General features: G+C 47.8%; 55 protein-coding genes (1 of these 55 running past the window's edge). 17 read left to right on the forward strand and 38 right to left on the reverse strand.

Translation table 11 applies throughout. From position 1 onward, the window contains the following. Positions 1-105: 105 nt before the first annotated feature. From mobC to I0P70_RS19510, 3 genes are all read right to left on the reverse strand, one after another. Positions 106-543, reverse strand: coding sequence for a plasmid mobilization relaxosome protein MobC (mobC, locus tag I0P70_RS19500; RefSeq protein ID WP_196120820.1), 438 nt, complete (start codon positions 541-543; stop codon positions 106-108). A gap of 792 nt (positions 544-1335) precedes the next feature. Continuing rightward, the gene (locus I0P70_RS19505) at positions 1336-1617 is read right to left on the reverse strand and encodes a hypothetical protein (protein ID WP_196120821.1); all 282 of its coding nucleotides are present in this window, start codon (positions 1615-1617) and stop codon (positions 1336-1338) included. Positions 1618-1961: 344 nt separating this feature from the next. After that, entirely contained in the window at positions 1962-3305 is a 1344-nt protein-coding gene (locus I0P70_RS19510; RefSeq protein ID WP_196120822.1) for an NAD(P)/FAD-dependent oxidoreductase, read from the reverse strand. Positions 3306-3393: 88 nt separating this feature from the next. Between I0P70_RS19510 and I0P70_RS19515 the strand changes: the two genes are divergently transcribed. The 3 genes from I0P70_RS19515 to I0P70_RS19525 are packed head-to-tail and all read left to right on the forward strand — an operon-like array spanning position 3394 to position 4594. Beyond that, on the forward strand, positions 3394-3765 hold the full coding sequence (locus tag I0P70_RS19515; protein ID WP_196120823.1) for a metalloregulator ArsR/SmtB family transcription factor: 372 nt from the start codon (positions 3394-3396) through the stop codon (positions 3763-3765). Between the two features lie 8 nt (positions 3766-3773). Then, positions 3774-4385 (forward strand): mercuric transport protein MerTP, encoded by a 612-nt coding sequence (merTP, locus tag I0P70_RS19520; protein ID WP_196120824.1) that lies wholly within the window; start codon positions 3774-3776, stop codon positions 4383-4385. Beyond that, positions 4385-4594: a GDCCVxC domain-containing (seleno)protein gene (locus I0P70_RS19525; protein ID WP_196120912.1), complete on the forward strand. Its 210-nt coding sequence runs from the start codon at positions 4385-4387 to the stop codon at positions 4592-4594. Before merTP ends, I0P70_RS19525 begins: the two co-directional genes overlap by 1 nt. Positions 4595-4845: 251 nt before the next feature. Here I0P70_RS19525 and I0P70_RS19530 read toward each other — a convergent pair whose 3' ends face one another. From I0P70_RS19530 to I0P70_RS19555, 6 genes are all read right to left on the reverse strand, one after another. Beyond that, entirely contained in the window at positions 4846-5787 is a 942-nt protein-coding gene (locus tag I0P70_RS19530; protein ID WP_196120825.1) for an ArdC family protein, read from the reverse strand. Positions 5788-6030: 243 nt separating this feature from the next. After that, positions 6031-6495 carry a RadC family protein gene (locus tag I0P70_RS19535; RefSeq protein ID WP_196120826.1) on the reverse strand — a complete coding sequence of 155 codons (465 nt, stop codon included), beginning with the start codon at positions 6493-6495 and terminating at the stop codon, positions 6031-6033. A 1147-nt stretch (positions 6496-7642) separates the two neighbouring features. After that, the gene (locus I0P70_RS19540; protein WP_018480082.1) at positions 7643-8764 is read right to left on the reverse strand and encodes a hypothetical protein; all 1122 of its coding nucleotides are present in this window, start codon (positions 8762-8764) and stop codon (positions 7643-7645) included. 145 nt (positions 8765-8909) lie between these two features. Then, positions 8910-9146, reverse strand: a complete 237-nt coding sequence (locus I0P70_RS19545) for a hypothetical protein (protein WP_196120827.1) — start codon at positions 9144-9146, stop codon at positions 8910-8912. Continuing rightward, complete coding sequence (locus I0P70_RS19550; protein ID WP_196120828.1) at positions 9143-9766, reverse strand: Fic family protein; 624 nt, start codon at positions 9764-9766, stop codon at positions 9143-9145. The genes I0P70_RS19545 and I0P70_RS19550 overlap by 4 nt, the downstream gene beginning before the upstream one ends. After that, positions 9766-10176, reverse strand: coding sequence for a hypothetical protein (locus I0P70_RS19555; protein ID WP_196120829.1), 411 nt, complete (start codon positions 10174-10176; stop codon positions 9766-9768). Before I0P70_RS19555 ends, I0P70_RS19550 begins: the two co-directional genes overlap by 1 nt. 522 nt (positions 10177-10698) lie before the next feature. Here I0P70_RS19555 and I0P70_RS19560 point away from each other — a divergent pair. Then, complete coding sequence (locus I0P70_RS19560; protein WP_196120830.1) at positions 10699-10953, forward strand: hypothetical protein; 255 nt, start codon at positions 10699-10701, stop codon at positions 10951-10953. A gap of 466 nt (positions 10954-11419) precedes the next feature. On the opposite strand, the gene I0P70_RS19565 is transcribed toward I0P70_RS19560, so the two are convergent. Both I0P70_RS19565 and I0P70_RS19570 read right to left on the reverse strand, forming a co-directional pair. Further along, positions 11420-12625: a DUF3800 domain-containing protein gene (locus I0P70_RS19565; protein WP_196120831.1), complete on the reverse strand. Its 1206-nt coding sequence runs from the start codon at positions 12623-12625 to the stop codon at positions 11420-11422. A 78-nt stretch (positions 12626-12703) separates the two neighbouring features. Beyond that, positions 12704-13393, reverse strand: a complete 690-nt coding sequence (locus I0P70_RS19570; RefSeq protein WP_196120832.1) for a recombinase family protein — start codon at positions 13391-13393, stop codon at positions 12704-12706. Positions 13394-14246: 853 nt separating this feature from the next. Between I0P70_RS19570 and I0P70_RS19575 the strand changes: the two genes are divergently transcribed. After that, a complete protein-coding gene (locus I0P70_RS19575) occupies positions 14247-15149 on the forward strand; it encodes a DUF4365 domain-containing protein (protein WP_196120833.1) in 903 nt (300 codons plus the stop codon). Between the two features lie 50 nt (positions 15150-15199). Here I0P70_RS19575 and I0P70_RS19580 read toward each other — a convergent pair whose 3' ends face one another. The 5 genes from I0P70_RS19580 to I0P70_RS19600 form a co-directional block, all read right to left on the reverse strand. Further along, a complete protein-coding gene (locus tag I0P70_RS19580) occupies positions 15200-15802 on the reverse strand; it encodes an IS982 family transposase (protein WP_196120834.1) in 603 nt (200 codons plus the stop codon). 162 nt (positions 15803-15964) lie between these two features. Then, positions 15965-18334 (reverse strand): DEAD/DEAH box helicase family protein, encoded by a 2370-nt coding sequence (locus I0P70_RS19585; protein ID WP_196120835.1) that lies wholly within the window; start codon positions 18332-18334, stop codon positions 15965-15967. Further along, positions 18318-20279, reverse strand: coding sequence for a site-specific DNA-methyltransferase (locus tag I0P70_RS19590; RefSeq protein WP_196120836.1), 1962 nt, complete (start codon positions 20277-20279; stop codon positions 18318-18320). The genes I0P70_RS19585 and I0P70_RS19590 overlap by 17 nt, the downstream gene beginning before the upstream one ends. A gap of 461 nt (positions 20280-20740) precedes the next feature. After that, positions 20741-21712, reverse strand: a complete 972-nt coding sequence (locus tag I0P70_RS19595) for a nucleotidyl transferase AbiEii/AbiGii toxin family protein (protein ID WP_196120837.1) — start codon at positions 21710-21712, stop codon at positions 20741-20743. After that, positions 21709-22434, reverse strand: a complete 726-nt coding sequence (locus I0P70_RS19600) for a DUF6088 family protein (protein WP_196120838.1) — start codon at positions 22432-22434, stop codon at positions 21709-21711. The genes I0P70_RS19595 and I0P70_RS19600 overlap by 4 nt, the downstream gene beginning before the upstream one ends. A gap of 248 nt (positions 22435-22682) precedes the next feature. On the opposite strand from I0P70_RS19600, the gene I0P70_RS19605 reads away from it, so the two are divergent. Continuing rightward, positions 22683-23351 carry a helix-turn-helix domain-containing protein gene (locus I0P70_RS19605; RefSeq protein WP_196120839.1) on the forward strand — a complete coding sequence of 223 codons (669 nt, stop codon included), beginning with the start codon at positions 22683-22685 and terminating at the stop codon, positions 23349-23351. Between the two features lie 962 nt (positions 23352-24313). Here I0P70_RS19605 and I0P70_RS19610 read toward each other — a convergent pair. Both I0P70_RS19610 and I0P70_RS19615 read right to left on the reverse strand, forming a co-directional pair. Then, the gene (locus I0P70_RS19610) at positions 24314-28717 is read right to left on the reverse strand and encodes a T9SS type A sorting domain-containing protein (RefSeq protein WP_196120840.1); all 4404 of its coding nucleotides are present in this window, start codon (positions 28715-28717) and stop codon (positions 24314-24316) included. 773 nt (positions 28718-29490) lie between these two features. Continuing rightward, positions 29491-29871, reverse strand: a complete 381-nt coding sequence (locus I0P70_RS19615; protein ID WP_230392310.1) for a hypothetical protein — start codon at positions 29869-29871, stop codon at positions 29491-29493. 1002 nt (positions 29872-30873) lie between these two features. Between I0P70_RS19615 and I0P70_RS19620 the strand changes: the two genes are divergently transcribed. The 4 genes from I0P70_RS19620 (at position 30874) to I0P70_RS19635 (ending at position 33411) form a co-directional block, all read left to right on the forward strand. Continuing rightward, on the forward strand, positions 30874-31329 hold the full coding sequence (locus I0P70_RS19620) for a LexA family transcriptional regulator (protein WP_196120842.1): 456 nt from the start codon (positions 30874-30876) through the stop codon (positions 31327-31329). Then, complete coding sequence (locus I0P70_RS19625) at positions 31326-32594, forward strand: Y-family DNA polymerase (RefSeq protein WP_196120843.1); 1269 nt, start codon at positions 31326-31328, stop codon at positions 32592-32594. The genes I0P70_RS19620 and I0P70_RS19625 overlap by 4 nt, the downstream gene beginning before the upstream one ends. A 77-nt stretch (positions 32595-32671) precedes the next feature. Continuing rightward, positions 32672-33001 carry a hypothetical protein gene (locus I0P70_RS19630; RefSeq protein ID WP_230392312.1) on the forward strand — a complete coding sequence of 110 codons (330 nt, stop codon included), beginning with the start codon at positions 32672-32674 and terminating at the stop codon, positions 32999-33001. 47 nt (positions 33002-33048) lie between these two features. Then, positions 33049-33411, forward strand: coding sequence for a hypothetical protein (locus I0P70_RS19635; RefSeq protein WP_196120845.1), 363 nt, complete (start codon positions 33049-33051; stop codon positions 33409-33411). Positions 33412-33520: 109 nt separating this feature from the next. On the opposite strand, the gene I0P70_RS19640 is transcribed toward I0P70_RS19635, so the two are convergent. The 3 genes from I0P70_RS19640 to I0P70_RS19650 form a co-directional block, all read right to left on the reverse strand. Further along, the gene (locus I0P70_RS19640; protein ID WP_196120846.1) at positions 33521-33964 is read right to left on the reverse strand and encodes a beta-barrel fold lipoprotein; all 444 of its coding nucleotides are present in this window, start codon (positions 33962-33964) and stop codon (positions 33521-33523) included. A gap of 135 nt (positions 33965-34099) precedes the next feature. Continuing rightward, positions 34100-35194 carry a DUF3991 domain-containing protein gene (locus I0P70_RS19645; RefSeq protein WP_196120847.1) on the reverse strand — a complete coding sequence of 365 codons (1095 nt, stop codon included), beginning with the start codon at positions 35192-35194 and terminating at the stop codon, positions 34100-34102. 7 nt (positions 35195-35201) lie between these two features. Further along, positions 35202-35834 (reverse strand): DUF4099 domain-containing protein, encoded by a 633-nt coding sequence (locus I0P70_RS19650; protein ID WP_196120848.1) that lies wholly within the window; start codon positions 35832-35834, stop codon positions 35202-35204. Between the two features lie 253 nt (positions 35835-36087). On the opposite strand from I0P70_RS19650, the gene I0P70_RS19655 reads away from it, so the two are divergent. Both I0P70_RS19655 and I0P70_RS19660 read left to right on the forward strand, forming a co-directional pair. Then, complete coding sequence (locus I0P70_RS19655; RefSeq protein WP_196120849.1) at positions 36088-36642, forward strand: hypothetical protein; 555 nt, start codon at positions 36088-36090, stop codon at positions 36640-36642. Positions 36643-37034: 392 nt separating this feature from the next. Then, entirely contained in the window at positions 37035-37268 is a 234-nt protein-coding gene (locus I0P70_RS19660; RefSeq protein ID WP_230392313.1) for a hypothetical protein, read from the forward strand. Between the two features lie 24 nt (positions 37269-37292). Here I0P70_RS19660 and I0P70_RS19665 read toward each other — a convergent pair whose 3' ends face one another. Beyond that, the gene (locus tag I0P70_RS19665; protein ID WP_196120851.1) at positions 37293-38168 is read right to left on the reverse strand and encodes an alpha/beta fold hydrolase; all 876 of its coding nucleotides are present in this window, start codon (positions 38166-38168) and stop codon (positions 37293-37295) included. 244 nt (positions 38169-38412) lie between these two features. On the opposite strand from I0P70_RS19665, the gene I0P70_RS19670 reads away from it, so the two are divergent. Together I0P70_RS19670 and egtD are read left to right on the forward strand one after the other, a co-directional pair. Continuing rightward, a complete protein-coding gene (locus I0P70_RS19670) occupies positions 38413-39147 on the forward strand; it encodes a flavodoxin family protein (protein ID WP_196120852.1) in 735 nt (244 codons plus the stop codon). 60 nt (positions 39148-39207) lie between these two features. Then, positions 39208-40218 carry an L-histidine N(alpha)-methyltransferase gene (egtD, locus tag I0P70_RS19675; protein ID WP_196120853.1) on the forward strand — a complete coding sequence of 337 codons (1011 nt, stop codon included), beginning with the start codon at positions 39208-39210 and terminating at the stop codon, positions 40216-40218. 134 nt (positions 40219-40352) lie between these two features. Here egtD and I0P70_RS19680 read toward each other — a convergent pair whose 3' ends face one another. The 7 genes from I0P70_RS19680 to I0P70_RS19710 all read right to left on the reverse strand — a co-directional run bounded on the left by I0P70_RS19680 (position 40353) and on the right by I0P70_RS19710 (position 47259). Further along, a complete protein-coding gene (locus tag I0P70_RS19680; protein ID WP_196120854.1) occupies positions 40353-40829 on the reverse strand; it encodes a vitamin K epoxide reductase family protein in 477 nt (158 codons plus the stop codon). A 54-nt stretch (positions 40830-40883) separates the two neighbouring features. After that, a complete protein-coding gene (gene arsM / locus I0P70_RS19685) occupies positions 40884-41855 on the reverse strand; it encodes an arsenosugar biosynthesis arsenite methyltransferase ArsM (protein WP_196120855.1) in 972 nt (323 codons plus the stop codon). Between the two features lie 74 nt (positions 41856-41929). Further along, positions 41930-43051, reverse strand: coding sequence for an inorganic phosphate transporter (locus I0P70_RS19690; protein ID WP_196120856.1), 1122 nt, complete (start codon positions 43049-43051; stop codon positions 41930-41932). Between the two features lie 23 nt (positions 43052-43074). After that, complete coding sequence (gene arsS / locus I0P70_RS19695; protein WP_196120913.1) at positions 43075-44130, reverse strand: arsenosugar biosynthesis radical SAM (seleno)protein ArsS; 1056 nt, start codon at positions 44128-44130, stop codon at positions 43075-43077. Between the two features lie 15 nt (positions 44131-44145). After that, a complete protein-coding gene (locus I0P70_RS19700) occupies positions 44146-44481 on the reverse strand; it encodes an arsenosugar biosynthesis-associated peroxidase-like protein (RefSeq protein ID WP_196120857.1) in 336 nt (111 codons plus the stop codon). Positions 44482-44776: 295 nt separating this feature from the next. Next, positions 44777-45364 carry a Crp/Fnr family transcriptional regulator gene (locus tag I0P70_RS19705; protein WP_196120858.1) on the reverse strand — a complete coding sequence of 196 codons (588 nt, stop codon included), beginning with the start codon at positions 45362-45364 and terminating at the stop codon, positions 44777-44779. 176 nt (positions 45365-45540) lie between these two features. Further along, positions 45541-47259: a glycoside hydrolase family 15 protein gene (locus I0P70_RS19710; RefSeq protein WP_196120859.1), complete on the reverse strand. Its 1719-nt coding sequence runs from the start codon at positions 47257-47259 to the stop codon at positions 45541-45543. Positions 47260-47511: 252 nt separating this feature from the next. Between I0P70_RS19710 and I0P70_RS19715 the strand changes: the two genes are divergently transcribed. Beyond that, on the forward strand, positions 47512-48192 hold the full coding sequence (locus I0P70_RS19715) for a Crp/Fnr family transcriptional regulator (protein WP_196120860.1): 681 nt from the start codon (positions 47512-47514) through the stop codon (positions 48190-48192). A gap of 5 nt (positions 48193-48197) precedes the next feature. On the opposite strand, the gene I0P70_RS19720 is transcribed toward I0P70_RS19715, so the two are convergent. The 9 genes from I0P70_RS19720 to I0P70_RS19760 all read right to left on the reverse strand — a co-directional run bounded on the left by I0P70_RS19720 (position 48198) and on the right by I0P70_RS19760 (position 56791). Further along, the gene (locus tag I0P70_RS19720) at positions 48198-49121 is read right to left on the reverse strand and encodes a hypothetical protein (protein ID WP_196120861.1); all 924 of its coding nucleotides are present in this window, start codon (positions 49119-49121) and stop codon (positions 48198-48200) included. A gap of 90 nt (positions 49122-49211) precedes the next feature. Next, positions 49212-49577 (reverse strand): GTPase, encoded by a 366-nt coding sequence (locus I0P70_RS19725; protein WP_196120862.1) that lies wholly within the window; start codon positions 49575-49577, stop codon positions 49212-49214. A 5-nt stretch (positions 49578-49582) separates the two neighbouring features. Continuing rightward, on the reverse strand, positions 49583-51067 hold the full coding sequence (locus I0P70_RS19730) for a cellulose synthase family protein (RefSeq protein ID WP_196120863.1): 1485 nt from the start codon (positions 51065-51067) through the stop codon (positions 49583-49585). Then, complete coding sequence (locus I0P70_RS19735; protein ID WP_196120864.1) at positions 51068-52612, reverse strand: 4Fe-4S binding protein; 1545 nt, start codon at positions 52610-52612, stop codon at positions 51068-51070. 9 nt (positions 52613-52621) lie between these two features. Further along, the gene (locus I0P70_RS19740) at positions 52622-54010 is read right to left on the reverse strand and encodes an NAD(P)/FAD-dependent oxidoreductase (protein ID WP_196120865.1); all 1389 of its coding nucleotides are present in this window, start codon (positions 54008-54010) and stop codon (positions 52622-52624) included. A gap of 6 nt (positions 54011-54016) precedes the next feature. Then, positions 54017-54712: a TIGR04283 family arsenosugar biosynthesis glycosyltransferase gene (locus I0P70_RS19745; protein ID WP_196120866.1), complete on the reverse strand. Its 696-nt coding sequence runs from the start codon at positions 54710-54712 to the stop codon at positions 54017-54019. A 2-nt stretch (positions 54713-54714) separates the two neighbouring features. After that, positions 54715-55473 carry a DUF547 domain-containing protein gene (locus I0P70_RS19750; protein WP_196120867.1) on the reverse strand — a complete coding sequence of 253 codons (759 nt, stop codon included), beginning with the start codon at positions 55471-55473 and terminating at the stop codon, positions 54715-54717. A 100-nt stretch (positions 55474-55573) separates the two neighbouring features. Next, the gene (locus I0P70_RS19755; RefSeq protein ID WP_196120868.1) at positions 55574-56197 is read right to left on the reverse strand and encodes a TIGR04282 family arsenosugar biosynthesis glycosyltransferase; all 624 of its coding nucleotides are present in this window, start codon (positions 56195-56197) and stop codon (positions 55574-55576) included. Between the two features lie 51 nt (positions 56198-56248). Next, positions 56249-56791: a hypothetical protein gene (locus I0P70_RS19760; protein ID WP_196120869.1), complete on the reverse strand. Its 543-nt coding sequence runs from the start codon at positions 56789-56791 to the stop codon at positions 56249-56251. 277 nt (positions 56792-57068) lie between these two features. Here I0P70_RS19760 and I0P70_RS19765 point away from each other — a divergent pair, with 277 nt between their 5' ends. Both I0P70_RS19765 and I0P70_RS19770 read left to right on the forward strand, forming a co-directional pair. Then, the gene (locus I0P70_RS19765; RefSeq protein ID WP_196120870.1) at positions 57069-57581 is read left to right on the forward strand and encodes a DUF6789 family protein; all 513 of its coding nucleotides are present in this window, start codon (positions 57069-57071) and stop codon (positions 57579-57581) included. A 13-nt stretch (positions 57582-57594) separates the two neighbouring features. Continuing rightward, on the forward strand, positions 57595-57671 hold the beginning of the coding sequence (locus I0P70_RS19770) for a glucosidase (RefSeq protein WP_196120871.1). Its footprint extends 2557 nt past the window's final position; only the first 77 of its 2634 coding nucleotides appear in the window; it begins with the start codon at positions 57595-57597; the stop codon falls past the right edge of the window.

Here is a 57671-nt window from a genome sequence, read left to right on the forward strand (position 1 = left end):
TTACTTATTAATTCTTACTTATTAATTCTTACTTATTAATTCTTACTTATTAATTCTTACTTATTAATTCTTACTTATTAATTCTTACTTATTAAATAATAAATATTATTTAAACTTCTTGAACCTTGCAGCAGCAATCCGAAGAAAAGAGCGAAGCGCCTTGACCAATTCTTTTTCTATGATACTAAACTCTATCATGTGTCTGTTAAAATCGGCAAGAAACTGCATGTTTATCATATTGTTTGCCTTCAGGTAATTGACATACCTGGCTACCTGATTGATATTGTTACCAACCCTGCTGATCTCTGGGCCGAGCCTATCCAACACCGCGATTAACTCTTTAGGATTAGCAATAAAATCGTCAGGCTGCGCCAGCGCCTTCTTCCGCAGGTAAACAGACAATGATTCATGCCCTGCAGCCGTCATCTCAGCCTCCAGTCGCCTGTATTCGCTATCGGAAAAGGTCAGCTTTACTTGTCTGGCTCTCTTTAATTCAGGCGATAGTTTTGGACGCCCTCCCTTTGCTTTCTTAACATCTTCCATACATTCTTTGCTCAATAAAAGACACGAGTTGCGAGTGGATTTCCCCTTGCTGATAGCTACGCTGAAAGCAAGGCAAGAGGTTTTGAGGGACTCAAAACACATCTTGCAATACAAAGCCCACCATATACCAAAAGAAAGAATTCTAGGCAAATAATACAAGGAGAAGGGGCTAGGAAGGGTTAGGATTCCAAAGATGGAGCATTGGGTAAGCTGGAAAACAGGGGAGCATGGATCATAACTACTCACTACAAGAAAAAGCTCCAGGTGCTAAATCCAGCGGCAAAATACTTATTAAGTATAAGATATTATTTAACAGTTAATAATCAATAATTATCAACATAACATCTAATAGATATTAAATAATAATTATTATTTACGGCTAGAAATATTTGTCAGTCAAAGGCAAGCAGCTTAATAGCCAAAGTTGATGGTTTAAGACGAAAAGCAGAAAGAGTCAGAAAAGGGTAGACAGGTCAATAGGGGAGAGGTAAGGTTCCAGAAGCCTTCGGCTCTTAAAAGCCCGCACATGGCAAATACTACTATCGCTATCACATGAACTAATCCAAACCTCTGCAAAAAAATCACCCATGTAGTAGAGGCATACCCGATACTCTCCATCAAGGCGGTTTGAAAGAAACTGCCCCTCATCCCATACCACCTGTGCCCTGTCATTAAGTGAAAGAATACTATTGAACTCATACAGGTTCATAGGAGAACAAGCTAGAAGTTGATTAATAGAATAGTAGGCAATGTAAAGCTTAGCATCTTGTGCCTTGTGAAGCCATCATTTAGTTATCCTTCAGCAGGTACCGATTTCTTGATCGTTTCGTGAAGTAAGGCAAAGAGCTTGATCGCATCGACATCCAGGAGTACCGCCAGGTCCAGCAATTCGCTTACACGAAAGGAGCGGGGATCGTCAATCTTGTTTCGAAGTCGCTGGTTGTTTATACCTAGTGCTTTGGCCACGGGAGTATACGGTACGATATCAAACAGTTCAGTAAGTGAAGTTAGCTGTTGCTCTTCAAGCATACGCTTGCCTAGTTCAAACTTAGGGCTCTTATCTTCTATCTGCATTATCCTGTAATTAACGAATCCTGATGACTTATCTTAAGCCAAATTTTTAAGAACTGATACTTACAAATATATACGCAACATATACAAATTGATACTAAAAGTATTCGACAAGTTTGCTTTTTATTCTATTTCGACCTGTCACTTAGCAGCAATCAAGAAGGTAGAAGTAGGAGGGAGGAAGATTGAGCTTCACCAAGCCATGGGGACTTTGAGAAAGCCGCTGCCGTGTCCATCAAGCCTTTGATAAGATAGGAGCATTGGCCCACAGAAAAATAAACTTATTTGGATAAACTAGAGGTACAGATCTCATAAGATGCTTTTTGCTCAATAAAAATGGTTGCGCGCTATGTCATATAGCTTACATCTGACGCCATGGTAGGGTAACTGAAAAGAAAGCTTTTCAGGTCTCTTGCCTTCATTCCTGCTTTCATAGCCAAGGCATAAATATTGATCGTCTCCTCCGCAAGCGGACCCACCAGATGCGCACCAAGTATACTTCCGTCAGTCTTACTAACCAGTAACTTATAGAAGTAGGCATTGGCGCGATGCCTTCTGCCGTTAAACCACTGCGTTGCGTCATGGGTGTTCACCTGGTAGTTTAGCCCTTGCTCTTGCGCCTGGCTTTCGGTAAGTCCCACAGAGGCCAGTGACGGAATGGTAAAGACCACCGTAGGAATCTCCGGGTAGTTTACTTTCTTGCTGTTGCCCTTAATGATGTTCGTTGCCAGAAAGTGCCCCTCGTAGACAGCTACCGGCGTTAAGGGCAAGCCTTGTGTGTCGGCCACGTCTCCAGCCGCGTATACGCGGTGGTTAGACGTGCTTTGTAAGTACCCGTTCACCTCAATGCCCTTCCTGCCGTGCACCACATTACCCTTCTCCAGGTTCAGCTGCCCCACCTCCGGCACACGTCCAATGGCACTTACCACCAGCCCTGTTACAAGCGTTCCCCTGCCTGCCTCGCCTTCCAGGCTGACTTCATACCCACTGCCATGCTGCGTGATGCGCTTTGCCTGGCAGTTAAGCCTAATGTCAATGCCTGCCTCTTTGGACACACGCACCAGCTCGTCCACCATGTCCTGCTCGAAGTGCTTCAGGGGGCGTGGGCCGTGCTCTATGATGGTGACGCTGGCCCCAGCGCGTGCGACAAGGTGGGCAAACTCGAAAGAGATGTAGCCGCCCCCCAAAAAGGTGATGTGCTTTGGCAGTTGTGAAAGGTTGAAGAAATCGTCGCTGGTGATGGCATGCACTGCTCCCGGCATGTCCAGCTCCTTGGGGCGTGCCCCGGAAACCACCACTATCTTTTCAGCGGTAATCTCCTCCTGGCCCACCTGCAAAGTGGACTCATTCAGAAAAGAGACAGGAACATGGTACGTGTCTATGCCTGCTTTCTCAAAACCCTTCTCCATGTTCTCCGGCACAGGGTCTGTGAAAGTGTCCTTGAAGGCCATCAGCTCGCCCCAGTCTATTTTAACCTCTCCGGAGAGGCCTTTGCCCAGATGCCGCTGCACCTGCTCCTGCAGGCTGGCACCGTCAATGAGGACTTTTTTAGGGTCACAACCCCGCAGGGCGCAGGTTCCTCCATAAGAACGGAAGTCGGAGATGGCGGTCTTCAGCCCTGCTTTCGCGCACTTTTTGGCCACAGCGGCACCGGCCATCCCGGCACCGATCACAAACACATCGTATTGCATAGCAAGTTCGTATCGTTAAGACTAAGTTGTATTTAAGTATTTGCTTAAGTACTTTTATGGTTGTAATTTTGTTGTATAAATATTTGAAATGAGAGAAGACAAAACATGTATCCGGGTATATGCCGATGAGCACCGGCTGAAGCTGTGCGCTGAGAAGCTGGATTCTGCAGAGACCATGATTCAGACGCTGAGCCAGGTGCTGAGCCTGGCCGGCAGCGAGACGAGGCTGAGGATCCTCTACCTGCTGGAGGAGGAGGGGGAGCTGTGCGTGTGCGACCTAAGCGACGTGCTGCAGATGACCATGCCCGCCGTATCGCAGCAGCTGCGCAAGCTTAAGGACGGTGGCATCATCCAGAGCAAAAAAGTGGGGCAAACGATTTTTTACTCCCTGAAGCAGGAACACGTGGAAATCATAAAGCCCCTTTTCAAGCATATTAGCGGTAAGTTAGAACAAGCATAATCCCTATCATGAGAACATCCCCGACAAGACTATTAGGAACCGGCCTGCTGGCGGCCCTTCTTGCATCGCTCTGCTGCATCGCTCCTTTGCTGGCCCTGATAGGCGGCGTCACCGGTGCCGTCTCCGCCTTCGGGTGGGTGGAGCCTTTCAGGCCTTACCTGGCAGGCATCACCGTGGCTGTGCTGGCTTTGGCTTGGTACCAGCGGCTAAAGGCAGGAAAATCAGCTGCTGCCTGTGCATGTGAGGGGGAGGCGAACCCTACTTTTTGGAAATCAAACAAATTCCTGCTGACCGTAAGCTGCGTGGCACTGCTCCTGCTGGCCTTCCCGGAGTATGCGGGAGCCTTCTACAGGCAACAACCCGTTGCCAAAGCTGCCAGCGTGCAGGCGGACTTCACACAGTCGGTAAAGCTGCAGGTGAAGGGCATGACCTGTGCGGGCTGTGAGGCGCATGTGAACCAGGAAATAGGTAAGCTGGCAGGTGTCTTCAGCGTGAGCACCTCCTACGAGAAAGGCAATGCCATTATCAAATATGACAGCACAAAAGTAGAACCTATGCAGATCCTGCAGGCGGCCAGGAAAACAGGCTACACGGTGGCCATAGAGAATAAGAAGCCATGATGAACAAGACGAAGACAGCCTCCGTGCTCACCTGCCCGGAGTGCGGGCACAGGAAAGAGGAGCAGATGCCAACGGATGCCTGCCAGTATTTCTATGAGTGCGAACAATGCCATACAGTACTGAAGCCCAAGCTAGGAGACTGCTGCGTATACTGCTCTTATGGCACCGTAGCATGCCCGCCCATCCAGCAGAAGAAGAGCTGCTGCTGACCTTTGTAGGGGATCGATACTCTGCCGTTATGTCAAATATAGATAATTTCTAAGAAACACTTAATAAAGGTGGCAAAATTAAATAATTAGCCTCGCTATTACTAAAATTCACATAAAGCCTACACCCCAAAAGTCAGCCCGCCGAAGGCGGGTCGCCATGACTGAATTTCGACTTCCAAATTTTAGCAGCCAACCCTCAGTATTAAAAATGAAAGATCTTGCCTGATGACCAGACAAGATCTTTCAAAAGGCTATGCTGCCATAGTTGTTGGTTCTACCGCCAGGTTACTTTCTGCCTGTAGATTTAAGATATAGCTGGCCGCTTTAAAAGCCTTTGTGCTTGCATAGATGATCATGGTCTTATCATCCTTAAATTTCTTCGCCCATCCCTGCAGGTAAGCCACTGAGTTTTCAAAAACCTCCGCTTTGATACCTGTAAAGGCGTTGAGGAAACTTGCTCCCATCTCGGCTATCAGTTCCTCCTTAGAGTAATTTATGTCGCCAAACCGGGCCGCCTTCTCTATGTCAGCAAAACGGTTAAGCCTGGTTTGATGGCCTGTAGAATGAATCAGTTCGTGAAACAGGGTCGCATGATAAGCTTGGGAGGAAACAAAGCTGCTCAGCTCCGGCATCTGTACCGTATCATTAAAAGGCGCATAGTAGGCCTGGGATCCTCCGTGCAAAACGTTCGGGCGTGGCATAGGGTATTGATCCACCACCTCCTGACAAGCCTCTATTACCTGCAGTTCGGTGCGTTCATGGACAGAAGGTAGGGTAAACTCTATTCCTTCCACTTGATCAATATTAAATACCGTCCAAATAAAGGGGACAAACCTTCTCTGATAAACCTCCTGTGTCTCTCCTGTAGTGCCTTTCCCCTCCCTTGTAACACTTTTGTCATAAACTTTCCAGTAGATGATCTGTGTTCCTTTCTCTCCCTTCTTAACATGCCCGCCCAGCTCTTTAGCCTGTTTATAGGTAAGAAAATAGGGCGTCCTAAAGCTTTTCTTATCAGTCAGGTAGTTCAGAAAGAAAGCATTGAAGCCTTCATAATAGCGGCCAGATACATAGTTTTTAGGCAATCCGTAAGATGTCCAGGGCTTTTTCCAGAATACTTGGCCTTGCTCTAACTGCTCGATAACCTCATTTGTTACCTGATCTGCCAGTTGAATGAATTTTTGATACGCGTTCATAACTTTTAGCTTTAGAAGGTTAAACAAAACTCATACTAATATATACGTTTAGTATATAATTAGTTACATTTTGTATGTATTAATTATCCAAAAAAAAGTTTTTATTTCCCCTTCTGTTAGCGCTAAATTGTTTGTGTGCTATTGTAGAACAGGCATTACTACAGAAAGGAAAAAGGAAAACCCGCCGCCAGGCGGGCCGCTACGGTTGGTTTAACAGCCGAGATTTGAAGGAGTGAGGGACTTTTATAAAAGTCCCTCGTCTGCAAAAGAATAATAGCCCTCATTGGTAAGGATGATGTGATCCAGAACAGCAATATCAAGTAAGTTACCGCCCTCCTTCACCTTTTTAGTAAGGCTGATATCTGCACTGCTGGGCTTTAAGTTGCCCGATGGGTGATTATGGGCTAAAACGATCCCACTGGCATTGGCTTTGAGCGCTGCGACAAAGATAAGTTTCGGATCTGCCACCGTACCAGCCACGCCACCGGTAGAAACTTCAAATATTCCCAGCACTTTGTTTGCTCTGCTTAATAACATAACCTTAAATTGCTCGCGGAACTGTATGCTGCCCTCATCCCACAGCTGTAGGAAGAAAGTGTAACTGTCTTTAGAACTCGTAATCTGCGGGCGCTTGGAGGGCTTCACCTGGGGATGGTAGCTGAGCTTTACCTCTGCAATCTGGCTGACGGTTGTTGAAGTCTGTTCCATACACACAAAATTTATAGGCGTTGATATAAAAGATATATTAATATATACGTTATGTATGTAAAAAGTTACATTATGTATGTATATTTTTTATGCTTTTATCTCATTTTCCTGGCCCTGTGTAAGAATCTTTAGGCTTTATAGCTAGTTATTAAAGCACTGGACATATTTTAGCTGTTTTTGTGAAGAAGTTGTGTAATTTTCGCAGAGCAAGTCTCTTTCTCTTCCCTTTTGTTAAATCTTTATTGTTCACGAACCCCTCCGACATTTCAAATTACTATTTATAAGGAAGTATATAGAAGTATATATATTTAGTGGCAATACTTGAACGGCTGTACGGAATAGAGCCAATGGGCTGCATTGTGGGTGTGGCAATACTTGAATGACCCATTGCTACTGAGGCAATACTTGAACAGCTTTAGAGAAGCGTGGCAATACTTGAACGGCTTGAGACAATACTTGAGCAGGTAAAACAGCTATTATTGAGGGAAATAGCCAATTTGTGGCGATACTTGAACGACTTGAGACAATACTTGAATGGATTGTGGAAATACTTGAACGGTTCCGGCTACTGAGGCAATACTTGAACGGCTCTGAAAGAGTGTGGCAATACTTGAACAGTAGATATTCCCTTGGCTTAAGAAGGCATCCATAAGGTAAAAGATCGATTCGATACATTAGACCCGCCGCTTCATATGGCTTGCAGTAACGCAACCTGTCAAGAGCCCTTCAGAAAGTACGCCTGTGGCATGCTGGAGACATTCGCCAGGAATTTCTATCATTATTCAAGTGCCTTCGTTAAGTCTCTGGACAGTAGAGACAAATCGTTCCTGCGCATAATGCCGATTCTCTCCACATTGCACGTTATAGAAGAATTGACTGCCCAGCTTGTCATACACTACTTCGATAACACTGCCTCTTTGGTCACCTAATCCCGTGAGCGTACCGCTTACTTCTACATCTTCTCCAAGTCTGTATTTTGCAAAAGTCATATCTCATCCATATATTAGATTGGTTCTTTGTGTCTCGCATGCGTGGCAATACTTGAATAATAGGCTGAAACACTTCCTTATAGCCCTTCCTGAGGCAATATACTGAGTTTTCATCTGGACTCTAGCTCTGCCCTGCGTGACAATACTTGAACAGCTTTTTAATTATCGTCGGAGAATAGACCTCCCCGAATAAGCTTTTTCGCCATTGCCAATGTGATATCTTTGTTGTGCACCTTAAAGTATGCTTTGCAAAGCTCATTTGCCTTGTGCGTCAGGTCTGCGTCCGAATTAGTCAGCCAACGCTGAAAAGTATCTTTCTCTCCTGTGATCTGGACATGATTCCCATATGTATGGTGGAAAAGATCCCGCATACGCTCCAGCAGAGCAATGTAAAAGTTGTGATCCTCCTTCGCCTCCATAACCTCGTGGTACACGGAGAAGTCCAGACTAACCCAATAGAGCTCCTGGTACTTTTTAGTTGGATCTCCTTGAACAAAAGTATAGTCGAAAGGCAGTTTTCCTTTTTCCCGAATGTAGTCCAGTACCCTCTTCACACTTTTTTTCTTGAACCGAGGTTCCTCTGACTCAATATGGGCAACCGAGGCCAACAGATCTATAGGCAACTTCGTGATGCGTTTACCTGAGCTAAGCAGCTGGTGACGCGTCTTGTAAAGGAAAATGTACAGGCTCTTACGCCCGTCGCCGCCACGCCCTTTTCCTACATGCTTATAGCCGTTGGTGTCAATGGTATAGTACCTGCGGAAAAACCCTTCCATAAGCTCATCCGATATTCGGACATCGTAAATCTTGATGGTGTTGGTATGTCTGTCGATGCTAACCTTAATATCCTTGAGAATGGCAAAGTTCTTCAGCTCTATCACCTTATCCTGATGCTTATACTCGTAGGAACGAGAGAAGATGATGTTATTGCTCAGCATGTGGAACAAGGCATAGTCAAAAGTGGTCTCAAACCTGTGACCGAAATATTCCGGCACTTCCGCTTTGGGGTTATTTTTGAACTTGGGGTGCACCTCACACAAAGTCTGCTTGTTACGTCCAGTCTCTTTGCAGAACTCTGAAAGCGTGAACCTCGTGAAACCGAAAAGGTCCTTTTTCATTTTCCTCGAAATGAAGACGATGAAATCTTTCACAATACCGGCATCTTCATCAAAGGACTTCTCAATGTCTCTGATGTTATCGGCTACGCTCCTGTCAATCCTACTTAGGAAGTAGGTCGGATCGCTTAAAAGGGCCTCAGAGGGTTTGTTCTCGTGTTGCATAAGTTACTATAAACAGGTACGGATTGGCAACTCAGCCACTGGTACAGTCCTTCCTCGTCCTTATAAGGAACGGGTTGATAAAAATCTTTGGGTAAGTTAAATATTTTCAAAGTTAACAATGTACAAAATATAAATCTTTACAGAACTAACCTTTCTCGATTCGGATGCTGTACCCGACCTTCTGTAGAGTTTCCTGGGCTTTGATAAGCCTGGCCAAGAAGGTTTGCCTATAGCTCCCCTTCCCACGGCCAACGCCTTCATCCAGCTCTGCCAACTTCTCCCAGGTAAGGTTTGTCTCCTTAAACATAGCCTTCACCTCTGCGCTGATGTGGGTCTTAGCATCACACGCTGCACATGTCTCGCCTTGGTTGTTCTCACTCATAGTTTGAACCTGATAGATTGCTTATTTGATAACTCAACAGGCTCAAGGGCCTCCTTAAAGAGAGGGTAAAAAGGGGAGGGACCTTTGTTACCTACAGCAAATGAAGCCTGCTCTGCCTGTTGGTACTGCTGTGCCGAAACCTTGCGCCAGTCAATTTCATACCCCGCCTGTCGGGACAAAAGGGAAAAGAAAACCTTTAGTGTTCTGGTGTTTCCTTCCCGAAAGGGGTGAATGGCATTCAGCTCCTCAAAAAAATAAGATCCCTTCAATAGGAACTGCTCCCTATCCAGTCCCTTTAAATACCCTGCTGCCTTCAGCTCCTGGAGTAAGTGATTGGTATAGGGCTCAATCATACGTGGCGCGGCATGTACGGCATTGCCTTTGGAGATCATCACACTCCGGAGCTCCCCTGCCCAAGGGTAGACGGAGCCAAATGTTTCCTTGTGGATCAGCTGCCAAAGCGTTAAATCAAACTTTAGCTGGCTGGGCAGTTTATCAGGCAAAGCCAGCACGTTATGTCTCCAGTGGGTAAGCTCTAATTTGCTTAGCTTAGCTGCGTCCCTGATGTCAAAATGATTAATCAGCACACTGGTGCCAGGATAGCAGTACCTGTCGTTCATTACAGATACTTTAAGTTGAATACCTGAGTCATCTCCTCAGGCGTGATTTGCCCGTTGATATACAGTTCGTCTAGCACCTTGTTGAGCTCCTCCTCCTCGTAGCCCTCGCAGGCAGCTATGTGGTTTGTCTGCCCGAGTTGCTCCCTCCGTTCCTGGCGAACCTTTTCCGATACCACAGGCCTGTCTCTGTACTGAGATAAAAGCTGCTGTACTTTCTGCTCCCTGACCTCCTGCTGCACTGTCTCCAGGCTTCTGATCAGTCCGTTGAAGTACTCTGCTATAGTTCTGTGATTGCACCGGTTCGTAGCTTCTATGGCTTTGATGAAGTACATATCGTCCACGTTGCTCTGGTCATAGTTTTCCAGTATGATCGTGGTCCCGTTCTGTAAAATGCCTTTTACTCTGTTCATGCTAACTCATAGTAATGCCTGTACTAGTATACGAAATAGGCTTACCAAATGTAACAATATATTGTTACTTATGCAAATTAAATTATCCTTTCACTCCAGTCTCAAACTCCTACATTATCATAAGACTACTAATCACTAACATATCTAAACTAGAGTCATCTAAGGCTAGAAGCAGTTCATCAAAAAAGGCCCTTTGTTCATGTAAATAAGTTGATACAAACTAAAGGTAGCGGTAAATTATTCTGTTATTAAATCTAACAGTGATACCATGAACTGTAATTGCATTAGGGAAATCAAAGAGCAGGTAGAGCGGGAACTTATTATGAAAGGCAAGAATGTTGTGGGGGTGACAGTGCCAACAGAACTTCTCATATGCGAGAACGAGAGGGGGGTGCAAGAAGTCAAGGCGGTGACATTCTCAGAGTTACACGTTCATCTCAAGGGGTTGGAACAACATCAGCAAGCCATATTTATACATAGCTACTGTGCGTATTGTGGCACCAAAGTTATGTGATACGGGATATGCCAGAGATAGCGCTAGACAAAAGTACCTTACCCAAAGATGGACAGCATGTCAAATGGCTGGTATGGATAAATGACGTAGAGGCTATCTGGAAAGAAGGGGAGTATCTTGCCAAAGAGCAGCTGTTCATCAGAGGGCCATTTAATGGGAGTTACAGTTCATTATTAACCATAAGCGATGAAGACTTCGATTCCGCTTGGCACGTGCTGAGATGGGAGGCTGTGAACAGCAGCATCACAGTGCGAGGTAAGTAAGAAATATTTTCCAAAGGAGGTTTACGGAGACATTTTTATTCTCAAGGAAATATAAATTACATACCCAAAGAGTTGATCAATGTTCTGTAGGTCCGGCAGACTAACTTTATAATAGCGCTATTGAGCTCATACTAATAAAATTGCTTAAAACAGTTATTAAAAGGCAATCAGACCTGATAGCTAAGACTCTTTGTCAAACCCCACAGTTCCCAGAAATAATGCGAAGAAAGTCTTCCTAATAACAGGAGGGAATCATTGCACCAATAAATCTTAAGCTATTATTAGACCACTGGCATTATACGTTATAGTCAAGTATCTAAATAAAAGAAATAAATAATATTTATTATATATGGCTCAATATTTAATACGTAATAATTATTATTCATTACCTATTAAATATTAATTATGTGTTTTGTCTCTAATCTTGATGATAGTCACTAAACATAAGTAATTATATTATTGAGCCTTATCTAAACGAAAGACTTCGCTGAGCCTCCATTAAAGAAGCATACTTCTCCTTATCCAGTGTTTTGATCAACTCATGCAAAAGCGAATAAGCAGAGTTTGGTTGAAGCAGATCCACCTCCTGCACACTGTTCACCATCAACTTTCGGTTACAGATATTGATGCGGTTAAGCATCGGGACAATGCTGTTGAGGTAGCGGTTATAGAAGCCAGCGATATCCTCCACGCTGTCAGGAAGCTTATAGCCTGACTTACCTTGGATACTTGCGATAAGCACCCCGTTGTCGCGCAGGTGTTGGACACAAACCCGCAGCTGCTGCTCCGAAAAGGCCGGAAATCTCCTTTTCATCTTTTCGATGATTTCCCGTTTCTCGATGAGGCGGTCAGGCGCGGTGCGGAACATCAGGTACAGGTACTGCAACACGGCAAGCGCCTCCTCCGAAAGGCTGTTTCTCCCAGAGAGTGCCTCTTGTACGGACTCCGAGGCTATTCTTCGTATAAGGTGGTTCTTCTGCCGGTCTTCGGGTGTAGGGGAGAGAAGATAGTCTGTTCTTTCAAAAGGGAAAAAATCAATGAACGTACGGTCGTGCAGCAGATCGAACAGGGCAGATGCCTTTTCGTGGCTGTGACTGGTACAGTAAATCTTGCCTAGGCAGCCAGAAAGAAAATCTGCCAGCTGCACCAGGGGCTCCTCTGCCTTATCCTCGACCAGGCGGTAAGAGCGCTCCGGCGTAAACAGATCCCGCTGGATTACCTTCGTTTCAATGTAATGGTGCAGGCTGCGCCGAAACTCTGGCCAGCCAAGCTGATCGGCATGAATCGAGAAAGCAGTGAAGTTTTTGGGAAACTGCTTGAGGAAAATCCGGTTGAAGTATTTATAGAAGACATCATTATGATCAAAACCCGCTCCCTCCAGCTTGCTCTTGTTGATGACCATCCCCAGCACCACGAAGTCTAACTGGCGCAGCTCCCTTAATACCTCCAATCTTTTCCGGAAGCCCTTCTCATCATTGGGGATACGGCTGGACTTGATGGGTTGGCCTTGAAAGAAGCGTTGGCTGATCGTATCCCTTAGCAGCCGAGCCTGCTCCAGCTTCGTCTCATCCAGGAGAACAGCTGTCATAACAAAATGGGAGAAGGTACCGGCTTTATCCAGGTTTAGGCTGGCGTTTCCGAATTCATCCAGAAAAATATGTACATGTTGCATAGGAGGAGTATAGGGTGATAACTCTTATGCCACATAAGATACAAAAGATGAAGCACTTTCAATATAAATATAGTAAGCCTAAACTACGCTGGTGAGGGCATCCGTTTGAAGCTGCCCTTGTCGGATGTGAAGCCGCTGAACGGTGATGGCAAAGAATTTCTTCCCCCTGCGGGTGGTGAAGCCATGGCTGTTAAGCCGGTCAGCAATTTGCTGATAGGTCATATCCTTTTCCCGATACATCTGGATCAGTTCCGTGGCCTGTCGGTTGGCTTTGTGTGATGCTGCGTTCTCCTGTCGTATCTGAAGTCCTTTCGTCCTGGCTCCCTGGGTCAGGTTCTCAGGCGTACCCAAGGCAAAACCCTGTAGCTTCTTTTGCTGGAGCGCGGCTCTGGTTCTGGAGCTGATCAGTTCCCGCTCATGCTGGGCCAATACGGCGAAGATTCCGATGGTCAGAGTATTGGCATCGGGCATATCCACAGCAAGGAAGTCCACGTGGCTGTCACGCAGCTTAAAGATAAACCCGGCGTTACGACTGAGACGATCCAGTTTGGCAATCAGCAATTGGGCCTGCTCCCGCTTGGCCAGGGCGATGGCCGCCTCCAGCTCTGGCCTATCGTTCTTCTTGCCGCTCTCCACCTCAATGTGCTCGGCAAGCAGCGTGTCGCCGGGCTTGAGGAAACCCTTCACCATCTCGCGCTGTGACTCCAGGCCCAGCCCGCTCTGGCCCTGCTTCTTGGTGGAGACCCGGTAGTAGGCCACGTACTTCATCTTCGCTACTCCTTATTCTATAGGTGAAACTCGGGGGCAAAGATAGTCATAACGTTTTACAAACGAGCGTTTGTAAAACGTTATGAGTGCACAAAAGTGTGAAACTGCATCTGACGTTATCTACTGATTCACTAATTACTGTACCTTATTGTGCGAAGTGATAAGTAGGAGAGAGGCTTTTGTGAAAAATACTAGCTGGGTCGTTCTAGCTTTTTTCATTGCTTGTGTTTTGCTCGTGGAACATACATTGCCCTGGCAAAACAGGATAGTCGCGACATAGACTATACGCATATTGGCATCAGGGTTGGCTTTGACCTGAGCTTGTGAAATACATATGTAGTTATTTCAGCCTCTTCACGAACCTATACTTTGTGGGATATAAATTGAAAAAGTAGGAGGAGACAGGGGAGCAGGAATGCTCATATCTGACTTAGTGGCAGTGCTAAAACTCCCTACCTTGGGCAACATCTAATATGCTACTCTACAACACTCAGAAATAGTAGCTGCCGTCTGTCCAGGCTATCTTTGAATACGTCCACACCCAGAATAAAGGCATAGCATTTTATTTGTAGGGGCTATTCCATATCTTTTGACTGAATTACGCAAGCGACGGATCGACATCTTTATAATGGGCCTTCATGTATCGAAAATTTATATGCCCCTGCCAGCGGTTTAAAAAGAGCAACCAGTTTGACTAGGCTGTTAGGACCATGGTCGCCTGGTTGTTGGGTCGTGCACTGGCTGCTCCAAGGTATAAAAGCAATACTCCTATACCTGGTAATAGGGTGCTGGGTGGATTGGAAAAATTATATAGAGCTAAGCTAAAGGTTAGCAGTAAACAATAATGAATTAGATGAAATTACCAAAGCGAATTGAGCAGCATATTAGTGAAACTGCCTCTTATAAAATTTTCAGTAGCAAGATTCCAGATAATTGGATAATTAGAGATATTACAGAAAGAGACTACGGAATTGACTGTTATATCGAACTTGTAAATAAAGATAATGATATTACAGGCAACCTGATTTCAATACAGCTAAAAGCAAAGCAAGGTATAAAATGGACTCAATCTATGCCAGTTAGGTGGACACTTTCTGGTGTAGATATCGGCACAACGAATTATTGGTATAATTTTTCAGTTCCTGTTTTTATATGCCTAGTTGATTTAGTCACTTCTGAAGTATTCTTTCAAAGTGTTAGTCAATATATAAAGAACAACTACTTTGAGTATAGCAAACAAGCTTCATTTAGTTATAAATTTGATAAAAATAATTTATTAGGTGGACACAATGGACTCCTCAACTTTTTACAACAATACTTTAGGGACAAAAGAAGAAGTGAGTTTGAGCAGAATGTAATAACGTATTTTGCACACTATAGCCAATATAAGGATTTTATTCTAGATAACACGAATAGGGATATCTTTTTAGGGGTAGAGACTTCGAGAGTACTTTTTGCTAAACACTTTTACAACAACTTAAGATTTTTATCTGATTATTTAGGGATTAACTGGGACTTATCATCATTTAATTCTTATGAAAAAATTAGCCAAAGCCGTTTTGGTGATGATTATGACCTTTATGAGCAACAACTAGATGAAATCTTGAATAGATTAGAGAAAAAGCTGATTCCTATACTAATTAAATTAAAAGAGCTAATCACAAAGGTAGAATCTGAATATTGGATGTTGTATGAAATGAAACTTTACAATTTTGTGTCAAATGCAGATGAAAATGGTGAGTTTGCAGACTGGTAATAAACTTATATGTGAAGGTTCAACAGATTCTATACATTTTCGCATTTTATTTAATCTAAATAACTCAAGTTGCGATTTATAAGCACTTGTCTATCGTGTATGCGAACAGGAACAAGACTATTTTTAGGAGGAAGCCTTGGGGAGGCGTTTTCGATGCCGCTGAAGGCTGTTTCAACACTTTTCCTCATCGTCTGCTTGACGAAGGCCAAGGCCGGGCTATCTTTGCGGTGGCTGTTACTCTTGCCCTGCGGGAGCAGGGCCACCTGCTCACACTCCAAGTACAGGTCCTCCAACTCATAGTTGGTGTAGGCGCTGTCGGCGTAGAGGCTGCTTCCCTCGGGCAAGTCCACGCTCATGGCCTCAAAGGCTTTGGCGTCGTGCACGCTCCCGGCCACAATGAAATATTCCACCGGCAGGCCATCAGCAGTGGTGATGACTTCTACTTTAAAGCCGTAGAAGTACTCCCGCTTAGAGGCGTTGTAGCCTCTGTAGGCCTTGTTTTTCAACAACCTGCACCTGTTGATGCGAATGTTTCTGCATACTGCCACAGGGAAACTGTCAATGACGTACTCACTCCAGGTGCTGAGCTCCTTGAGGCTTTGGCCCAGGGCCAGAAAGATGGAAGCGACCGTCTGGCTCAAGCGATGGAGCATGCGGTTAAAAGGACCGATACGTGAGCAGAACCACGGCTGGGATAGAAAGCTCAGCAAATACAATCCAAAACGTAGGCCTGCCAAAATTAGAAATATCTAACTTTAGGCAGGCCTACAAGTGCAGCGGATCTATGGGACCACTACATTTAAAGCCTGGAGCTATTATAGCTTAGCTAAGTAACTTATTAGCAATTCTGGCGCTTGAAACGATTTTGCTTTAACTGTGTCTCCATCTTTCCAGACTAGGGTACACCCATCTTTTCCTACCTGTTTAGGCCGATTATCACTTCCCATTGTATAATTACCCTCTATAACTAATGCTACCCGGATGCGTTGAGGCATATCATACACATTGGCCAAACCATGAATTTTAGTTTGCACGGCGTCATTGAGCAGATGCTTACCTTTGGGATCGATGGCCCATAAACTCTTCTTTCCCCACAGCAAAAAGTCTGGGTAAAAATCAGTAGTACCTTCGCCTAACACTGGAATTGGAATGCCATAACCTGTGCGAGAGGGATTGCGGCACCACTGATTACTACATTTATCTAATGCCTCGGCAACTTCCGCTTCAAAAGGGTTAAGGCCGTTATACTCTGCGTGGAGTGCGTTTTTATACTTCCGCACAGCATATCGCTCTTTTTTTACAGGATCGTCAGTACGCAGATTGGGCGACGACATGATAAACGGCCCCACTTTATATATACTGTCGGGCTCGTATTCTAGCCTAAATTCGTTATTCAGCTGCTGCTGTATACTTGGCAATGCGTCGTTTAGTACCCGCATAGCTTCTGAGCCATATTGCATTCGTTGACGCATTTTTGGCTTGGTTTTTAGGTCATGAGAGAATCGCGTGTTTCCTTTCTTTACTACTCGGGAATCAATGGCGCCCAAGCGGTCAAACAAATACTTCCAAACAGCCACATCGGCGTTTTCATCCCGATGTTCCACCTTTTCTAAACTGCCATCTTCCTGACTTCGGCGAACATCAATCACTTTAGTTTTAACCTTGCCTGGTGCTTTCAAAGCTGCTTCGCTAAAATCAGTTACAGCATCAAGTAGTATGTTATCCAGTATCTCCAGGTCTTCACCAAAGGTTTCTGCCACCATAGGTATCTCTATGGCTTTTTTCACAGGAACAGATTGTGACGTGCCAGGACGAGATGAATCGCCGCTGATAACTACAATTTCATAGCCTTCGTTCTGCAGGTCGCTTTGAGTAGCCTGTACCAGATCTGAAAACTCCTTATCCGGAACGTTAAAATAAAAGTATGCCGAGTTCAGGTCACCATCCTCAAATGGCGTTGCGTTTGGTTGACGCAAGAAACGTCCGATTTTCTGTGAAATATCGGTGGTTGATTTGCCTGTGCCATCCAAGTATGCAACGTACGCCCAAGGCTCATCCCAGCCTTCTCGCAAAGACAAATTCCAGATGATGTGCGTATAACCATCAGCTCGTAGTTGTTCGGGCGTCTTTCCCGCCGTTTTTGTATCTTGCAGTAAGGCCCAGTTTGCAATTGGGCCAGCTGCGGCTACGTTTGCGTTCACGCTTGCTAAATGCACGGCTATCCTCTCAGATGCGATTCCTAGCTTTTCGGTAAGCACGGCCCAAACCTCTAAACCGGCTAATGTTGAGTTGACAACGCCGCACCATATTGGACCTTCATCACCAGAAACTTTCCGTCGGAGATCTAGCCATTTTTCATTGGAATCACTTACAGCCTGCTCACGAGTAGTGTTGCAGTCCACCAGGTACAAACGGGTTTTAAGGAGTCCTGCTTCCACCACCTCAGCAGTCGGCACGACCACAGTTTGCCGCTCCAGGTTTTCAGACTTTTCTTCACTAGTGTTACCCGGGATCATATCTGACAATTCTTGGGGCAGAGGGGAGGCTGATGCTAATATGAAAGCGTAAGGATTCAGCTCTGCAAGACGTGAAAACTGCGCCTTTGTTGTTCCATGAGCCTCATCATAAACCACATACAGCGGACGGGCGCGTCCTTCCGGGCCATTGCCAGCCAACATTTGCCAATAGCTGGTTCCATTCCTGTCCTTGTGCAAATTTAATGTTTCTTTGCCCTTGTCTTCACGGTTGAACAAGGCAACTGTTCCAAGCAAAATGGTCAGGCCGCTTTGCGCAGTAAGCAAGTTGGTCCAATCTGTGCCAGCCAAATCGCCCAAAGCATGTATTTCAGTACCTTCTGGCAATAGTGGATCATAAGAGCCTCCTGCACTTAGTTTGGCAACGGTCTGAGAAATAACAGCGCCTCTGTTTGTAGTCCATAAGATGATCGCATCGCCTAAAGTGGCGGCCATTGTCGCCAGCATTGGAGTTTTACCACTTCCTGTTATAGCCTTGAGACGGCAAATGAAAGGGTAGGGCTCTCCAGTTTCAGGATTGAAACGTCTCTTAAACGGAGGGTTAGGGTACGTTTGAAGCATTTGCACCAGCTGGTCAGTGGCGCGCAGTTGAAACGGCTTTAAATTTTCTCGGGTGAGTTGCATTCTCTCTAGGTTAATCTTCATCTTCATCTTCCAACAAGTTCAGGCGCGACAGCAGCGAATCTGGTATTTGTTGAAATCGATAAAGCTCATCATTTATAGGTGAGGTATTGGCTACAGCGTAAATATAGACGGGCTTTGTAACGCCTGCCGCGTCAGCTTCCTGCATGATTTTGGAGCGAATGCTGCGCGTCAACGGCATCATCTTCCCCTTTTCCTTTTCTTCCCATACCAATGCAATGCCGAAACCCATACGGGTTTTGCCGATCAGGTACTCGTAACCACCCATTCTACAATCTTGACGGTTTGAATCATCCTCTACCACCTGTAAGATGATGTCGGCCATGTTTTCGCGGTCGTAGGCCATAATCGTTTTCCGACTGACGCTTTTGCGTGCTTCATAGAAGGTAAATCCACCAGGCAGGGCAGGATGTTCTTTGCCGTCTGCCCAGTTCCCAGAAAGCACGCGTCGAATACGTTCGGCCGTAAGCCTATCGGTATACTGGTCGCGCGGGACCTTCTTATTTGTGGGATCACCGTTCTCAACTAGAATAAAACGCCGCTGCCCTCCGTCCTCGGCATTCATCATTAAAACAGCTTGGCCAGTTGTACCACTACCGCCATAAGGATCAAAGATCTTTGCCTGAGGATCACGCCAAGTGACTAAATTGAATAACTCAGCCAGCATTTCTGGATCTTTGGGATTGTCAAAGAAGTCTGCCATACCAAGTTGCTGCAAAGCCTCGACTGCTCGTTGTCCTACTCGCTGAATAACGCTTGTTTGCACTTCCATTTCTGCCTCATGCAAATATTTTTTGAGGCGCGGAATACCCTTATGAGTGGCTTTAAAAGCTATCTTACCTTGATCAATTAGTTTCTGCATATCCTCTGGGTGCGGATATCGCCAACCACCAGCAGGGATTTTGCAAGGTTTTCCAGTGAGGGGGTGTAATACTTCGTAACGAGGACCTCCTCCTCCAGGCCAACTTAAGTCCCCATCATCATTAAATACACCATCTACATCTACTTTTCGGAAACGATTTTTTCGAGCTGGATGGTCTTTTGGCAACTCATTAAAAAAGTTGTTCAAAGCTTCTTGAATCTTAGCAACATCACCTTTATGCTGTAGTTTGGCTTCTGCATATGCAGTAAGAATTTCATCGGCACCGTCTTTTCGTTTCCGCCATTTACCTTTGAAATTCTTCCACCCAGGCAGCTTCGCCATTTGTTTCATTTTATCATCCAAGGCTGACTTATCTTTAGCCCATATCAACATATACTCATGGCCTTCAGATATGTAGCTTGTATCATTTTTGCGCGAACGCTCCCATATAAGTGTAGCTAAACGGTTCTTTTCCTGAAACATCTCTTCCATCAGCATCCAAAGGCGTGGTAATTCATGCTCATCTATACTTACAATCATTACCCCGGTATCCTTGAGCAGCTTTCGAGCCGCGTATAGGCGCGGAGCCATGTGATTAATCCACTTTGTGTGCCGCGATGGATCATCAAGCGAGACCCCTTTTTCGACCCGCCCAACTGAATCCTTTAGTTTTGCTACCTCAGCTGCTGAAAAACGGTAGTTGTCATTGTAAACAAAAGTGTCCTTGCCAGTATTATAAGGAGGATCGACATAAATAACATCGAAACCAGTATTGGGGCCTCCACGGAACTCACTGAGTAAAGATCGCATCACTGCCAAGTTGTCGCCGTCAATAATGCGATGATCACCACCTTCACCAACAGGATAACTTTTATCAGCCAAGGGCTTGATGTTAACTGGGCGCACAATTTCAGAAAGGAACCGGTTACGTCCGCGCCACATGAGGGCCGCATCATTGGAACCTGTTTCAGAAATATGTGAGAAGGTTTCGCGCATTCTCTTTTCTTCCTGCAGCTCTTCGACCATTTGAATCAGCTGCTCTTTATCGAGAGTTTGCAGTATAGGAAGGGTGTTTGAAATATCTATTTTCATAAAAAGTAATATCAGCCAGCCTATGACATGACAGTCATCAAAACTACTTTAAAAAGACAAGTTTTGCTAAAAATATTAGTTCTATTTATTTGATAGTATACTTCCTTTCTGAATGTAGGAAACTATCTTTAGCCTTAACCAAATAGGTTTTTCTACCTTCCAAGCTTCCTTTTTAAGTCATAGAATAAGTTCAGAGCTTTCACCAAAGTAGAAGTCTTCGTTCTTGAAAACACTTTAGTCGTTTGAGAGCTTTCAGGCTAGTGCTATAGCAACGGTACTGTGGCATTATACTAGAGTAGAGATGTTGTCACAAGATGACTAGCTTTTGCTATTAATAATAAGGAGTGTAGAAGGATAAATGAGCAATGCTACTATTCCTCTGGGTATGTTTATTATAGTCTTATTTGGTTCGACTATTATCGTCGTCAAGTTTTACTTGTAGTGATATCTCTACATGTGCATTAGACATTACTCCTTTGCTCTCTGATGCGTGCGGAGATCATTTCTAAAATAGTAACCACCTCTTCCGCGTCAGGCAGCGTGCCATATACCAGAGAGCGAAACTCTTGTTGGTAAGCCGTAGCCAGAGAGCCCCAAGTTCCTCTCACATCTGCAAACAGCAGGCACGCGTCCAATGGCTGCAGAGCCCAGTCCCCCTGAAACTCGCTGTTGCGAGCATCATCGGCCTGTACAGCTTGGATCATCTCGAAGAAGCCCGCGCTGTGCAGAAAGGCGGTCACTGCAGGTGCTTTTAGCATGGCGTGCAGGTCATATACATGGCGAATCTTGCTACCTAATTCATCTACCGGGTTTTCGGCATAGGAGGCACGCACCAGGGCCAGCACTTTCTCTGTGAAGGTGCGCTCCAAGCTCACCACATTTACCTCAAAAGGCTCTAGCTTGTACTGGCGGATCATATCCAGCAAGCCACGTTGAGCCATAAACTGGCTGATGTAGGTCTTGATCGGCATCAGCTGGTGTGGGTTAGGACTGGCAAAGGCGTTGATCTCCACCAGAATCTTGTCGGTTGCCTGGCCATAGTCTCCCTGCACGGAGGCACCGTAGTCGTGCAGCGTTTTGCGGAAGCGGGAGCCTTTACTTGTCCGGTGCGGGTCATCTGCCTCCACCATGTCCTTTGTGATCTCTTTTGAGATTTTACGGATCAGCTGCATGACCTGGTTGTTAGTCATGCCCTCGTCGGCGTTGATGGCCAGGTCGATGTCCTCTGAAAAGCGCTCAATTAGGTTGTAGGCCTTGGATAGGGAGGTGCCGCCCTTGAAGATAGCCTGCTCCACGTAGGGGGAGTGAGCCAGGCGGTAAAGCACCAGCGTCACCCAGTAGTCTTTCTCCACATACACATCCCTGATCTGCAGGGCCTCTGCCGTGGCCGTAATGGCATCCCGAAACACCTCCGGGTTTTGGTGCAGGTTCATATAATATTCCAGTCCTTTCTGTTAGGCAGCATACTCTTGCTAATGCCCAATTTGTATTTTGTTAGCGGATTCAATGACTGCTTTAGCCTGTCTGTCTCCTCTGTAAAGCCCAGACGCTCCAGCAGGGCTCCCAGCAGGGCACGGGTAGCGGGGTTATAGTCCAGCGCCAGCTCCATAAGCCGATCCATGTCGCGTTCGGCTAGCTCTTTGATATATTTTAGCAGAATGAGGATCGTCTTCTCGCTGTTGCGGTCTGGAATCTTCTTGTAACCGCGCAAAGCGTCCAGGACCTGAAGCTTGTCAATGTCAGACTCCTTAAAGTTGGTGGGGCTTTGAACATAACGAACTTTGGTTTTCCCTACATTCGCCACCCGGCGCTGCTTATTGGTCATCAGCGTCACCTCCTGGGGAACCTGCGTGGTCAGACCCAGCTGGTTGTAAAGCCCCAAACCGCTCTCGTACCCTTTGACTTTGCCTTTGGAGGTGCTCAGGCTCTTGATGATCTCTTTTTCGGATGGTCTCACTTTCCCGAAAACAGTTTCCTTTGGCTTATAGTAGCGGCCTTTTGCCAGTCGGTTGACCACCCCTTGCTTGGCCAGGCGGCTAAGCGCTGCTGCCAGGGCCTCCAGTTGGCTGTCTTTGACCTGAAAATCAGCATAAGTCAACAGCTGCCCGGGCTGGGCCTGTTCAATTCTTTCCCGGACTTGCTGCATGATGCTCATGTTCTGCTTCCTCTATAGCGTATAACCATTCTTCAAAGATAAGATGTTATGCTATATTATGTCAAGTTTTATAACGAAAAAACTTGACAAGCTTACAGACAAGTATAGTTTACTTTATCCAAGATGAGTAGTGTGTTCAAATAGATAGAAGAGGTTGATGTATGAACTGAAATTAATTAAGACTTATAGGACACTTCCTTTTAAGGCTTAACCAAACACTATAATTTGCCACCTTAATAGAGAGATTTATGGATAATAACCTAAATGAAATCATACGGGAACTGAGGGTAAAGAAAGGATATAGTCAAAGACAAATGGCTGATAAGCTATATATTACCCCATCAGCCTATAGTAAAGTAGAACGAGAAAGAACATTGCTAACACTTCAGCGCTTGGGGGACATCGCAGCCATTTTTAGCCTTACGCCAATTGAATTGATGACGTATAAAACGATTAAACCTATGGAAGATAGAAACATAGAACTTGAGCAACTTCAGACGAAAATTACGGAGTCTGAGCGTATTGTGCAGGAGAAGCACAAAGAAATAGAGTTGTACAGGGAGAATATAATGAGCCTGATTTATAACACTTACCAAAAAGTAAGCTCAAAGTATGAGGAACCGGTACCGTTCGAAAATTTGTCAGAGTTAGAGTGGCCCTATCTGGAAATGCTTGGCATTGAGACAGAGCAGGAGTACAAGGATGCAGGGACTCTTGTGAGCTATATCAGACCTGAAAACGAGCTCAAAGCATTTGACGAACTTATTGATGACATGCACATCTACCTATTATTTGAGCGTGGCTTGGTAGAAGATACTTGGTTCCTTGGAATGTGGAACAAATATAAAAAAGCAGGAAGATCCAAATTCCAAGTGGGGGGAAACCGAGTTTCTCGTATAGAACAGCCTCCGTTTTAAGGCAAATTACAAACAATTTAACATTAGAATGAGTACTTGTACTATGATTTCGCTATAGGGGTGATTAAATAAAGGCTTAGTGCTTTACTTAAAGCTCCCTTGTTACAGCTGCCCAATTCAAAGTTCAACAACCGTCTTTCTTTAAAATCATTACATGCTCCTTAACGCCACAGAGGGGGAGAGGGTGGAGTTAGCTTTGGAGCGGTTGGTAAAATCTTTGTGTACTGCCAGAAGTTTACAGGCTTAAGACTTTAACCACCCTTACTATTAAATATGCATATCATCGACTGTATCATAATAAACTACTACTTTATGTGATACAGTTGGAAGAATGTGTTGCATTGATAATGCCCCCAGAAACGTAGCAGGAAGTAGAAACACTTTTTTGATACAGTTGCCCCTGTGCTACTAGCGGCTCTCGTCCGTGTAGGGCTGCCAGTTAACGCTTAACACCTTCTCCTCGGGCAGCAGGTAGCCGTAGTCATAGCACAATGATGTATGCTTTTTCTGGTGCGGTAGACTTATGTAAGGTAACAGAAGTTTAAACTTGCCAGCCATAAGTACTGACGGGGAAGGGAACATGCTTGCGAACTGAGCTGCTTTAAGATATTACCAAATTTTGAGAGAAGTAATTCACCCTGGCACAGGCTCATCAGTAATTATCTATAGCAGATTGGTTTCTGTTTGATTTTCGGCTGAATACTGTTTGATATGCGCGTGGTAAGCTAGCGAGTAGTTTCCTTTGTTCCAGCACAGAGAATTGAATCACAGTGTTAATATGCCTGTAGAATTCTTTACCAAGGGGGAAAATCAGAGCAAAGCATCTTGGGATTTGCCACCCTAGCTGGAGCGTTACTTTTTATAAACCACTACCACTTCCTCGCACTTATTCCTAAGTAATGCTACTCTGGAAGAAGCGCGAAGAGGAGGTAGTAAGTATTGCCTCTTTCCCTTTTAATGGGTTAGTATTTCATGATTTTAAGGTTCTTGTCGAGCCCGTCCCCTCTGAAGTGGAGAAGGTAGACCCCTCCGTTGAGGCTTGGAACGGAAAGCTCCAGTTCGTTTAACCCCCTATGCAACTGCAGCTCTTTTGTAAGGATTGTCTGCCCCCGAAGCGAGACCAGCCTGACAGTTGCCTTCCCTTCCGCTTCAGCCTGGTAGGCAATACTAAGCACGGAGGTAAATGGATTCGGATAAACCTGCAGGCGCAGGTGGTCAGCGATGGTTTCTCTGTTTATGGCTACAACGCGGCTATACTCGTGCTTGCCGTCAAAGTCCTCCTGCCGGAGACGGTAGTAGGCAACTCCCGCAAGTGCGGACTTGTCGGTGAAGCTATAGTGCTGTGCGATGACGGTGGTGCCTTTGCCTGCCACCTCTCCGATTGGGACGAATGCTTTCGCATCTTGGCTGCGCTCGACAAGAAACTGCTTGTTGTCTTTTTCCGAAGCCGTTTTCCACTCTAGGACCACCATCCCCTGCTTCGCCTTCGCTCTAAAGTATACCAGCTCCACCGGCAGGGGGGTGATCAGGGGAGGCTCTCCATAAACCGTTAAGGTAAGTGGTGTATCTGAGGTATTGTTGAAGCCGTCTGTCGTCCTGATGGTGAGAGAGTAAGTGCCGGCAAGCGGAGTAAATCCGGTTCTTATCTCAATATTGCCGTTGGACAGCAACTGCACCCACTCAGGGAGACCGCCGTTCACCACTGCCGCTGCCCTGATGCCGCCGTCGGGGTCGGTTGCTGTCGCCAGCAGATCGCCACTCTTATACTGAGCGGCGTAGCGGGGCGGATGGATCAAGTAGTGTGCCGGGCAGTTGACGGTAATCTGCACAGTACTGGAAGAGGTGGTGCTTTGTCCGCCGCAAGCGGTGTTGATCGTCCACCGGAGCGTATGCACTCCGGAAGGCAAACCGGTCACGGTAGCTTTCGGGTCATTGAGGCTTGAGAAACTTGCGCCTGCCGGAACCCCGCCTTCCATGGACCAGGTACCTGTACCCGGGGAGGCGTAATTGGCCTCGAGGGTAAAAGCGCCGCAGACTTCGCGGGCTCCCCCGGCAAAGGCCTGTACGGCAGCCGTGGAGGGTGTGGCGGTAACTGTGGTCGTCATGCGGACGTTGGTGGCACAGCCACCGGTCACCTCCACGTAAAAGGACCGGCTTGTGGTCACCCCGCCTGGGTATACTGTCGTTCTGGAAACCACGTTGCCTGTTCCAGGGAAGGATGCGCCAATGGTCGTACCTGTATTATCCCGGATGGTATAGGTGTAGGCGCTGTTGTACTCGGTTGCCACGCTGATGGTCACCTGCTCCCCGGCGCAGGGAGTGGGCTTGTCGAGGGTGACAGCCTGGGCAAGCGAAGGGCCCTCTGTGACAGTAACCGTAGCCGTCCGGATGCTCTCAGAGGCACAGCCGGCTGTGGGCGTGATGCGCACGCCAAAAGTTGTGGTGCCGTAAAGGGTATAGTTGGTGGCCAGCGTGACGGAAGCGGGAGCAGTCGCCCCTACCACCACTGGTGAGCCAATGAAAGCTTTGGTGTCAAAGTTGATCAACTGGTACGTGGTGTTGGCCACCGGGCTGTTCAGCGAAAGGTTGGTGGTAACCGCAGCACAACCTGTGGGAGTGCTGGCCACCAAAGCAGTCGGTTGCGGCGGGGCTGCCAAAACCGTCACCGCTTTGTTGCCGCCGATGCCTGTGGTTGCGCAATCACTTCCTACATCCACAGCCCTTACCGAGAGAGAGCTGGTGCTGGCTGCTAAAGGCCCTGAGGTCAGGGTGATGGCGCTGCCCGTTCCAGCAACGGAAGCACCGGTCGGGGTGCCGTTATTGGTCAATCTATAGGAAACCCCTCGCTCTGATCCGGACAGTGTCACGGTTACGGTCCCGTTGTAGCAGACCGAGGTGGCACTTAAAGTCGTCATATAGGTATTGGATGGCGGTCTGCATTGCACAGTGGTAGTGACCGGCCCGCTGGAGCAGTTGGAAGCGTTGCTCTTGAAAGTGGCGGAAAGCACCGCCCCTGTATAGATTTCCAACGAACTGATACCCGCCACTTCCCAGGTGCCAGTCGAGGTGGTGGCCACGGTAGCAAAGGGGGTGCCGGCAACGGAGAGCGTAACCTCATACTTGGTGTCGGCGGTACTGGCCGGTGCCCTGCCTCGTATGGTGACGAGTTGCTCTCCAGGCAAAGGCTCTGCTACCGGGTTGATGGTAAACGTGGCGCCCGACGGGAGGGCAGGGGCTGCGGAAGAGAACACCGTGTTGGAGAAAATGCTGGTGGCCTTGCCGGCCGTCTTGGCCCGGGCGGTGATGGGCACTCCGGCCGCAATGCCGCTCCCATTGTTCAACGAAGAGACGTCTATTGTCCAGGCACCGGTGGAGGCCACCACACTGGTCAGGTTGGTAGTGGTACCATTGGTGAAGAGCGTGACCACGCTGCCGGGCTCAGCGGACGTGCCGGAAACGGACTTTACAAAACCGCAGGTGGGAATCGGGTTGATGACAGGGGCAGCCGTCGTTTCCCGTATCACCGCCAGGTTGGAAGCAGCGGACATGTTCACGCCGCAGGCTGAGGAAGCTTCTACCCTGACAAAGAGAATGTCTCCGGGAGCAAGTGCCAAACCGGTTGTATTGACTGTCCAGTTGGTGGAAGTAACGCTTGCCCGGAAAGCGGTCTGGGATCCATTCTTTGCGACGATGACGCTCATGCCTGCCACATAGGAGGACAAGGTGCCGGAGAGGGACGTAATACCGGCAGGTAATTCAGAAAGGGTGGCATAGGTGAGGCCGGTACTGCCCGTAGCGCTGGTAATCGTGGCGGAGTGATTGTTCACAGGAGCGGTGCCCCCGTTTTGGAAGCACATCTGATTGGACCGAAAGGACTCGCAGCCGGTGGCAGCTCCGTTGGCGTCCACCGGGGTGGTGGTCACTACATAGTTGCCGGCCTTGGAGAGGGCCATCGTCCCTGTGACATTCTCCATGCTGGTCACGGCGGTCGGCAAGGCGGCAGGAGCCGTTGTGGCGGTGAACACATAGGATCCCTGTAGCGCGAAGGCATAGACGCCATTGTTCACGGTAACCGTATACAACGAGATGCGCTGCCTTCCCACATACTGGGTCGTTCCTACCGCGTACTTGGTGCTGGAATTTGTCTGCCCGGTAAGTGTGGGCGCGGGGATAGCGGTGCAGGCGGCAGGGGCCGTGACGGTTACCTCTGCTGATGCCGGGGAGCTGTTTTTAATGGTGGGGCTCACAATAGCGGTGATTTTATCACCTGTCAAAAGTAAGGAGGAGGCCAGACCAGTAACCGACCAACTGCCGTTGGCAGTGACGGAGGCGGTGCCTATACTGGTTGTAGCACCTGCCCGGGTACGGTACACCGTGATCGTGGAACCTGCCGCCTCTGTGGATCTGCCTATGATACTGGTACTGCCGGCCAGGATAGGACCTGTGACGACAGGTGGGGTCGCCACTATTTTGGCAAACTCCCCGCTCCGGAGCTGATTGAGGCTGGTAGGTGGAAAAGAGTTGATGATATCCTGCCATGCCCTTTGCTTGCTCAGTTCATAAGCTGAAAAGTTGACACCCCCCACGTCCGCTACGGTACCGCTAATGCCACTCTGGGCACTTGTCACCGTAATACCCGACAAACGCAAAGGAGTGTCTGCCGTGAGCACAGCAGGACCCGTGGTCGGGAACGCCGAGAGCGGCACATAGAAGTCGTAGAAATAATCCGCGTTGCCACCGGCAGTAGACGCTGCCACAGCCTTTTGAGAGAACTGGTCTGCTGAACCTGACCAGACTTTGGTTCCCCCACTGGCCTTGCCCCGGTGGTCGTAGATGCTCACATCGAAGTTAGCGGCCAGGACCACCTCGTACTCAAAGCCTGGATTAGGGGTAGTAGACAGACTGCCTCCTTCTACCAAGTCTCCGAACTGGTTGTTGGCGTCCATGAGCACACTGTAGCCCTTCGATGCCGTGGATGCCCCACCTAGCCTGACCCGGAACAGGAGGTGGGAGCCGTTGAAATAGGCTGCGATGGGGGAGCCTGTGGAACCTGCGTAATTAGGCGGAGCCAAATCCGTATGGCCGCCCATGGCCCCGGTATTGATATCGCCCAGCGGTTCTGTGGTAAGGGCCGGGAAAGGTCGGTAGGGAACCTCGCTGAACCCGGCGCCTTCGTCCCGAGTGCCTGTGAAGCCCGCTGGCGTTCGGGCTACGGATACATAGCCATCGCCATTTGGATCCAGCACGCGGGCTCCGCCAGCGGTGGCAGGCTTGTAAATCAGGCCGGGGGTTTGTGCGAGCGCCTTATTAGAGCAACACAGCAGAAATAGAATAGTAAAGAGGTGGCAGTAGTATACTTTATTCATTCATATAGATCTTCAGGCAAATTCACTTTCTAGATAGGACAAGTTTTATAAAGAAAGTTCACATCAGATAGGATTATTTAATAGAGTTGAATAGGTACCTAGCTGATTCATTAATTGACAGGGGCTAATTCATTAAGGTTAAGTCGGCATAGGCAGGATTGGTTTTGCGTTTTGTGCTGAAAATATATTGTACTGTTTTATCCGCTGTAAAGTTAAAGGGGAGAAGATTATCATAATATGATATGTATCATTCAACTAATTCCGTGTTGCGTTTTTCCTGCATTAACGAACAATTAAATCAGCTGTTACTTCGATCCAGAGCCTTGCCTTCTTGTATGGTAGCGAGTATAAGAACAAAAAAGCGTGCATTGTAGCTAGTGTATCCCTTGCGGTAGCTACACGCTTCTATAGTGCAGATAAAGTACTTCGCTATGCGTTGCGAACAAGTGGACCTATACTAAGCTATATTAGGGTTTATATGGTGGGCTGCCTTGTATTGGGGTTCTTCATACCTGAACTACGGCGAAATTACCAGACGCAACGTAGCAAATTATACTTTAATACAGTAATTGCGCGGCAGCAATTACGGAAACTAGTGCTAAAAAATGGTGATGATCATCACCAGAAATTGGTATTTGAAAGTATTCTGATGATTAGGTTTAGACTGCCTGTATGAGGCCATTAACACTATGGTTGGCTTCATTGCAAGCAGACACTAGGCTAGTGGTAAAAGTATCTTAGCCATTGTTTACCAGCCAATCATAAGCGGCTTGTTATTCAGAAAATAATGCTAAGGCGTAGGTGTCATACTTAGCGCTTATATGCATTTCTTCGATGATCATTTTCTGAAACAGATTACCTGCTACCACACATGCCAGCTTTTGCAGCTGGGTCTTGGGCAGCAGCGTTTTGATGTAAAATCTACTCCACTCTTGATCTTCCTCAGAGATCAGCCCTGCAAAAGTGTTGTTGAACAGCATCAGCTCGATGTGCTGTTTGGTGAGCAAATTAAGGAAAGCCATAATAGCGACCCGGTATTCTAAAGAAGAGGGATTCTTTTTCCAGCACAGACGCGCCAATTTTTTCTTCTCTAAGTGCTCCAAGAGTACATAAGGGGTATCTACTATAAGCTTGGAGCCAACATATGCAGACATAGTACCTAGTAAAGGTGAACTCTAAAGTGACAAACACTTGATGACAAAGCTACACTTTGTAGCAGTACTTTATCCTACATTTATTTCTGGCAGAAAATAGTTTTCCATGCAGTGCCCTTATTTGTCAAAGGGCTATTTCTTCTTTCTCTACTACTAGGCTACACCCGTAACCATCTTTTCAGTAAAGCATGTTTTACCCGTTACCATTTGTGTAGAACCGCCTAATAACACGGGTGGCGTTAGCTGTGGGACAGCAACAAGGGCAGTTGTCCCACAGCTAATTCCTATTTCCGAACTAACTTCCTGCTGGAAGTTAGTTCGATTTGTGTACCAACGGTAACTGCCTCCGGCCGGTGCACCCGTAGCATGCAATGTTATAGGCCCTGCGCCGGCACGGGCACCCCCTGTAGTGAGAGGTGCAGCAGGATTTACTATTGTTGCTGTTACTGTGATTCTTGTGCTCTCAGAATTTCAATTAATAATTGCTACATAGTAAGTGGTAGTGGCAGTAAGGTTTGGGGTAACATAGCCAGCCCCTGTAGCATTAGTGATAGGTGTGCCACCAGTAGCACTTTTAGAACTTGGTTCTAGCTGTTGAATGGTCATATTTTCGGCTGAAGGAAAACAAAGTGATAAATTGACCTAGAAGCAGAAGAATTGGAACTGTTAGAGTGATTAGCTAAGGCAAATTACTCTAACAAGCACTTTTCAGCAGATAAGTAAAGTAGTTTATCAGTAAAGAGGATTTAGGAACATAAAATGCTGCTCCATTATTTAACATAAGGTAAATTATAAGACTATCTATATATAACTATCATCCATTATAAAGCAATCCTTAATTATGGTAATATATTGGTTGACAGTCCTATACAATAGGAACACTTGAAGATTGAGAAATAATAAGGCGTTATAAATACTAAATATTTTAGCTTTTATATTTTATAAAGTTAATAAATTTCTCTAAAGTTGCGTAATAGCTAATATTTTTAGCACACATGCAACATGAATACAGAGATATTATTACCCTCGGAAACAGTAAGCTTTGTTCTGCTAGGTCGTGACACGGAAACAAAGTGCCCGCTCTTCGCGGCACGTGTCCCGGCGGGTTTCCCCAGTCCGGCAGAAGAGCACATTGAGGACAGAATCAGTTTATCATCTTATCTAAACGGGCACCCAGACGCTACTTTTTACGTGCGGCTAGAGGGGGACTCTATGATAGACTACAACCTGCTGGAGGGTGACTTGCTCGTTGTAGACCGTTCACTGCACGTGCGCAGCGGCGACATCGTGCTGGCCAACGTGAATAGCGAGTACACGGTAAAGAAGCTGGAGATAACCGAAACTGGGGTTAGGCTTCTGCCCGGTAACAACAAGTATAAACCTATAGAAATCACGGAGGATTTGGAGTTTTTGGTCTGGGGCGTAGTGCGGGGTGTAGCCAGGAGGATACGTCAATGACTAGTTTGTTTGCCCTTGTAGACTGCAATAACTTTTACTGCTCTGTGATGCGCGTCTTTCACCCTGAGCTAAACAATGTGCCCGTGGTAGTGCTTTCTAACAACGACGGCTCGATCATCGCAAGAAGCAATGAGTCCAAAGCACTGGGCCTGCAGATGGGGCAGCCCTTTTTCGAAGCCAAGTCAACTATAGACAAATATAATGTAGCCTACTTTAGCTCTAACTATACGCTTATAGGTGACATGTCTGCCAGGGTGCACAGTACCTTGGCCCGCTTCACTCCCAATATGGAGATTTACTCCATTGACGAGGCATTTTTGGACCTGGGTGGCTTTAAAGGAATAGATATACAGGATTATGCACGCACCATCCGGAACACCGTCAGAAAGTGGACAGGCATACCCGTCAGCATAGGTGCCGCGCCCACAAAAACCTTGGCGAAGCTCGCGAACCGAATCGCCAAAAAGTCTGAGAAGGCCAACGGTGTGCTGGTGCTGACGGAAGCTAAGCATTTGGAGGCGGCACTAAAAAGAACCGACGTCGGTGACGTATGGGGCATTGGCTCCCGCTATGCCACAAAACTCCACAGCTTCGGCATAAACAGTGCCTGGCAGCTAGCTAATGTCACGGATGCTTTTGCTAAAAAACATTTAACGGTGGTGGGGCTGCGACTGGTGAAAGAGTTGCGCGGGGAGCCATGTGCTGACTTAGAGATCGAGCCTCCAGCAAAAAAAGGGATCTGCTCCTCTCGCTCATTCGGGCAACCAGTAACCACGCTCAACGACCTAAAGGAAGCTGTGGCTGTCTACGCCTCCCGGTGCGCCTACAAGCTACGGCAGCAAAAAAGCGCCTGTCGCGTGGTAACCGTGTTCATTCACACTAATCCATTTCGGGAACGGGAGCCGCAATATTACAACACCAAAACCATCAACCTGCCCGTTTCTACCTCCTCCACTATAGATTTAGTTCAGTACGCTACCATGGCACTGGAACACATCTACAGGGACGGGTTTGCCTACAAGAAAGCCGGCGTGTACATCACAGAGATTGGACCAGCAGACGGTGCACAGATGAATATCTTTGACAGGGTGGATCGGAGTAAGCATGCAAACCTCATGCTCACGTTGGATCAACTTAACAAGTCTATGGGCAAGGGCACTGTGAAGGTCGCTGCTGAGGGGGTGAGCCATATTTGGGAGCCTAAAGCTGAATGCTCTCCACCATGCTATACTACAAGAATAGAAGATGTCCTGAAAGTGCGATAACGCTCCAGCAAAGGATAGCTATCTTGTATATCAAATTAGATGTGCTAAATTCGGTAATGGTTAAATTTGAAAAGTACATGAGATTTAAAGAGGCAATAAAATTTATACAAGGGAATAAAGACAAAGCAGCAGTTGCAGTGAATAAAGAACAGATGGAAATTTTCATTCTTGATGTCTTTGTAGATGATCTTGAGTCTGATACTAGTGTTGAGGATATCCCTGTGTCTGTTTCTTACGAGCAAGATTTAGGGCCCGGTGCTGGTTCAGAAGACTTCTATGAAATCTCAGAATGCCTAGAGGAGCATCCTCATGTAGAAGCCTTAAAATTCTTTGTCGTTGACAAAGAGCTTGCCGACAGTATCCGAGGGCATGAGTTTTGGTATCAGCTTGAGGCGCTGGGGCTTTAGTAGTAACTTAAAGAGGGTGGATCTAACTAACAAAGGAAGGAAACTATATGATCAAGATGAAACATCCGGTAGAGGAGTGTAATATCAGTCAGGAAAGATTTCTGGCCACCTGTCCCATCGAGAAGCGCCGCTTTCACGAGCTGATGTTTACGGTGGGTAACATTTCTTATCGTTACCATCACGAGGCCAAGGACTACTCTCCTAATATGATTGATTATCAGGAATGGCTTGAGGGTCTGCCCGATAAGGTGCGCAAGGGAATGGAAGAACAAGGTTTCGAGAATTGTAAAAGCATACTATCATTCACACGCTATGTAATGGAGAAAAACGATGTGGGAATGGAGGAGTATATTCGCCTTCATATGGACCCGCAGGACTACGAAGAGTATCTAAAAATAGTGAAAGGATAGGTATAAATAAGTTTAAGATGCCTTCCTTATTTGATGTTGCGCTGAAGTTCGCTTCATGGGCAACACCTTCCATCTGCTAAAGCATTGAAGGGATGCCTCAAATCCTACCTCATTCATTGGCCTTATAATTCAGGTACTCATTTTTCTCCCCTGACGCTTCATTGTAATTAAAGGTCTTCTCATCAATCTGCTTGCCGTTCTTGTAAATAACAAAGCGCATCTGCATGGAAGCAGGACCTTCCTCTACGGCACTAAACTCATTGGCAGCATGAATGGTAAGTTCCCTTACATTATCCGCTTCAAAAGAATAGGACGTCTCTGAAAGGTTCCCGTCAAATAACACGGGCGGCATAGCTTCGCCAGTACCCCTCACTTTGAAATCGCCACCTCCAATAGTAATAATCTTAATGAATTTCTCATAATCCCCAGACTGGCTGTAATCGACCCGATAGGTAGCAGTATCAGGCAGAACCGGGCCCTCGCCTTCGTCATCACAACCAGCAAAAAATAGAACTGTACATAACAGAAGGGAGAAGATAGATAGCTTTTTCATAGCCTAAAAATTAAATGGTTTATAGTTAGGTGAAAAATATTTTCTACAGAGACGTAATTAACCGGAACAGCCAGGCGAGACACAGAAACTGCATTTCACCTCCTAAAGTCTTTGGCTGCTATACTAGATTCCAGATCATAACTTCACTTTCATAGGGATACGATTCTCCTGGTCGTTTTTGGGATGTATGATGTCGTTATAGTCTTTATGGCCAAGGGGCTTATGCACCTGAAGTCCGGAACGAATACCGGAGTTCTTCTCAAAGGCAAAAAGGCTCAGCTTGTCTACAGGAATATCAAATTTCTTTTCATCCAAGCTGAAGGTAATACTGTCGGCATTCTTTGTAAAGGTGTAGGGCTTACCAACTATCGCCGTGGCCAGATAGATATCATAGATCTTTCCTTGGTAATCGTTATCGAAAATGGTATGCTTTTGAGCATGCGGCCACGCCTTCAGGGAAAGCTCCACCTGCATCCTCGACATTCCCCCGCCAAACGAGACGAACACTGAGTTGCTGAAGTCCCGCTTGTCCTTCTCCAGCTGATAGAAGCTCATGGCATCTATAGGGTTCTCCGCAAAGTAGACATGGCGTGTAAGAACCGGATTCTGCGCAAAGTCGGCTACCCAGACACCGTGCTTGCGGTCGCTGCCCGCTGCCACGCCCTTAAAGCCATAATTTCGAAGGTCGTAGCCTATCGTTTCGCCGCTAGCTGGCCTTTGCAGTGGGAAGGCGATATTGGTGTAGGCGTTATCCTTCTCCGCGTCCCGCACCAGCCTGATGTAAGGCAGGAACAGCTGCACCGTCTCGCCAGAGAGACCTCGTTCCTTGATTAGGTAATGCAGCTTAAAAACAGAGGCCTCCGATTCGGCAAACCTGCTTTTGTCAAAAGGCTTTGCTTCCGTAACATTGTAGATTGGAGCTTTGGGTTGAGAGGCATAGGCATACCTAGAAAGCACCCTATTGATACCATCGATCTCATTGCGAAAGCTTCCCTGGAAGCGGTGCAGCCGGTTGGCCACAAAATCTATCACAGACCCCTTGTCGTTGCTTCCATCCCGGTTGAAGTACATCTGCCGGGAGCTGTCGCCTGGGTTGTTGATAATGATTCTGTCTCCGTCAGGGTGCTTGAACTCAGGGCTCTTTCTGCCCTTCAAGGGGTCAAACACATAGCCTAGCGATTCGGCGACCTGAATAATCGACACCTGCTCTCTGTATTCCTGAAAGGTCATAGGCAAGTTAACGTTTGATAGACACAACAGGGGTTTCCTTCACTGCCAAGGTGTGGCTTTCTTTTAGGGAGACCTGCCCCTCCACTATCTTTAGTCCTTTAGGATCATTCAGATCCAAGCGGGCCGATATCAGCTGATCCTTTGCTTTGGAATAAAGCTCCAGAGTACCTCCTTGCCGCAGGTGCTCTTTCTGATCAGTACTCAACACGATATCCCTGATAGCACTAGGCACCTGTATATCCCGTACCCTCACCCTTAGAATCTCGTTGGTCTCCTTATCCAGCTGGAAAACATACAGCTCTTTCTCCCCATTAAGCGATTTATATGGCTTTACCAGTAACTCCCCGTTTTGCAGTTTTTCCAACTCTTGCTTACTGGCACCAATCTCGTTCTGTATCTCCCTCCGTATGGGGTGGATCAGCAGTGATAGGGTGTTGTCTGGATTCATCTTCAGGCTCAGTTTAGCGTCCACAGTAAGAGGTTCCAGACTGGCGTCCTTGATAGTAAAGGTATTCAGGCTCGTGCGCCTGCCCGTCAGCAGGCTGACCAAATCGTCAGACTTCATGGAGAGCACGTCTTTCTTGTTCATCCCCAAACGCTCGAATTGACCATAAGGCAGGTCTTTTATATCGAAGTTCATATTTTAATCAAATCATAGATACGATTGATTAAATCTACGTTAAAAAAAATAATAAGTATATAAAATCAGTTAATTTCAAATATTTTTATACATATATTGTATTAGATAACCATAATTATACATAATATAATTACCTGAAAATTAAGTGGCATTCCCACGTCTCTCAATTAGCTGTATAGATATATTAAATATTGTATATCTTAGATAATGTAAAGGTGATTATCTATTACGTCAAGGGAGAAACCATAGCTTTTTGATTAATAATGACAGGGATATAAGCTGGAAAAGGTTGCTGAGAGACAACAGTAAAGAGAGAGGCTATGTTAAAGCGCTTCTTGATGCTGTAGAAGCACCCACATTAACCTCTGATCTGAACCTTATCATAGAGAACTATAAAAATGATGACTGGAAAAAATATTTTATAAAATTCCCAAGCATCATAAAAGCCTGTGGAAGCAGAAGGCTTATCCGCTGGAATAATGAGCATGATATTCTTTTGCTTAAATCTACTACTAGTGGTTACCACAAAGAGTACTATTCCTTTGCTTTATACTTAAGACTTAAGAAAGAACAGCAGGAACCCACATATCAAAGCCAGAGGTCAGTTGATTATGCCAAATGTATCTCCACATTAAACGATCACAAACTTTCCTTATCATATGCACCGAATAAGCAAGTATACATCATAAAAGAGGCGAATGCTGATCAACATGACTTCGATTCAGAGGATTCACTTTTAGATTATTTAAAAGCCAATAACTACCTAGTCAATCAAACTGAGCAAGTTTCTACTTTACAGGAAGCTTAAACATTCATTTCATGTCAAAAAAAGGCTATATATCACGCTACCTGCTAATACTTAAGAAGCTGGAGGCAAAACTATATGTAGCCTTAATGAGCTACAGCAGTACATCGAGAAGCAGTTGAATTACCTGCAAATGCAGGACGATACGCTACAAATCGGTTTCTCAAAACGTACTCTACAATTCGAGATCCCTGAGATTCGAAATATCTTTGGTATTGAAATAGAATATTCGCCTACGGAGAAGGGCTACTTTATCAGACAAACTGAAATGGGAAACATGAATTTCCGGTGCATGATTGAAGCCTTTGATTTATTCATTTCATTGAATGCAGCACAGGACATATCACCTTACATTCAGTTGGAAAATCGTAAGTCACAAGGAGTTGAGAACATGTATGGATAAGCCGCATCCGGACACTTACCAGTATGCACTAGACAAGGCGGGTGCCAAAGCCGGGGAGGCCCTGCTAATTACCGCACACGGCTGGGACATTGCCGAAGCACTGCAAGCCGGTATGCAGGCAGCTTTTATCAAACGGGAAGGACAGGTGCTTTACCCGCTTGCGCCAGATCCACAATTAAATGAGAAAACGCTGCTTCCGATTGCTGATAAATTAAGCGCCTTGTAAAACAGCTACTTTAACTTATAACTGTCAACTTCTCGCCAGTTGCACGACCAGCTGCGCAATCTCCTCCGGTTTTTCTTCCTGCAGAAAATGCTTGGATGACAGCTTGTGCACAGAAGGTAACTTAGCAGCATTTTTAATCTCCTCTCCGAAGCGCTCATAGTCCAAAGCCGGATCATCTGCCCCCCAAATAGCCTGAATCGGATAAGATACATTTTCAACTGCTTGGTAGCAGAGCCTTTTGAATTCCTCCGACTTCTGAAAATTTCGCATGATCTTCAGAAAGGCCTTCCCGCTATCATCGCGTTTTAGCAGGTCCACATAGGCGTATACCTCCTCCTTAGGCAGATTATCAGCATGGTTTACACCCAACTGCGAGAACAGCAAGTACCAAGTCATGTGTGTGATTGTCAGGAGCTCTGCTTCTCCCAGCAACGGTTTTCCAAAGGGTCGCATGGGCAGTGGCTTCTTAAACTTGTCCACCTCTATCCAAGTGTTCAGGATAGTCAGGGAAAGGACTTTCTCTTTGTTCTCAGCCGCCATGGCAAAACCGATCGGCCCGCCTATGTCGTGAATGAGCAGATGATATTTCTCGATGCCCATCACGTCGGCTGCCCGGGCACAGAAGCGGGCAAAATTGTGGAAGGTATACTCAAAGTCTTCCGGTCTGTCAGAGAGACCAAGCCCGGGCAGGTCGATGGCCACGCCACGCATGCCTTTAGCCGCCAACGCATGTATTACTTTGCGGTACAGGAAAGATGAGGTAGGCACTCCGTGGATACAGAACACCACCTCCCCTTTTCCCTCATCCAGTACAAAGGTCCTGATTCCATCTACCTGAGTAAATCTTCCGGCAGCCTGATGCTGCTCTATTACCTGTTCAACAGTTCGTTTATCGCTCATAGCTTATTCTGTATGCAGTTTGAATTATTTAATACGGTGCAGTGACCTGAAAAAATGGTACCGCTTTATAAGATGGCCCGGTAATACTGCTCATTTGTCGCATGGCGGACAAATATGAACAAGCTAAAACCGTAGTTTACTTCGTGTAGTATGTGTGTAATCAGCAGCATGCGCATACAATTTCCAAACAAATGCTGAACGCTCGCAATCGTTTCCGCAACTTCTATCATTAATTATATCTTTCATGACACATCAAGACAAAGAATGCCCCACCAGCCAATGGGACTTTAGCAACCTAAAGGCCTTGTTCCTGAACTGCACCCTGAAAAGGTCTCCTGAAAAGTCACATACCAGAACGCTGATAGATGTTGCTGTAGCTGTTATGGAAAAAAATGGGGTTAGCACTGAAGTTGTGCGCCCGGTAGACTACAAGATTGCCCCAGGGGTGTATCCTGATATGAAGGCATACGGTTGGGAGGAAGATCAATGGCCAGAGTTATGGAAAAAAGTGCAGGAGGCGGATATTCTGGTAATTGGCTCTCCAATCTGGTTAGGTGATAAATCCTCAGAGTGCACCAAAGTGATAGAGCGGCTTTACGGGCAGTCGGGCCAGTTAAACGAGCAGGGCCAGTACATTTATTACGGAAAAGTGGCGGGCTGCATCATTACAGGCAACGAAGATGGCATAAAGCATTGCTCCATGAATATTCTGTATTCCATGCAGCATTTGGGTTGCGTAATACCGCCCCAGGCAGATGCCGGCTGGATTGGCGAAGCAGGTCCTGGCCCCTCCTACGGAGATGATGGCATAGGGCTCAACAACGATTTTACCCAGCGCAACACCACCTTTATGGCCTGGAACCTGATGCACCTGGCGCGCATCTTAAAAGAAAATAAGGGAATACCAGTGCACGGCAACCAACGCTCGCTATGGGAAGCGGGGTGCCGCTTCGATCACCCGAACCCGGAATATAGATAACCGGCAAACCCTTACCGATGCTGTAAAATCATATGGCATCACAATTCAAAAGAGTATCATATGGATTTAAAAACAACAACATTGGATCCCCTGATCAACCTGACCCGCAAGGAAAACGGCAATAAGGACCTGGAAAGCTTCGCCCATCATGTGGCGGCTGGTTTAAGTCAGCCACCTAAAAAACTTTCATCCCGTTACTTCTACGACGGGCCTGGCAGTGCGCTCTTCCAGCAGATCATGGAGCTGCCGGAGTATTACCCCACCCGATGCGAGTATGAGGTGCTTACAGATAACAAAGCCGCTATCACTGCCCATCTGGCAAAAAAGGGCTTCTTCCACCTAATAGACCTGGGTGCCGGTGATGCCCTGAAAACAAAGATTCTTTTAAAGGAGCTTCAGGAACGTCAAATCTTGTTTGACTATCTACCGGTAGACATCTCGGAAGACGCTATGCAGCAGTTGAGCAGCAGCCTGGAAAAGGAAATGCCGGAGCTCAACCATCAGGCTATAGTTGGCGATTACGATGATTCGCTGGGTTGGCTCCAGCACAATAAGACTGGCCGAAAAGTTATCCTGTTCCTGGGGTCAAACATCGGCAACTTTGAGCACGAAGAAAGTCTGGACTTCCTTAGTAAGGTAAGGTCGCATCTGGAGCCGGGAGATAGCCTGTTACTGGGTATTGACCTTCGAAAGGACCCGGATAAGATACTAAGTGCTTACAATGATTCCGCAGGAGTAACTGCGGCTTTTAACCTGAACCTGCTGCACCGCATCAACAGGGAGCTTGGGGGCGATTTTGATGTAAATGGCTTTTTCCACTATCCAATTTACAACCCGCAGGAAGGTGTGATGCGAAGTTACCTGGTAAGTAAGCAGGAGCAGAATGTGTTCATTCAGGCAACTGGGAAATCATTTCATTTCAGTGCCTGGGAAGCCATTCATACCGAGAGTTCTTATAAGTATACGCTGCCACAGATCCAGGCTATGGCAGAAGCAAGTGGCTTTATAATGGAGATAGTTTTTCAGGACAATCAAGGCTGCTTTGCGGATGTTATCTTCAAGGCAGTATAGCTCAGGTTACTAAGCAGTTTCTTATCACAAGATGCTAAAAAAAAGACTGGAGTGTTTACTAAAACTAAAGGAGCCGTCCTATTTTACAAACGGCTCCTTTAGAAACATTATACCAGCTATGGTTTCTTTTAAACTCAGGAATAGTTTTCCTTTATCAGGTTATAAGCAGGTTTAAGCGAGGCAAAATTGATAGCGGCACCAGCAACGCAATAAATACATACTTTCTTCTGCACAAAGGCCATCTTATACAAATACTGCGCTGCGCCTACTGCCTGCCCTAGCACAATGCCACCCAAAGCCAGGTCAAGCAGGCGTGAGCGCTTTTTGAAACGGGAACCTGCCATTGCCAGAAACATCGTGGCCGCGTAAGCCCCCAAACTGATCACGCCATCCGGCATACCCAAAATAATTGCATCATTCGACGTGTTCACTTTAACAGTGTCAAACGCTTCTCCGGGTATATCAGGAAGCTTCTTAAAATATCCCATCTGCAGCAGAGAAATAAGGCTGAAGTCAGCCAGTCCTGCCGCAGCTAAGGCGGCTATGTCACGACGGTGCTCTGTACGCTCACTCTTATCAGCACGTACCTTATCAATAGCATTCATTTTCATAGTTTTATATTGTTTATTCAGTTTAATCTACGAGTGTCAGTCACATGCTTGTTATCAGCAACAACCACCGCCGTCGTAGTACCAGGTAGAATCGGTGATGTAAATGTCATTTCTGTTCAGGTTGTCTAAGGCCCTGGCTGTCTTATCGCAAACGGCAAGCGGCTGGTTCTGCAGCAGCGTATGGCCCTTACCATCGTCAAAGTATTCTTCTGCTCCAAAGTAGATAGCGTGCTTGCCTGTGAACACACATGGACCGTCGGCCGGCATGGGATCTTTGATGGCGCAGATCTCCACACTTTCTATAAAGACCAGCTTGTCGGTGTCATACTGTTCCGGGGCCAGCACGCGGTAAGGTCTTCTGGCACGCACTTCTACCGTCCCGAATCCTACCCTGGTGATCATATCGATGTACTGCTGCAAAGGCAATGCACCGCTCAGGCACAGGGCACGCAGCCGGTCATCATTCCGCAGGCTTTCGCTCATGAAATCCTCACTAGTAGGATCTGATAACACCAGCCTGCCGTGCGGCTTCAGCACCCGGTACATCTCTGCCAGAGCCAGTTCCAGTTCCTCCTCTTTGAAAATATTGAACAGGCAATTCTGCGCGGCAACGTCTATGCTCTCACTTGCAACAGGAAGCGCTAATGCATCCCCGTTTCGCAATTCAATAAAGTCTTTCTGAAACCAGCTATTTTGCCTTTCGGCTTCATGCAGGTTCTCTTCGCAGACTTCCAGCATCCTTTGCACCGGGTCAACGCCAACCACGGCACCGGGCCTGCGGCAGAAGTAGGAGAACTGCAACAGCTCCATGCCGCCCCCAACGCCCACATACAGCACGGTCGGGTTGTTGCTCAGGTCCCGCGGGTTTACCGTGGAGCCGCAACCATAGTTCATCTCCAGCATTTTAGACGGAACGGTAAGCTCCGGCAATTGCCAAACCGGCGTAGTGGTGCAGCAAAGCCCTTTTTGTGGGGTATTGGCAGCTTCTTCGTACACCAGTTTTGCTGCTTCTAAATAGTTACTCATCTATGTCTATGTGTTTATATTATTTAAACAGGTTGATTTAAAACTCTTCCCTCTGCTAAAAGTTTGGAGCTATACTATGCAAGATTTATCAGCCAGTAAATAACCCCGGCGCAAACTGCCGCCACCGGCAAGGTCAGAAGCCAGGACAGTAAGATGTTAGATACCACTCTGTAGTTCGCCTTACCGGTTATAGTGCCTATCCCAAAAATAGAGCCTACCGAGACATGCGTGGTGGAAACCGGCATACCGTGTATACTTGCTGTAGTCACTAAAAGGCCAGTGATCAAATTGGCTGTAAAGCCTTGCCCGTGATTCATGCTGGTGATCTTTTTGCTCATGGTCAGCGCAACTCTTCGTGCATTCAGCAGGCCGCCCAGCGCAATTGCTACAGCGATAGCACCTATCCCCCATTCCAGCTTAAGCGCCTGCGCCACCAGCAGCAATCCCGCTATCTTTGGTGTGTCGTTCAGGCCGCGGGCAAAACTCACAACGCCGGCACTCAGGAAATGGGCGCTGTCCAGCACCCTTTGCATACCTATACCCAAAAACTGCCCCTGGTACACTTGCTGGCAATGCTGCTGCTTGTCTATTTTCAGGGAAGCGGGCTGTAAAACGGCTATGGTTTGCAAGGTACTTCCGTTTGCAGCCAGAGCGCTAACAGGCACATATTCCTTTCCCACACATACGCAGGTTTCCTTTGTAAAACCCAGCCTGCTGCGTAGCCTGTTAAAGACAAAGTATAACAGAAGGCTTAAGACAGCCGCCATCAGCGGACTCACCAGCAGCGGAACAAGAAACGTACTGCCAAGCTTAGCGAAATTGAAGTCTGTACCTATGGCAACTACGCCAGATCCAAATAAAGCGCCTACCAAACCATGTGTAGTAGAGATAGGCATACCTATCTTTGTAGCGATAAATACAGCTAGTGCAGCACCCAGCGCAACCGAAATAGCGAACTCAGGCCCCTGCAACAAGGTATCGGGCACCAGTCCCTTACCGGAGAAATTCTTTACCAGCACACCTGCCAGAAAGATGGCTGCTACTGATCCCGCGAAAGTCGTAACTGTAGCCCAGGTAATGGCACTTTTATAGTTGGTGGTGCCACTGCCAAACAGCGTGGCTACTCCCTTAAAATTATCATTGGCCCCGTTGCTGTAGGCTAAGAAACAGGCGGCTATAAAAAGAAGTATGAGCATTACTAACTATTACAGAATTACACTTATTTCACGGTCTCCCCGCCACAGCTGGAACCTGCACCTGCCGTGCAGCCGTAGCAGTGTTGGTTGAGTACAATGTGTCGCTTGTCCAGCGCCGCATCATCAAACTCGCGGATGTGGCGGGGCATGCCATCCTCCACTTTCAGTTCCAGCATCTGGTTAAAATCGCAGTCGTAGAGGTAGCCGTCCCAGCCTACGGAAATGGTGTTCCGGCACATCACGCCAGCGGCAGCTACCGGATTAAAAGCGTCTATCAGTTTCTGCATGTAGCTGTCATAGTTGCCGCTTTGTATCAGGTAATCGAGGTAGCGGCTCACAGGAAGGTTAGTGATACAGAAAAGGCTGTTAAAGTCTATATCGTACCCACTCTTAAGCCGACGTTTGAACTCCGCCTCAAGGGACTTCTGACCTCCAGGCAGAAAAGCACCGGATGGGTTGTAGACCAGGTCGAGTTGCAAGCCTGTGCCCTCCTTTCCATAGCCAACCTCATTGAGCATCTGCAACGCTTTTATTGATTTCTCGAACACACCATCGCCGCGCTGTGCATCGGTACGGGATGCCTGGAAGTATGGTAACGAAGAAATAACGTGCACTCCATGCTCCTTAAAAAATTCCGGCAGGTCGTAATACTTTTTATTGGCAAGTATAATGGTGAGGTTGCAACGTACAATTACCTGTCGCCCCAGCTTCGAGAGCTCCTCCACGAACCACCGAAAGTCCGGGTTCATCTCAGGGGCACCGCCTGTCAGGTCTACAGTTCCAATATTCGGCGACTGCTTTATAGCATCCAGGCAAAGCTGCATCGTCTCGCGCGTCATGATCTCTTTCCGATCGGGCCCGGCGTCTACGTGGCAATGCTTGCAGGTCTGGTTACACATTTTGCCAACGTTAATTTGCAAAATAGTAGTCCCTGTGGAGGTTAGTGGGTAAAGTCCGTATTCATCGAGTTTCTCAGCAAAGGCCTGAAACTGGCTCCCGTGCAAGGAGGGTTGTTGCAGCACAGTAAGCTGCATGAGCGGATCTGCCAGTTCGTGCGCTTGTCTTTTTAATGATTTTATCATCCTAAGTATAGGTTACATGGTCAGTTCCTTTATCTTGTTCATCATCTGCACCCCATGCACTAAAGCGGCACCACCTTTTATAGCAGCGGCCACATGCACAGCTTCCATCATCTGGTTCTCGTCCGCGCCCTTCTGCAGGCAGTCGGAGCTGTAAGCGTCGATACAATAGGGACATTGCACGGCGTGGGCAACAGCCAGTGCGATCAGGGCTTTCTCTCTTTCAGTCAGAGCACCTTCCTTGAATACCTCGGCGTAGTAGCTAAAGAACTTGCGGCCCATTTCGGGCTGCAACTCTGTTATCTCCCCGAACTTGGGCAGGTCGGCAGGGCTATAATAAGTCTTCTCCATGTAATCGAATAGGTGTAACAATTGTTCAAGTACGATGCAGCGAGAAGTCTACCGAAGGAGCATCGTTATGCTATACTTTATGTGTAGCACATTCTCACTATAGCTGTACTTTTCTAAAGGTAAGTTACCAGTGCGTAAGGTATTGTCGTCAGGATGACAAATGGGAAGTATGCGTGCAAACCGCCTGCTGAATCAGCTGATGTGCTATAGTCAGAAGCTGCACCGATCCAGGAGCGGACAAAAAAGAGATAGATTTCGGGTTTAGAATAGAGATAAATAGCCTGCTACCCTATTACTACAACAGACTAAAGCACTTAATGTAGATACGGTGCCTGTTGTAGGTCAATATGCCGGCCTTTTCCAACGTGTTCAGTACCGTTGTAACTGTCTGCCTGCTGGTAGCGGTCAGTTTACCGACATCTTCATGCGTCAACTGCATTGGTACTGCTATCTCCTCGGGGTTATTGGCAATAGCATACCCGCTCTCCTGTGCAAGGTCGCGCAGAAAGTCTCTGACCCGCTCCTCTGCTGTTCTGAACATAAGTTGCTCCAGGCGCCGCTGCACTTTCTCCAGGCGCTGGCCTATGGTTTTGGTTATCTGCAGCGTCAGTTGCGGACTTGCCTCCATGAGCCGCAGAAAGTCGCTTGCCTTAAACATGCACACCAATGAATCTTCGGCTGCAACAGCAACTTCATCGCGTGTTGCCTTGTCGGTAATCGCCAGTTCCCCGAAGATCTCCCCCGGCCCCAAAATGGCCAGTATGACTTCCTTGCCGTTGTCTGAGCGCTGGATGATTTTCACTTTGCCCTCTTTCACCAGGTAAAAACTATCCGCAACGTCTTGTTTGCAGTATATTTCCTGATCTTTCAGAGTGGTTTCCATATGAGCCACTTTCCCTAGCTTAGCTCTGTCTTCTTTAGTTAAAATACTGAAAACGCTAAAATTCTCTAAATACCACTGTATCGTATTGGTTGCTGTGCTCATAGGTATAGGTATAGCCATTCAAAAGTAACCAAATTTGAAACTTAACAGGAATGGCTATGACAAAAAACCTTTCTTTATTCCCTTACAAATTCACTTTTATAATCAATGACAGCACCTATCAGTGAGGCATGCACAAAGGCCTGTGGCACATTGCCCAGCCACTCTCCTGTTTCAGGGTCTCCCTCCTCAGGCATAATGCCCACATCATTCATGAATCTGAGAGCCGCCTGCATGATTTCATCGAACTTCTCCTGGTTCTGCCGCATCACCCAGTATTGGGCTACCCAACAGGTACCTGCCAGAAACGCGCCTTCCTTCTGAGAATCATACTCCACCAAGTGGCGACGGTAAAGGTTGTTCTGGCAATAATCACGCTCCAGCTTTTCGATGGTTTTGAGCATCTGCGGTGTATCCGCCTCCGTGAAGCCCCATATGGGAAAAAGCGCAGCGCTCACATCTACAGACTCGCTTCCAGCATATACGGCGTAGGCTCCCTCTGGTGTCTGGCAGTTTTCCTCCACGTAGTGCCGTATCTTTTCAGAAGCGTTTAGCCAGCGTTTTTTCTGCAGCTCGTCCTGGGAGTGCTCGGCTATATACTTCAGACTGATGGAAGCTACTACCTTGCTGGAGGTATAATGATGTAACTCTGTCTCTTCCCAGATGCCGTGGTCAGGCTTGTGCCAGTTCTCTACCAAAAAATCTGCCATCTGCTCCACGGTTTCCCAGTGCTCCCGCGTGTCGTAACGGTTATAAATCACTTTGGCGGCTATGATGACGTTGCTGTTGGCGTCTAGCTGCAATTGGTTATTGGCGCCGTTGCCATAGCGCACAGGCCTGCTGTTCCTATAGCCTATAAAATCCAGTTCCTGTTCAGTGCCTGCTGGTTGTTCGTCGAGGGTGAGCATGGGCACAACAGGTTCCGGTATACGGTGCATGGCCGAACACATAAAGCTTAAAAACTTACGTTCTTCTTCCCCATCGCTTCCGGCTCGGGCTAGTGCGCTCACAATCATGGCGGCATCACGTAGCCACACATAGCGGTAGTCGTAGTTTCGCCCACCGCCGAGTACTTCAGGCAATGAGGTGGTGGCAGCGGCTATGATGCCTCCGTTTCGGGCATAGGTGAGCATACGCAACAGGCGGAGCGAATTTCGCACCTGCTCTTCGTATGGCCCCTTGTAGGTAATATGGCTCGCGACTGCCTGCCAGTTTTTCAGTGTCAACTCCCTGGACTCCTTCAGCTGTTCCTCCGGCTTATCCAGGGCCTTCTCTGCGAGAATGAACCATGCCTCTTCTCCGGCAGCCACTTGGCAAGAGAGAGTATCCTGCCCCACCTCCAGCGGATGTGAAGTATACAAGTGGAAATCATACTCCACTATAGCGTGGCGCTCTCCCTTCTGCTCCAGTACTGGGGACTGACGGGCATAGTTCGGGCGATGGGAAAAGTGTACGGTGTAGGATTCAGGAGCTGCAGAGAGCTTGCGGCAGATACCATAAAAGCTACCCTCCAGCGGCATCCAGTCTTCGAGCAACAGCTTTCCGCTGCTCCCCTGAAAGTGCGTCTGCAGCACGGCACTGTCTTCCAGGTACCCTCGTTTCTCAAACGCCAGCCCCTCCAACCCCATGTGCCAAACACCTCCTTTTTCAGGGTCAAGCAGGCTTGCAAAGAAAGAGGGACTGTCAAAACGCTTCGGACAATACCAGACTATACTCCCCTGCTTATCTAAAAAAGCGCAAGTCCGGCGGTCACCTAGCATGGCTAAGTCCTTTATGTTTATGTTCAAATTTTTCATAGCATTATGAGTTAGGTGGTATAGCTGCTCAAGTTTGGCATAAGGTCTTTTAACAGCTCAGGCTTTAACTATAGATAGTCTGTAGCCTGTTAAAAGTTACCGTTTGGAGCAAACTGGAATGTCGTGGACACGACAAAACTAGAGTTTGTATTCTCCTTAAGTCAGGATAAGTCATTTATACTGCCTTTTGCGTAAAACAAACTAAGCCCTTGAGACAAAAAAAAGTAATTTACGGTCTGAACTAATTGCGATATGGCCCAAACGAAGCTCTGGCACCTGGAAAACTTCAGCATGCTGCACATCCTGTCTAAAAGTGAGATGGAGGCGATGGACAGAATGGCTGTGATGCGTAACATGCCCCGCAACCAGGTGATTTATTTTCCGGAAGACACCTCCGACACCGTTTTCCTGCTCAAGAAAGGAAAGGTAAAGATTTCACGCCTTTCAGAGTCAGGCAAGGAAATGATACTGGCGATACTAGGCCCGGGGGAGATTTTTGGGGAACTTTCCATTACAGGGCAGGTAAAGCGCGAAGAGATTGCAGAGGCCACAGAGGACGCTGTCATCTGCTCGGTTAGCATTTCTGACTTTCAGCGCATGATGGAAATGAATCCCAAGTTCAACCTGCAGGTGACCAAGTTCATAGGCTTCCGCTTAAAGAAAATACAGTCCCGGCTGGAAGGGCTGATATTCAAAACAGCGGAGCAGCGCGTGCGCTACCTCTTGAAAGAACTGGCCGAGGAGCATGGGCGCCAGATAATCAACAATCCGGAAGAACGTGTCGTGAAAATGAGGCTCACTCACGAAGACATTGCCAAGCTCTCAGCTACCAGCCGCCAGACCGTGACCACCGTGCTCAACGATCTGGAAAAGCACGGCCTGATCAGCTATGACCGCAGCCGCATTTTTGTCAGAAAGTACAGTGAACTATAGCAACTTTACAGCTGCAATTCCTGCCTTAAGGGTTCGAACCGGGTGCTGTTCTGTTTCCAGTAATCGCTTATCAATTTGCCCTTTCGGGTTGCACGGCTCACTTCCCGCTCTCCTGCGTCCAATAGCCGGACTTCGTCCCAGCCGGCAATCTCAAACGGGAATGCCGCCGTGTAGAAAATACGCAACTCACGTGGGTAGTCCGTATACTTTACCGTCAGCACGCGCAGCTCTTCAGCAGCAAACCCGGCCATGCCTTCCGGCGCCTGCACTGTAGTTATCAAGGCTTTCTCGGCTTTCAGTTCTTCATGTGTTAGGCGCTGGTCCAGCAGCCCCGGAATCAGCCTGACCTCACCGGTTGGCACTTGGTTTGGATGAAGTCGAAGCAACGTCCACAGGTTATCTTCTGGCATGGCATAGATGGTCATGCGCTGGTCACTCTCTTTCTCGAAGTAGGAAAGCAGCTGCGCGTTATACTTTCCTTCTTGCCTGTTGAGCTGGGTGAAGGTATGACCACACCACTCTTGGGAGCTGGCCGTAATTTTAACGGCTGGAATACTATCGTATACCGGGGTAAACACAGAGAGCATCATGGAGTACGGGTAAATGCCGGTAACGAATTTCTTGGTCATGTTCAGTTTCAGCACCTTCTGTGCATCCTCCTCGTTTACCTGTGGGTTATCCAGCTTCACCTGCTTTTTCCTCGACAAATCCTCTGTCACGAATATCAAAACCGCTTCCCCTTCCCGCTTTTCCCCATAACGGTATTGTTCCAAATCATACGAATTCAGCTCTGCCTCCCCTTGGTACCAGTAATCTCCGAAAACAGCAAAGTCGATGGAGCGGGAGGCGGTACTCGTTGTCGTGTTGGAGCCGTAGGATGTGCAGGCGACCAAAGACAGTGACAGGAATAAATAGAGCAGGTATTTCATGGTGAAGCAGTTTCGTTAAAAGGAAATTTTGCTGTGCCATTGCGGCAGGCGGAACATAGTCAATCAGAATATATTTAATAGATAAACAGCCTAGCAACAGGCACTTTGCAGTGCTTTATCCAGCCTGCTGATCAACTGCTCTAACGACTTGATGGCATTCAGTTCTTCCGCCTCCAATAGCACTTCTATCCTGTCTTCCCCGGTTTGCAGCGCCACCAGCGGATAAGCCTCCCGGACTGGCGCGAATTTCCATTGGTCTTTATAAACGAACTCTACGTCCAGCGGAAGCTGTTTCACATACTCCGCCCACTCTCGCCTGATAGTGAATTTCCCATAGGTTAAGGCGCACAGGCTGCAGGCATATGTATCCGGGGAGATGATTTTATGCGCGAAGTCAGTCACTTTGTTAAAAAAGCCCGCTTCAGCATTATACACAAATTGAAGTTTCTGTTTCATGGGATCTATACTTTACGGTAAGATTGGAAAGAGTAATAAAAAACCAGCAGGTAGCCCAAGGCCAGCATTCCGTGGAAGATCAGCAGACCGTACTCCCGCTGCACCACGCTCCAGACCGCCACACCCAGAAACAGCAGCCCCAATATACCCTCTGCATACGTTGTGTAGGGTATCTTAAGATTGAGGTAGAAGTTATCCTGCCACCTGTGCTGCCTTGCCTCCAGGTTAAACTTGGGTGTCCGGATGAACGGAGACTTTCGGCCGCTCCACCCCTCCCATACCGCTACCGCATTGTGCAAGGCCAGCCCCATCGATACCGATAGGAACAGGGGAAAGTATAGCAGGAAACCAGCAGCCCGCCTTCTTAAAGAGGCATTCGACTGTTCCTCTTGCGCCTGTGTGTTTGCCTGAAAGTAAACTAAGCTGATTACTAGGAAACTCAATAGTGTCAGCGCACCCACATGAAAAACAACAGCAGGCAACAGGTTGTTTACTCTCGCCCATAGCAAGGGTAGGCTGGCTAGCGAAGCCAGCAGCACCGCCACAAACACCGAGCTGTTGAGCAGGTGCGCAAAAGCATGGAGCTTGGTCTGCAGCGAAGCTCCGGAGTGAAGCACCGTGCCCAAATGCTTAACCGCCGACTCGGCTCCGCCCTTGGTCCAGCGGAACTGCTGCGACTTGAGCGCACTCATCACCGGGGGCAGCTCCGCAGGAGACTCCACCTCCGGCAGGTATTTGAACTGCCAGCCTTTTATCTGCGCCCGGTAGCTTAGGTCCAGGTCTTCGGTAAGGGTATCGTCCTGCCAGTTGCCGGCGTCATAAATGGTGCTTTTGCGCCATATGCCGGCAGTACCGTTAAAATTGATGTAAGCGCTCAAGCTGTTGCGGCCTACCTGCTCCACGTAAAAATGAGCGTCCAGGGCAAAAGCCTGCAGCCGCGTGAGCAGGGAGTACGCTTTGTTGAGGTGGGTCCAGCGAGTTTGTACCATGCCTATACCTGTGTTAGCGAAATAAGGCACAGTCCGTTTCAGAAAGTAAGGCTTGGGCGTGAAGTCGGCATCGAAAATAGCGACGTACTCCCCACTAGCTTGTTCAAGCCCATACTTAAGGGCCCCTGCTTTATAGCCACTCCGGTCCGGTCGGCGGATGTGCTGCCGCTGCAGGTGCGGGTACTGTTTTATCTTCTCCTGTATAAGGGTCGTGGTCTCGTCGTCGCTGTCATCCAGCAGCTGCACTTGCAGTTTATCAGCGGGGTAATCCAGCGCAGCAACAGCCTCAATCAAACGCTCCACCACGTACCGCTCATTGTACACGGGCAGCTGCACTGTCACCAACGGCCATACCTCTGGTTCTGGCGGTGCGGCACCATGCCCCCGCTTCAGAAACAGCCGGAAACGGTAAAGCAGGTGTGCCTGCGCCACACTGTACAACAAGATGAACAGCATAGCCAGTGCGTATACCACTAAAGAAAGCAACAACAGTAGGCTCATTTAACTTAGCACATTTATAGATTCATTTCCGGTCAAGATAGGGATGTCGCTGATACGCCCCTGCTCCGGCCCATTCTCCAGCTTCAATACCCCGCGCGGACAAACCGAAGCGCAAACCCCACAACCCACGCAGGAGGCGCGTACAATGTTCTGTCCCCGTTGCGCATACCAGCGCACATCAATGCCCATTTCGCAGTAAGTGGAACAGTTGCCGCAGGATATGCACTGGCCACCATTGGTGGTAATGCGGAAACGTGACTTGAAGCGTTGCACAATGCCTAAGTAGGCGGCCAGCGGACAGCCAAAGCGGCACCAGACGCGGTTGCCCATCAACGGGTAAAAGCCCACTCCTACCACACCGGCAAAGGCTGCCCCGATTAGAAAGCCATACCACTCATGCAGCGTGTTCGTCCACTGCCCCAGCAGCGCGAAACCGGAGAAGTAATTGACGATTGTCACGCCGGTCATCACCACAGCGAAAACCAGTACGCCGTGTACCATCCAGCGCTCTACGAGCCAAGCGTTCAGCGATTTGTCAGAAAGGTGGCGGTAGGGGTCACCGGCCGTCTCGGCCAGCCCGCCGCAGCCGCACACCCAGCTGCAGTACCAGCGCTTGCCGTAGAAGTACGTCAGCAGCGGCACGCCCAAAATGATAAGCAGAATGCCCGACACAAACATAAGCATACCGATGCTGCCACTACTCAACATCCCCTCCACGCGATAGTTGTAGAAAAAGGTATAATCCAGTGGCCAGATGTTCTTGAAATCGTGCCAGGGCTTGTTGAGCAGCACGAGTATCTCCGGGATCAGGAAGGCGAAGCTCAACTGAAAGAACATGACCGAAGAGGTGCGCAGCAGCTGGTATTTATTGCCCCGGTACTTGCGGAACATCCGGACCCCCATCACCAGTATGGCCAAGGTATAGATGGTGCCATAAAGGAACCACTGACTGGCCGGTCCGCCTGACAGTATACGGCTAAGCGGATCTACCAGCAGTGTCCAGTTCACGATGTAGGCCGGAAACCAGTACAGCAGCACGTAGATGCCGATCAGGTATACGCCCAGCGTAATACCGATGATACCCCGCGATTTGTTGGAGGAAAACATCACGCCATTGTGCTTGATGCCCGTCGGTTCATCTCTATACTTAGGAAGGATATTCAGGAGCGCACCAAGTACGCCCAGTCCTACCGTCAGCAGTAATAGCAACAGTTTGTTTTGCGCTACAAGCCCCTCGCTGGCTACTTTGGTGGCGGCAAAGGTATAGTCGTCCCAGATTACCCGGTCCCATTGCTCGCTCTCTTCTTGCCGCTGGTTGTAGTTATCAAGGGAACTTTCAAAATCCATGACAAAGGAAAAGCTACTTCCGTAGTTTTTGTTCAGCATTGGCTGCAGCTCCTGCCGCAGCACTTCATAGTGCTGCTCGCTGGTTACCTCTCGTAGCTTTTGCTCTGTCAACCTGAACTCGCCCATAAAGAGCAGCGCGTTGAAGAACAGCAGCGATACCAAAAACAAGCCTAAGCCAACTTTCTGAATTATGTTCATCTTACTATTTTAAAAGCCGAAATAAGCCCAAAGACTCTTCTGCTTTTTTTCCCTCCGCAACTGCAGGTTCGTCCCGAACTGCTGGTTGAATTTCTGAAGGATTTCCGCATAGTGCCTGTCATAGAACTCCGGGTCGAAATTGGCCTTGTGTAGTTGCTCTAGCACCTCCTCCACCGCCGTGTTGCTGCGCAGCGCCTCGTCAAAAAGCTCGTGCCGCAGGCGCATGCCGAAGATATTCACCCCCAGCAGCTGCCGCGTACTGTTATCAAAGAGCAGGCGCAGGCACTTTTTGCCGGCAGGGTGCTCCCAGTAGAAAGACCCTACCGGCTCCTCCCACTTGCTGGGTACCAGTCCGTAGGTCTGGTACTCAATATCGAGGAACTTGGCTGAGTTGAACCAAGGCCCCGGCTTGTAAGGCACCGGCTCATGCGCCAGATTATGGGCCAGCGTCTCGCCGTGCATGCGGCCCGTATACCATACCTGCTCCACAGGGCGCCGCATCGGGGGGGGCGTGCGGTACTCCACACAGTCACCGATGGCAAACACGTTGGGAATATTGGTGGCAAAATGCTCGTCCACCAAAATCCCCTTGCTTATCTCCAGCCGCGTGTTGCGCACGAGGTCAATGTTCGGGCTAACCCCCACCGTCAGACCCACAAACTGGCAGGGGATTTCCTCCCCGTCCTTGGTCACAACGGCTTTCACGTTACCTGTTCCGTCATCCAATATCCGCTCCAGCTCAGCTCCGAGCCGCAGGTCGATGTGGTGCTCGCGGATGTGCCGGCCCACCAATTGCGCCTCCTCCAGCGGCAGTACATTGTCCCAGAACGCCTGCTCCCGTACCAAGAAAGTGACAGGTATGTCCCGGCTGCGCAGCATTTCGGCCATTTCGATACCGATCAGGCCGCCTCCCACGACCACAGCCCGCTGGCAACCTCTGGTGTTCACTTCCATGCTTTGCAGGTCCTGATAGCTGTAGAGGCCCTGCACGCCTTGTAAGTCCTGTCCCGGCCAGTCAAACAGGTTGGATTTGGAGCCCAGCGCCAGCACCAGAATATCATACTTCAGCGGTTCCCTATTATTAAATGCTAATCTTTTTTGTTCAAAATCTATGCTTGTCACCCAGTCCTGCACCAAGTCAAGCCGGTTCTTTTCCCAGAACCAGTCTTCGTAGGGCTTGGTGTGCTCGTACTTCATGTGGCCCATGTAGATGTACATCAGAGCCGTGCGTGAAAAGAAATGCTGGGTTTCGCCGGAAACAATGGTAATGCGGGAGGAACTGTCGCGCTTGCGGAGGTGGCGGGCACAGGTAACACCCGAGATACCGTTGCCGATAATGACCACGTGGCGTGCCTTGGACCGGATACAGAACTCTCCTATGGGCTTTGCCTCTTTCATAACTACCTACTTAACCTGCTTTAGCAGTGCGTGATAATGGTCCCGGATCACCTGCGGCTGCACCTTCCTTTGGTAGCGCCTGAAAGCAAGGTAGTTGGCCAGGTTTACCCTGAAATAACTGTTATAACTGTATTTTCTGGACGAAGCGTATACATTCTTCGGCAGAATGTGATAGCCGTAAGTAGGCAGCAGGCGGTGCACCAACTCAAAATCCTCCATCACGCAATAGTCCTCATTGTAGCCACCTACTTCCTCAAATATCTTTGTAGGCATGTACAACGACTGATCACCTCCGCCACTAAACATGGTCCTGAACCGTGAAAAGAAGGAATTAATGTTCAGCAGCCAGTTACCGGGCGTGAGTTTTAGCCTGTAGCACCCCACTGGATACCCTGCGTCTATAGCCTGGTTTATATCTTCGACAAGCGTGAGCGGGGGCAGACAGTCTGCATGCAGAAAGTACAGCACGTCCCCGGCTGCCCCCTGCGCTCCGGCGTTCAGCTGCACCGCACGATTGGCCTTGGCCGTCCGCAGCAGCTTTACTTCTGTAGGAATTATGGTTTCCACGCCGTCGGTGCTGCCGCCATCCACCACCACCACCTCCATCAATTGCCTATCGAGCGCCCGGTCCAAATGCTTTAACAGCTCTTGCAGCGCAACGCTGTCATTGTAAACCGGTATAATCACGCTTATCCTGCGCATAGCTATTCGTTCAGGCTCCAGTCGTATTTCATGTAATCTACTTCGGCGTTGGGTCTAAGCTTCGTGCTGCTATACTTGTTGAGAAATTCTATCAGGCTGCCGTTCTTCGTAAAATCGCCTTTGAACCAGTTGAAAATCTGCGACACTTCTGCCCTGTTAGGGCTAATTTTGTTCCGCTTGGGATCATTGATGAATGCACGGGCCATCTCGTCCAGCTGCTTATCCAGCTTGCTCGCCACAAAGGCCTCGTTTCGCAAGGGTGGGCACGAAAACGAGGCGCAGTTGATGGCAAAATGTATTCTCGGTTCGTCAAACTGCTTGCGCAGGATTTTATGTTCGATCTCGTCCAGGCTGGCCTCCTGCCCGCCAATTTTAAAGAACTTCTTGTGCCACACGGTATTCACGCCCGGCACTTTCAGGGTCGGGTGCAGGTCCTGTATGCTTTTGAGCGGGTAATTGTCGATGATCAGTTTCACGGTGTAGGCGTTGTAGGCATTGATCCAATAGGCAAGTTGCTCGGCTTCCGACCACGTTTTCTTATCCGGTGGGTTATTGCTGATCGTGTCGAGGTAGCGCTGCAGTTTTGCCTTGTCCCTTATAAAACCTTTGTAATCCACTTCACCGGTTTTGCGCACATGCTGCCGCAGCAACTCGTCCCATACCTGGTGCGATGGCGGGGTTGTGCCTTCAGCGCCAAGGGAGGAGCCCCCCTGGCAGCTGCTGGCTACAAACACAAACAACGCCATAAGTAGTAGTCTCATATTTTGTAGTAACCTCATACCCTTCAATCAGTTTACCAAAAATGGTTAAACTACCCGAGGTATATTGTCGCGCGTCCGACAGTTGGACAAATTTGCTGCATTATTGCTCTAGGCCCACCGCACGACAAAGCGACGGATAGCTGAGCAGATCCTGTTCCTCGTCCAGATCAGAGAGAGGCGGAAGCGCTGCCCAATCCAGTTTCAGGCGCTCCAGTACCTCAACTGTGGCGGTAATGACCCCTGAAGTGCTCCAAGGAATCCCAGCGAAAAGCTCGGCATGCGACTCTTTCATGCCGATCAGGTAGTACCCTCCGTCCATCGCCGGTCCTACCACCACCTGCTCTGTTTCCAGCCAAAGAATAGCCTGCTCCAGTATCTCTGCCGTAAGTTCGAAGCAGTCTGACCCGATGATAAGTTTCTTGTCATACTTTCTGGCATGCGCCCACTCCAAGGCATACAGCATCCTGTCGCCTAAGTCCTCGCCTTTCTGGATCAGGCACGGGAATTCAGAAATGTATTGCCCATTGGCCGCCTGGCGGCTGTAGCAAAGCACCACGTCCGCATAAGGCTGAAGCTTGCGCAACTGCTGCAGGGTATGCTCGACCAGGTGCCTGTATACGTCCAGTGCCACAGCGTCTCCTACAGTAGCTGCCAGCCGTGTTTTGACATAACCTGCTTCAAAGGGTTTTAAGAACACGAGTATAACGGTATCCGCCTGTTTCATTTGTGAAGTATTTTTACATCGAGAAATAACAGCTGTTCGTGTAACCGTATATCAAACCAAGGTTGCCCTGAAAGAAACAGCATACTGGTGAAGCACCTGCCTGAAGGTGCCGTACTTTCGCGTAGTATCCTGCCGGCTCCTTAAATGAAACGCCTGCCTGCTGGTGAAAAAATTATTAACAGTGATAAAGCAAAGGGCGCAGCGCAAGGGAAGCTTCGCCATAATCTTCCTCCAAAGCGAGCCTCTGTCGGGTTGCACCAGTACGCCCGCCTTCGTATTGTTCTGTAAACTTGCCAGAATAAGCTGATCGAACTGCGGCCCTGGGAAATTGCCGGGTTTTAAAAAGAAAAGTATGTCGCCGGTAGCCTCAAAAGCCCCTGCCTCCAGACAGTCAGCCTTAGTAGTACCTGAGAATAGTAATGTCTTGACTTTAGGCGCATTGCCCAGGTATGGTGGCAGGGCATGGCCACCGTTCGTTCTGATGAAGATGATCTCCTTCACACACGGGGAAGCGGCGCAGCCGTTTACATACCTGCTCAGTTCTTGTATAGCTCCTTCTTTTTCCTCCAACGGGACAATTAAACTGATCTGCATTTGCCTGATTCTTAAAATAAGTGACAGTTCACCACTCTGGTCAGCCCTAATAGGCCTTTTACAAAGAACCCCATACATAACTTCTTGTATTGTCGCACAAATGACAAAAGCCCTCCTTTAATGAGGTTAACTTAGTAACAGGAAAAGCTGCTGATAGGAGGAACTTACCCAAAGCATGGTTTTCACGAACTTCTAAACACAGTATTACACGTATATAAACTGTTGATTTACAATAAACAACGAATCTTAAAAAGGTATAATGTTAGTATAACCAATTTTGAAACCGATCATCATTCAGGTATTAAAGGGTGGGCTTGTTGGGACAGGTCTGATGACCATTGCCCTGCTGCTGACTCCTCTTCTGGGTTTGCCCTACAGGAGTGCGCCCAGTGTGCTGGCTGAAATGATGGGAGTGCCGCTGGTAGTCGGTTGGATCACGCATTTTGTGATGGGGATCTTTTTTGCGCTGGCTTATGCTTTCTTGTTTTTAAAATTCGAGCAAAAACTAAATGACCGCCTCCAAAGGAAGATCTCCAGCAAGTATGTAAAAGGGGTGATCTTTGGTGTGATAATTTTTGCGTGCAGTCAGGTGATCAACCTGATAATGAAAGCCCTGTTTGGCGGCTTGTCAGTCGCAGAAGAAAACAAACTGCTCCTGCTACTTAGCAGCTTGGCAGGCCATATTATATTCGGAATCATCGTGGCCCTCTTTGTAAGAAAGCCTCCCACTACGCTAAAAGCAAAGGACCCGAATTACAAAATAGTGGATAACAGGAGCTTCCACCCGTAGAGACACTTCACGCATGAACGCTGAACAACAAAGACTCACTGAAAACTATGCCGGCAAGGGAAAATGGCTCAAATGGGGGCCTTACCTGAG

The organism is Pontibacter sp. FD36 (assembly GCF_015686655.1).
GTDB lineage: Bacteria > Bacteroidota > Bacteroidia > Cytophagales > Hymenobacteraceae > Pontibacter.

Excerpts from the sequence above, each read along its gene's own strand:
- I0P70_RS19640 (WP_196120846.1), bottom strand. The coding sequence starts at position 33,964 with ATGAAAAAGCTATCTATCTTCTCCCTTCTGTTATGTACAGTTCTATTT.
- I0P70_RS19580 (WP_196120834.1), bottom strand. The coding sequence starts at position 15,802 with ATGCTCCATCGCTTGAGCCAGACGGTCGCTTCCATCTTTCTGGCCCTG.
- I0P70_RS19515 (WP_196120823.1), top strand. The coding sequence starts at position 3,394 with ATGAGAGAAGACAAAACATGTATCCGGGTATATGCCGATGAGCACCGG.
- I0P70_RS19550 (WP_196120828.1), bottom strand. The coding sequence starts at position 9,766 with ATGAACGACAGGTACTGCTATCCTGGCACCAGTGTGCTGATTAATCAT.
- I0P70_RS19690 (WP_196120856.1), bottom strand. The coding sequence starts at position 43,051 with ATGCTCATACTTCTTTTTATAGCCGCCTGTTTCTTAGCCTACAGCAAC.
- I0P70_RS19630 (WP_230392312.1), top strand. The coding sequence starts at position 32,672 with ATGAGATTTAAAGAGGCAATAAAATTTATACAAGGGAATAAAGACAAA.
- I0P70_RS19555 (WP_196120829.1), bottom strand. The coding sequence starts at position 10,176 with ATGAACAGAGTAAAAGGCATTTTACAGAACGGGACCACGATCATACTG.
- I0P70_RS19710 (WP_196120859.1), bottom strand. The coding sequence starts at position 47,259 with ATGAAAAATTTGAACATAAACATAAAGGACTTAGCCATGCTAGGTGAC.
- I0P70_RS19605 (WP_196120839.1), top strand. The coding sequence starts at position 22,683 with ATGGATAATAACCTAAATGAAATCATACGGGAACTGAGGGTAAAGAAA.
- I0P70_RS19660 (WP_230392313.1), top strand. The coding sequence starts at position 37,035 with ATGGATAAGCCGCATCCGGACACTTACCAGTATGCACTAGACAAGGCG.
- I0P70_RS19575 (WP_196120833.1), top strand. The coding sequence starts at position 14,247 with ATGAAATTACCAAAGCGAATTGAGCAGCATATTAGTGAAACTGCCTCT.
- I0P70_RS19705 (WP_196120858.1), bottom strand. The coding sequence starts at position 45,364 with ATGGAAACCACTCTGAAAGATCAGGAAATATACTGCAAACAAGACGTT.
- I0P70_RS19730 (WP_196120863.1), bottom strand. The coding sequence starts at position 51,067 with ATGAGCCTACTGTTGTTGCTTTCTTTAGTGGTATACGCACTGGCTATG.
- I0P70_RS19735 (WP_196120864.1), bottom strand. The coding sequence starts at position 52,612 with ATGAACATAATTCAGAAAGTTGGCTTAGGCTTGTTTTTGGTATCGCTG.
- I0P70_RS19565 (WP_196120831.1), bottom strand. The coding sequence starts at position 12,625 with ATGCAACATGTACATATTTTTCTGGATGAATTCGGAAACGCCAGCCTA.
- I0P70_RS19615 (WP_230392310.1), bottom strand. The coding sequence starts at position 29,871 with ATGTCTGCATATGTTGGCTCCAAGCTTATAGTAGATACCCCTTATGTA.
- I0P70_RS19545 (WP_196120827.1), bottom strand. The coding sequence starts at position 9,146 with ATGAGTGAGAACAACCAAGGCGAGACATGTGCAGCGTGTGATGCTAAG.
- arsM (WP_196120855.1), bottom strand. The coding sequence starts at position 41,855 with ATGAGTAACTATTTAGAAGCAGCAAAACTGGTGTACGAAGAAGCTGCC.
- I0P70_RS19585 (WP_196120835.1), bottom strand. The coding sequence starts at position 18,334 with ATGAAGATGAAGATTAACCTAGAGAGAATGCAACTCACCCGAGAAAAT.
- I0P70_RS19600 (WP_196120838.1), bottom strand. The coding sequence starts at position 22,434 with ATGAGCATCATGCAGCAAGTCCGGGAAAGAATTGAACAGGCCCAGCCC.
- I0P70_RS19650 (WP_196120848.1), bottom strand. The coding sequence starts at position 35,834 with ATGAACTTCGATATAAAAGACCTGCCTTATGGTCAATTCGAGCGTTTG.
- I0P70_RS19680 (WP_196120854.1), bottom strand. The coding sequence starts at position 40,829 with ATGAAAATGAATGCTATTGATAAGGTACGTGCTGATAAGAGTGAGCGT.
- I0P70_RS19540 (WP_018480082.1), bottom strand. The coding sequence starts at position 8,764 with ATGCAACACGAGAACAAACCCTCTGAGGCCCTTTTAAGCGATCCGACC.
- I0P70_RS19620 (WP_196120842.1), top strand. The coding sequence starts at position 30,874 with ATGAATACAGAGATATTATTACCCTCGGAAACAGTAAGCTTTGTTCTG.
- mobC (WP_196120820.1), bottom strand. The coding sequence starts at position 543 with ATGGAAGATGTTAAGAAAGCAAAGGGAGGGCGTCCAAAACTATCGCCT.
- I0P70_RS19505 (WP_196120821.1), bottom strand. The coding sequence starts at position 1,617 with ATGCAGATAGAAGATAAGAGCCCTAAGTTTGAACTAGGCAAGCGTATG.
- I0P70_RS19570 (WP_196120832.1), bottom strand. The coding sequence starts at position 13,393 with ATGAAGTACGTGGCCTACTACCGGGTCTCCACCAAGAAGCAGGGCCAG.
- I0P70_RS19560 (WP_196120830.1), top strand. The coding sequence starts at position 10,699 with ATGCCAGAGATAGCGCTAGACAAAAGTACCTTACCCAAAGATGGACAG.
- I0P70_RS19760 (WP_196120869.1), bottom strand. The coding sequence starts at position 56,791 with ATGCAGATCAGTTTAATTGTCCCGTTGGAGGAAAAAGAAGGAGCTATA.
- I0P70_RS19625 (WP_196120843.1), top strand. The coding sequence starts at position 31,326 with ATGACTAGTTTGTTTGCCCTTGTAGACTGCAATAACTTTTACTGCTCT.
- I0P70_RS19610 (WP_196120840.1), bottom strand. The coding sequence starts at position 28,717 with ATGAATAAAGTATACTACTGCCACCTCTTTACTATTCTATTTCTGCTG.
- merTP (WP_196120824.1), top strand. The coding sequence starts at position 3,774 with ATGAGAACATCCCCGACAAGACTATTAGGAACCGGCCTGCTGGCGGCC.
- I0P70_RS19720 (WP_196120861.1), bottom strand. The coding sequence starts at position 49,121 with ATGAAATACCTGCTCTATTTATTCCTGTCACTGTCTTTGGTCGCCTGC.
- I0P70_RS19590 (WP_196120836.1), bottom strand. The coding sequence starts at position 20,279 with ATGAAAATAGATATTTCAAACACCCTTCCTATACTGCAAACTCTCGAT.
- I0P70_RS19740 (WP_196120865.1), bottom strand. The coding sequence starts at position 54,010 with ATGAAAGAGGCAAAGCCCATAGGAGAGTTCTGTATCCGGTCCAAGGCA.
- I0P70_RS19530 (WP_196120825.1), bottom strand. The coding sequence starts at position 5,787 with ATGAACGCGTATCAAAAATTCATTCAACTGGCAGATCAGGTAACAAAT.
- I0P70_RS19715 (WP_196120860.1), top strand. The coding sequence starts at position 47,512 with ATGGCCCAAACGAAGCTCTGGCACCTGGAAAACTTCAGCATGCTGCAC.
- I0P70_RS19700 (WP_196120857.1), bottom strand. The coding sequence starts at position 44,481 with ATGGAGAAGACTTATTATAGCCCTGCCGACCTGCCCAAGTTCGGGGAG.
- I0P70_RS19745 (WP_196120866.1), bottom strand. The coding sequence starts at position 54,712 with ATGCGCAGGATAAGCGTGATTATACCGGTTTACAATGACAGCGTTGCG.
- I0P70_RS19750 (WP_196120867.1), bottom strand. The coding sequence starts at position 55,473 with ATGAGACTACTACTTATGGCGTTGTTTGTGTTTGTAGCCAGCAGCTGC.
- I0P70_RS19725 (WP_196120862.1), bottom strand. The coding sequence starts at position 49,577 with ATGAAACAGAAACTTCAATTTGTGTATAATGCTGAAGCGGGCTTTTTT.
- I0P70_RS19755 (WP_196120868.1), bottom strand. The coding sequence starts at position 56,197 with ATGAAACAGGCGGATACCGTTATACTCGTGTTCTTAAAACCCTTTGAA.
- I0P70_RS19525 (WP_196120912.1), top strand. The coding sequence starts at position 4,385 with ATGAACAAGACGAAGACAGCCTCCGTGCTCACCTGCCCGGAGTGCGGG.
- I0P70_RS19535 (WP_196120826.1), bottom strand. The coding sequence starts at position 6,495 with ATGGAACAGACTTCAACAACCGTCAGCCAGATTGCAGAGGTAAAGCTC.
- I0P70_RS19645 (WP_196120847.1), bottom strand. The coding sequence starts at position 35,194 with ATGACCTTTCAGGAATACAGAGAGCAGGTGTCGATTATTCAGGTCGCC.
- I0P70_RS19595 (WP_196120837.1), bottom strand. The coding sequence starts at position 21,712 with ATGAACCTGCACCAAAACCCGGAGGTGTTTCGGGATGCCATTACGGCC.
- I0P70_RS19635 (WP_196120845.1), top strand. The coding sequence starts at position 33,049 with ATGATCAAGATGAAACATCCGGTAGAGGAGTGTAATATCAGTCAGGAA.
- I0P70_RS19510 (WP_196120822.1), bottom strand. The coding sequence starts at position 3,305 with ATGCAATACGATGTGTTTGTGATCGGTGCCGGGATGGCCGGTGCCGCT.
- I0P70_RS19670 (WP_196120852.1), top strand. The coding sequence starts at position 38,413 with ATGACACATCAAGACAAAGAATGCCCCACCAGCCAATGGGACTTTAGC.
- egtD (WP_196120853.1), top strand. The coding sequence starts at position 39,208 with ATGGATTTAAAAACAACAACATTGGATCCCCTGATCAACCTGACCCGC.
- I0P70_RS19665 (WP_196120851.1), bottom strand. The coding sequence starts at position 38,168 with ATGAGCGATAAACGAACTGTTGAACAGGTAATAGAGCAGCATCAGGCT.